45 protein-coding genes and 1 pseudogene (1 of these 46 cut by a window edge) are annotated in these 52,437 nt (G+C 58.9%); 30 read left to right on the top strand and 16 right to left on the bottom strand.

From position 1 onward, the window contains the following. The 4 genes from IPK32_06670 to IPK32_06685 all read right to left on the bottom strand — a co-directional run. Positions 1 to 729, bottom strand: the 5' portion of a protein-coding gene (locus IPK32_06670) for a sulfatase (GenBank protein ID MBK8091661.1). Its footprint begins 708 nt before the window's first position; only the first 729 of its 1,437 coding nucleotides appear in the window; the start codon lies at positions 727 to 729; its stop codon lies off the left edge, out of view. Between the two features lie 74 nt (positions 730 to 803). Beyond that, the gene (gene bioD / locus IPK32_06675) at positions 804 to 1,490 is read right to left on the bottom strand and encodes a dethiobiotin synthase (GenBank protein ID MBK8091662.1); all 687 of its coding nucleotides are present in this window, start codon (positions 1,488 to 1,490) and stop codon (positions 804 to 806) included. A gap of 29 nt (positions 1,491 to 1,519) precedes the next feature. Then, positions 1,520 to 2,428 (bottom strand): thioredoxin family protein, encoded by a 909-nt coding sequence (locus IPK32_06680; GenBank protein ID MBK8091663.1) that lies wholly within the window; start codon positions 2,426 to 2,428, stop codon positions 1,520 to 1,522. Continuing rightward, entirely contained in the window at positions 2,406 to 3,356 is a 951-nt protein-coding gene (locus IPK32_06685; GenBank protein ID MBK8091664.1) for a hypothetical protein, read from the bottom strand. The genes IPK32_06680 and IPK32_06685 overlap by 23 nt, the downstream gene beginning before the upstream one ends. Positions 3,357 to 3,482: 126 nt before the next feature. On the opposite strand from IPK32_06685, the gene IPK32_06690 reads away from it, so the two are divergent. After that, on the top strand, positions 3,483 to 4,484 hold the full coding sequence (locus tag IPK32_06690) for a GHMP kinase (GenBank protein ID MBK8091665.1): 1,002 nt from the start codon (positions 3,483 to 3,485) through the stop codon (positions 4,482 to 4,484). 37 nt (positions 4,485 to 4,521) lie between these two features. Continuing rightward, complete coding sequence (locus IPK32_06695; GenBank protein ID MBK8091666.1) at positions 4,522 to 5,076, top strand: YaeQ family protein; 555 nt, start codon at positions 4,522 to 4,524, stop codon at positions 5,074 to 5,076. Positions 5,077 to 5,088: 12 nt separating this feature from the next. On the opposite strand, the gene IPK32_06700 is transcribed toward IPK32_06695, so the two are convergent. Further along, positions 5,089 to 6,378 carry a 2-oxo acid dehydrogenase subunit E2 gene (locus tag IPK32_06700; protein ID MBK8091667.1) on the bottom strand — a complete coding sequence of 430 codons (1,290 nt, stop codon included), beginning with the start codon at positions 6,376 to 6,378 and terminating at the stop codon, positions 5,089 to 5,091. A 170-nt stretch (positions 6,379 to 6,548) separates the two neighbouring features. Here IPK32_06700 and IPK32_06705 point away from each other — a divergent pair, with 170 nt between their 5' ends. The 3 genes from IPK32_06705 (at position 6,549) to IPK32_06715 (ending at position 10,624) form a co-directional block, all read left to right on the top strand. After that, positions 6,549 to 6,911, top strand: a complete 363-nt coding sequence (locus IPK32_06705; GenBank protein ID MBK8091668.1) for a hypothetical protein — start codon at positions 6,549 to 6,551, stop codon at positions 6,909 to 6,911. Continuing rightward, complete coding sequence (locus IPK32_06710) at positions 6,844 to 7,968, top strand: hypothetical protein (protein ID MBK8091669.1); 1,125 nt, start codon at positions 6,844 to 6,846, stop codon at positions 7,966 to 7,968. Before IPK32_06705 ends, IPK32_06710 begins: the two co-directional genes overlap by 68 nt. A 67-nt stretch (positions 7,969 to 8,035) precedes the next feature. Further along, positions 8,036 to 10,624 carry an SUMF1/EgtB/PvdO family nonheme iron enzyme gene (locus IPK32_06715; GenBank protein MBK8091670.1) on the top strand — a complete coding sequence of 863 codons (2,589 nt, stop codon included), beginning with the start codon at positions 8,036 to 8,038 and terminating at the stop codon, positions 10,622 to 10,624. Positions 10,625 to 10,653: 29 nt separating this feature from the next. Here the strand turns inward: IPK32_06715 and IPK32_06720 are convergent, their stop codons facing one another. Beyond that, a complete protein-coding gene (locus tag IPK32_06720) occupies positions 10,654 to 11,313 on the bottom strand; it encodes a hypothetical protein (GenBank protein ID MBK8091671.1) in 660 nt (219 codons plus the stop codon). A gap of 94 nt (positions 11,314 to 11,407) precedes the next feature. Further along, positions 11,408 to 12,061, bottom strand: coding sequence for a L,D-transpeptidase (locus IPK32_06725; protein ID MBK8091672.1), 654 nt, complete (start codon positions 12,059 to 12,061; stop codon positions 11,408 to 11,410). A gap of 383 nt (positions 12,062 to 12,444) precedes the next feature. On the opposite strand from IPK32_06725, the gene rnr reads away from it, so the two are divergent. Next, the gene (gene rnr, locus IPK32_06730) at positions 12,445 to 14,667 is read left to right on the top strand and encodes a ribonuclease R (protein MBK8091673.1); all 2,223 of its coding nucleotides are present in this window, start codon (positions 12,445 to 12,447) and stop codon (positions 14,665 to 14,667) included. Positions 14,668 to 14,682: 15 nt separating this feature from the next. Here rnr and IPK32_06735 read toward each other — a convergent pair whose 3' ends face one another. Beyond that, on the bottom strand, positions 14,683 to 17,787 hold the full coding sequence (locus IPK32_06735; GenBank protein MBK8091674.1) for an efflux RND transporter permease subunit: 3,105 nt from the start codon (positions 17,785 to 17,787) through the stop codon (positions 14,683 to 14,685). A 248-nt stretch (positions 17,788 to 18,035) separates the two neighbouring features. On the opposite strand from IPK32_06735, the gene IPK32_06740 reads away from it, so the two are divergent. The 5 genes from IPK32_06740 to IPK32_06760 all read left to right on the top strand — a co-directional run bounded on the left by IPK32_06740 (position 18,036) and on the right by IPK32_06760 (position 26,245). Further along, positions 18,036 to 22,202 carry a serine/threonine protein kinase gene (locus tag IPK32_06740; protein ID MBK8091675.1) on the top strand — a complete coding sequence of 1,389 codons (4,167 nt, stop codon included), beginning with the start codon at positions 18,036 to 18,038 and terminating at the stop codon, positions 22,200 to 22,202. Between the two features lie 66 nt (positions 22,203 to 22,268). Next, positions 22,269 to 24,071 (top strand): protein kinase, encoded by a 1,803-nt coding sequence (locus IPK32_06745; GenBank protein MBK8091676.1) that lies wholly within the window; start codon positions 22,269 to 22,271, stop codon positions 24,069 to 24,071. A gap of 209 nt (positions 24,072 to 24,280) precedes the next feature. Further along, the gene (locus tag IPK32_06750) at positions 24,281 to 24,496 is read left to right on the top strand and encodes a hypothetical protein (protein MBK8091677.1); all 216 of its coding nucleotides are present in this window, start codon (positions 24,281 to 24,283) and stop codon (positions 24,494 to 24,496) included. Between the two features lie 364 nt (positions 24,497 to 24,860). Beyond that, positions 24,861 to 25,127, top strand: a complete 267-nt coding sequence (locus tag IPK32_06755; protein MBK8091678.1) for a hypothetical protein — start codon at positions 24,861 to 24,863, stop codon at positions 25,125 to 25,127. Between the two features lie 269 nt (positions 25,128 to 25,396). Next, positions 25,397 to 26,245, top strand: a complete 849-nt coding sequence (locus IPK32_06760) for a PIG-L family deacetylase (protein ID MBK8091679.1) — start codon at positions 25,397 to 25,399, stop codon at positions 26,243 to 26,245. A gap of 10 nt (positions 26,246 to 26,255) precedes the next feature. Here the strand turns inward: IPK32_06760 and IPK32_06765 are convergent, their stop codons facing one another. Then, positions 26,256 to 27,518, bottom strand: coding sequence for a sigma-54-dependent Fis family transcriptional regulator (locus IPK32_06765; GenBank protein ID MBK8091680.1), 1,263 nt, complete (start codon positions 27,516 to 27,518; stop codon positions 26,256 to 26,258). Between the two features lie 103 nt (positions 27,519 to 27,621). Here IPK32_06765 and proB point away from each other — a divergent pair, with 103 nt between their 5' ends. From proB to IPK32_06805, 8 genes are all read left to right on the top strand, one after another. Further along, on the top strand, positions 27,622 to 28,407 hold the full coding sequence (gene proB, locus IPK32_06770; GenBank protein ID MBK8091681.1) for a glutamate 5-kinase: 786 nt from the start codon (positions 27,622 to 27,624) through the stop codon (positions 28,405 to 28,407). Positions 28,408 to 28,440: 33 nt separating this feature from the next. After that, positions 28,441 to 29,643, top strand: coding sequence for an AAA family ATPase (locus IPK32_06775; GenBank protein MBK8091682.1), 1,203 nt, complete (start codon positions 28,441 to 28,443; stop codon positions 29,641 to 29,643). Continuing rightward, a complete protein-coding gene (locus IPK32_06780) occupies positions 29,640 to 30,368 on the top strand; it encodes a hypothetical protein (GenBank protein ID MBK8091683.1) in 729 nt (242 codons plus the stop codon). The genes IPK32_06775 and IPK32_06780 overlap by 4 nt, the downstream gene beginning before the upstream one ends. A 24-nt stretch (positions 30,369 to 30,392) precedes the next feature. Continuing rightward, a complete protein-coding gene (gene purU / locus IPK32_06785; GenBank protein ID MBK8091684.1) occupies positions 30,393 to 31,247 on the top strand; it encodes a formyltetrahydrofolate deformylase in 855 nt (284 codons plus the stop codon). Positions 31,248 to 31,280: 33 nt separating this feature from the next. Continuing rightward, positions 31,281 to 32,228: a prolyl oligopeptidase family serine peptidase gene (locus IPK32_06790; protein ID MBK8091685.1), complete on the top strand. Its 948-nt coding sequence runs from the start codon at positions 31,281 to 31,283 to the stop codon at positions 32,226 to 32,228. Between the two features lie 114 nt (positions 32,229 to 32,342). Beyond that, entirely contained in the window at positions 32,343 to 32,759 is a 417-nt protein-coding gene (locus tag IPK32_06795) for a transcriptional repressor (GenBank protein MBK8091686.1), read from the top strand. Between the two features lie 58 nt (positions 32,760 to 32,817). Next, the gene (locus IPK32_06800) at positions 32,818 to 33,105 is read left to right on the top strand and encodes a type II toxin-antitoxin system RelE/ParE family toxin (GenBank protein ID MBK8091687.1); all 288 of its coding nucleotides are present in this window, start codon (positions 32,818 to 32,820) and stop codon (positions 33,103 to 33,105) included. Positions 33,106 to 33,116: 11 nt separating this feature from the next. Continuing rightward, the gene (locus IPK32_06805) at positions 33,117 to 33,446 is read left to right on the top strand and encodes a HigA family addiction module antidote protein (protein ID MBK8091688.1); all 330 of its coding nucleotides are present in this window, start codon (positions 33,117 to 33,119) and stop codon (positions 33,444 to 33,446) included. Between the two features lie 3 nt (positions 33,447 to 33,449). On the opposite strand, the gene IPK32_06810 is transcribed toward IPK32_06805, so the two are convergent. Further along, complete coding sequence (locus IPK32_06810) at positions 33,450 to 34,514, bottom strand: DNA replication/repair protein RecF (protein ID MBK8091689.1); 1,065 nt, start codon at positions 34,512 to 34,514, stop codon at positions 33,450 to 33,452. Positions 34,515 to 34,619: 105 nt separating this feature from the next. On the opposite strand from IPK32_06810, the gene hisS reads away from it, so the two are divergent. After that, positions 34,620 to 35,909 (top strand): histidine--tRNA ligase, encoded by a 1,290-nt coding sequence (gene hisS / locus IPK32_06815; GenBank protein MBK8091690.1) that lies wholly within the window; start codon positions 34,620 to 34,622, stop codon positions 35,907 to 35,909. A gap of 106 nt (positions 35,910 to 36,015) precedes the next feature. Beyond that, positions 36,016 to 37,422, top strand: coding sequence for an ATP-binding protein (locus tag IPK32_06820; protein MBK8091691.1), 1,407 nt, complete (start codon positions 36,016 to 36,018; stop codon positions 37,420 to 37,422). Positions 37,423 to 37,503: 81 nt separating this feature from the next. On the opposite strand, the gene IPK32_06825 is transcribed toward IPK32_06820, so the two are convergent. Further along, positions 37,504 to 38,772, bottom strand: coding sequence for a DUF1501 domain-containing protein (locus IPK32_06825; protein ID MBK8091692.1), 1,269 nt, complete (start codon positions 38,770 to 38,772; stop codon positions 37,504 to 37,506). Between the two features lie 316 nt (positions 38,773 to 39,088). Next, positions 39,089 to 41,174: pseudogene (locus IPK32_06830) on the bottom strand (DUF1549 domain-containing protein). Positions 41,175 to 41,654: 480 nt separating this feature from the next. Here IPK32_06830 and IPK32_06835 point away from each other — a divergent pair. The 8 genes from IPK32_06835 (at position 41,655) to IPK32_06870 (ending at position 48,356) form a co-directional block, all read left to right on the top strand. Continuing rightward, on the top strand, positions 41,655 to 42,380 hold the full coding sequence (locus tag IPK32_06835) for a hypothetical protein (protein MBK8091693.1): 726 nt from the start codon (positions 41,655 to 41,657) through the stop codon (positions 42,378 to 42,380). Between the two features lie 31 nt (positions 42,381 to 42,411). Then, complete coding sequence (locus tag IPK32_06840; GenBank protein ID MBK8091694.1) at positions 42,412 to 43,353, top strand: hypothetical protein; 942 nt, start codon at positions 42,412 to 42,414, stop codon at positions 43,351 to 43,353. Between the two features lie 48 nt (positions 43,354 to 43,401). Continuing rightward, the gene (locus IPK32_06845) at positions 43,402 to 43,596 is read left to right on the top strand and encodes a hypothetical protein (protein ID MBK8091695.1); all 195 of its coding nucleotides are present in this window, start codon (positions 43,402 to 43,404) and stop codon (positions 43,594 to 43,596) included. Further along, on the top strand, positions 43,596 to 44,063 hold the full coding sequence (locus IPK32_06850) for a hypothetical protein (protein ID MBK8091696.1): 468 nt from the start codon (positions 43,596 to 43,598) through the stop codon (positions 44,061 to 44,063). Before IPK32_06845 ends, IPK32_06850 begins: the two co-directional genes overlap by 1 nt. 162 nt (positions 44,064 to 44,225) lie before the next feature. Beyond that, positions 44,226 to 44,471, top strand: a complete 246-nt coding sequence (locus tag IPK32_06855) for a hypothetical protein (GenBank protein MBK8091697.1) — start codon at positions 44,226 to 44,228, stop codon at positions 44,469 to 44,471. A 478-nt stretch (positions 44,472 to 44,949) separates the two neighbouring features. Continuing rightward, complete coding sequence (locus IPK32_06860; GenBank protein ID MBK8091698.1) at positions 44,950 to 45,633, top strand: hypothetical protein; 684 nt, start codon at positions 44,950 to 44,952, stop codon at positions 45,631 to 45,633. Positions 45,634 to 46,524: 891 nt separating this feature from the next. Further along, positions 46,525 to 46,824 (top strand): hypothetical protein, encoded by a 300-nt coding sequence (locus IPK32_06865; protein MBK8091699.1) that lies wholly within the window; start codon positions 46,525 to 46,527, stop codon positions 46,822 to 46,824. Then, positions 46,821 to 48,356: a vanadium-dependent haloperoxidase gene (locus IPK32_06870; protein MBK8091700.1), complete on the top strand. Its 1,536-nt coding sequence runs from the start codon at positions 46,821 to 46,823 to the stop codon at positions 48,354 to 48,356. The genes IPK32_06865 and IPK32_06870 overlap by 4 nt, the downstream gene beginning before the upstream one ends. A gap of 119 nt (positions 48,357 to 48,475) precedes the next feature. Here IPK32_06870 and IPK32_06875 read toward each other — a convergent pair whose 3' ends face one another. The 4 genes from IPK32_06875 to IPK32_06890 all read right to left on the bottom strand — a co-directional run bounded on the left by IPK32_06875 (position 48,476) and on the right by IPK32_06890 (position 51,740). Further along, positions 48,476 to 49,138: a galactose mutarotase gene (locus tag IPK32_06875; GenBank protein MBK8091701.1), complete on the bottom strand. Its 663-nt coding sequence runs from the start codon at positions 49,136 to 49,138 to the stop codon at positions 48,476 to 48,478. Between the two features lie 63 nt (positions 49,139 to 49,201). After that, positions 49,202 to 49,543, bottom strand: a complete 342-nt coding sequence (locus tag IPK32_06880) for a hypothetical protein (protein MBK8091702.1) — start codon at positions 49,541 to 49,543, stop codon at positions 49,202 to 49,204. Between the two features lie 56 nt (positions 49,544 to 49,599). Continuing rightward, complete coding sequence (locus IPK32_06885; GenBank protein MBK8091703.1) at positions 49,600 to 51,111, bottom strand: hypothetical protein; 1,512 nt, start codon at positions 51,109 to 51,111, stop codon at positions 49,600 to 49,602. A gap of 407 nt (positions 51,112 to 51,518) precedes the next feature. After that, positions 51,519 to 51,740, bottom strand: a complete 222-nt coding sequence (locus IPK32_06890; protein ID MBK8091704.1) for a transposase — start codon at positions 51,738 to 51,740, stop codon at positions 51,519 to 51,521. On the opposite strand from IPK32_06890, the gene IPK32_06895 reads away from it, so the two are divergent. Beyond that, a complete protein-coding gene (locus IPK32_06895) occupies positions 51,739 to 52,131 on the top strand; it encodes a hypothetical protein (GenBank protein ID MBK8091705.1) in 393 nt (130 codons plus the stop codon). The genes IPK32_06890 and IPK32_06895 overlap by 2 nt on opposite strands. The last annotated feature ends 306 nt before the right edge of the window (positions 52,132 to 52,437 follow it).

Raw genomic sequence — 52,437 nt, forward strand, 5'->3', positions numbered from 1 at the left:
GGTGTAGATGATGACGGTGTTGTCGAGTTGGCCACTTTTTTCGAGCACGGTGATGGCGGCGGCGGCTTCCTCGTCCATTTTCATCACGCCACCATAGTAGTTCATCAGGTCATCTCGCACCTCGGGGCAATCTGGCAGCTCGGCGGGAATGGTGAGCTTTGACGCATCGAGCTTTTGCTTCGCGAGGTCGAGATAGGGCAGTTTACCGGCCTTGGTGGCCGTGTCCGTGTTTCCAAGCCAGAAGAAAAAGGGCCGTGCGACATCATGCTTGGCATGAAACTCAGCGAAGTCTTTGTACTTCGTGCCCACAGGGTTTTCCTTCCAGCCGGAGATCTCGTGATTGCCTGGCGACCAGCCTTTGCCAGTAAAGCCTACCTCATATCCAGCCCCACGCAGCAGATCGGTGACGATGGGCGTGTCCTTCGGAAAGGCGCTATACAAGCTCGCTCGCCCACCGAGCTGATGCGCCACTTTGCCGGTGAGCAAACAGGAGCGAGTCGGTGAGCACGATGGCACGGGGTTGAATGTATGGGTGAAGAGCACTCCCTCCCGTGCGATGCGATCAAACGCGGGCGTCTTCGCCATCGGATCACCGAGAATGCCCGCAGTCGGCCACTTCCAGTTGTCACCGATGATGAAGAGCATGTTCGGCCGCGAATCGGCAGCATGGAGCAATCCTCCGAAAAACATCAAAAAACAAAGCAGCCAGGATGGTGTGAGGCATTTCATGATTGAAACAGCGGTGAAAGCAAAATCAGGGCAAGCTCGGCCATTTGCAGGCGACCTCGTGGCGAGAGAGCAGTTCAGGTCTCTGGGAGGACGCTTTTGAGAGGACTGGCAAAGGAGAGCAAGGAGGCTGGTAGCTCCAACTCGGTCTCGCCGTGCATGATTTCTGCCAGGATGGGCACATCGGGGAGGAATTTTTCCAGGACGAGGCGGTTGCTGATGCTGGCGGGGTCGCGTTCGTCTTGGACGTGATTGAGGATGAGGCCGGCGCAGGTGAGGCCACGGGCCTGGATGTTCCGCATGGTGAGCAGCGTGTGATTGAGGCAGCCTAGCTTGTTATTGACCACCACGATGATGGGCAAAGCTAGGCGCTGGGCGAAGTCCGCCATGGTGGAGAATTCGTTGAGCGGCACTTCCCAGCCTCCGGCGCCTTCCACGAGCACATGATCATGCTTGGCGGCCAGTGTGTGGAACTGCGCGAGGGCTGCATTCACATCCAGTCGGCGGTTTTCCATCAAAGCGGCAGCGTAGGGCGCAGCGGGCACTTTGAGCCAGACGGGATTGATGTCGTCCAGCGTGAGCGTGTCGGCTGTGTGGCTGGCATTCATGAGGTGGATCACATCTTCACGTGATCCACAGACAAAGGGCTTGTAGCCCAGCGCAGTTCTTCCTTCTCGTTTCAGGGCCTCCAGCAGCAGGCAGGTGACGTAGGTCTTGCCTGCATCGGTATCGGTCCCTGTGATGAAGAAGTGCGGTGCGGTCATGATGGGGCTGTTTGCGAGGCTGATCTTTTTTACTTCGAGGGGATCTGATTGAGTGCAGCGCTGACGTTTTGTTCACTGAGGAGCTCGTCGTTTTCACCTTGGAGGATGATGGGCTTATCATTACCAGGTAGGTAGAGCAGATTCAGCGGCACGGCGGCGCGGCCGAAGCTCTCGAGGGCTTTCTGGATGTCTTCATTGGGCAGTGTCCAGTCGGCACGCATGAGGACGACATTTTTGTCGCTGATGAGTTTTTTGACGGCGGGGATTTTGTACACGCTTTTGTTGTCCTGGCAGGTGGCGCACCAGCGGGCGGTGAAATCGACATAGACGGGGTCTTTGAGATCACGGTGGTATTTTTCCAGTTTCGGTGACCACTCGACCCACAGCGGCGCGGGTGGCGAATTCACCGCGAGCATGAATCCGCCGATGAAGAGCAGCAGGGTCATGAGGATGGCGATGAGGCGTGTGCGCGGCTTTTTGTGCGGCAGGAACCAGCGGCCATAGACCCAGCAGGCGGCAGCAGCGAGCACGAGGCCCAGCAGGGCATCAAGGAACTGCTCCGAGTCTGCTAAGCCGTCGTAAATCCAGATCATGTAGGCGACAGTGCCGAAGAGCAGGAATGACATGCCTTGCTTGAAGCTCTCCATCCATGCTCCAGGCCGTGGTAGCCGCGAAACGAGTGAAGGAAAGATGGAGAGCAGTAAAAAGGGCAGCGCCAAACCCAGTGCGATCACGGTGAAAAAGAGCAGCGCCGAGCTGAGGGGCAAACTGAGCGCAAAAGCCAGTGCGGGAGCCAAAAACGGCGCGGAGCAGGGTGTGGCGACGATGGTGGCCAGGAGTCCGGTGAAGAAGGAGCCGCCGATGCCGCCTTTGGATTGCAGCTCTGCCCCTACACCGACGGCGGAGGTGCCGATCTCAAAGACGCCGGCCATATTCATGGCAAAGGCGAGGAAGAAGAAGCCGAGTCCGAGCACAAAGCCCGGTGATTGGAGCCTGAAAGCCCCAGCCTTTCCCCAAAGTCACGACGAGAATGGCCAGTGCCCAAAAGGAGACGAGCACGCCTGCGGTGTAGGCGAGGCCGTGCTTCACGATCTCGCGTCGCTCACCGCCTGCTTGCTGCACGAGGCTCATGATTTTGATGCCGAGCACGGGGAAGACGCAGGGCATGATATTGAGGATCAGGCCACCGAGCAGAGCATAGAAGAGCAGCTTCATGAAGTCTGCGGGCGGTGCAGGCGCGGCAGCTGCCTCGGCAGTGCTCTCCGTGACAACCGCTGGTGGTGGTGGTGGCGTGGAAGATTCGATGAGTGCTGGTGAAGGCGCAGGCGGTGGTGTGGCAGGCTCTGTCTTGACCGCAGCTGGTGCGGTGGGAGTAGGAGTGGAGGCACCCATTTGGAGGTTTAGGTTGGCCTCTTCCAGAAAGGGGAGGCAGGTCTTGTCGTCACAGACGAGGCCATCGACGGTGGCTTTGAGCTGGAAGCTGCCCGCGATGGCCGCGGCAGGCGGCGTGATGCGCACAGGCAGCTCCACGGTGCCCTCAAAACCCTCACTCGCTTTGCCAAAGGACGTGAAGGGCGTGGGTGCGGGCCAGGGCTGCTCATCGAGCTTCCAGCCTTCCGGCAGGGTCCATTTTACGGTGGTGGGCTTGCCGATGACACCTGGGGCGAGCTTTTGGCCATAGGTGTGAAAATGCGGCTCATGCACCAGCCGCACCGCCGCACGGAAGGGCTGCCCCGGCATAGCGGCATCGGAGATGAGTGTGACGGCGACATTCTTTTTGGCGGGAGATTTCAGATCGAGATCAAAACTCTGCCCACGGACAAAAAGGGTGCTGAGAAGGATAAAGGCGGCGACGAGGCGTTTCATGGTGCGTATGCGGTGAGATAACGGCTTCTGGGGAATATTCCATCTCCACGCTCACGGCTTGCCAGCATTTCAAACACCGCCTAGCTTCTGCGCTTTCCTCCCGCACCCCCTTTTCCTTTTTTCTGCATGCTGATCCAATCGAGAGCCTATGCCCGCGCCGGTCTGGTGGGGAATCCCTCCGACGGCTACTTCGGCAAGACCATCTCTTTCATCATCCGTGACTACCACGCGGAGGTCACGCTCTATGAAACGCCAGAGCTGCGGATCGAGCCGAATGAGCGCGATCACAGCGTCTTCGGCAGCATCGAGGAGCTGGTGGTGAATGTGCGGCAGTTCGGCTACTACGGCGGCATTCGGCTGCTCAAGGCCTGTGTGAAGCGCTTCTTCGAGTACTGCGTGAAGCACGGCATCGACCTGCATGGGCGGAATTTCACCCTGCGTTACGGCAGCAATATCCCGCCTCAGGTCGGCATGGCGGGCTCCAGCGCCATCATCACAGCCTGTTGGCGTGCTTTGATGGAATTCTACCAAGTCGAGATCCCCAAGCACATCGTGCCCAGCCTGGTTCTGAGCGTGGAAAATGAGGAACTAGGCATCCCTGCGGGCCTCCAGGACCGTGTGATCCAGACTTATGAAGGCGTGGTCTTCATGGACTTCAATCGCGCCAGCGTGGAGCGGCTCGGTCACGGCATTTACGAAGAGATCGACCCGAAACTGCTGCCCTCCGTGTATGTGGCCTTCACCACCCAGCTCAGTGAGGGCACTGAGGTCTTTCACAATGACATCCGTGGCCGCTGGAACCGGGGTGAGCGTGATGTGGTGAGCGCCATGTATCAGTGGGCGAATCTGGCCCACCGCGTGCGTGACATGCTGATCGAAGGCCGTGGCCGCGAGATCGGCCCGCTGCTCAATGAGAACTTCGATCTGCGCCGCCGCCTCTATAAAATCAGCCCTGGGAATGTCCAGATGGTCGAAACCGCACGCGAGATCGGTGCGAGCGCGAAATTCACCGGTAGCGGCGGTGCCATCGTCGGCACCTACGAGGATGAAGCGATGTTTGAGCGACTGAAAGCCGCCCTAGAGCCGATGAAGGTCGCCGTCATCAAACCACAAATCCTACCGATCTGAGCCCCTACGGGCCGAAAATCCTCCTCCACCGACACGCATGGCCCTGAAGGCGATCATTTATAAAGCGAAGGTCTCCTTCTCCGATCTGGATACGAATCGCTACGCCGATCACGAGCCCATCACCATCGCCCGCCATCCATCGGAGACGGAGGAGCGCATGATGATACGACTACTCGCCTGGGTGATGAATGCACCCGAGAACAATGACCGAGGAACCCTCGAGTTCGGCAAAGACATGTGGGAGGCCGATGAGCCCGCACTCTGCCAGAGCGATCTCACGGGTGCCCTGGAGCACTGGATCGATCTGGGGCAGCCAGAGGAAAAGCGCCTCGTGCGCTGCTGTGGCCGCTCACGGCGAGTGACGGTGTATAGCTTCAGCAACACCACCAGCACCTGGTGGGCCGGAGTGGCGGATAAAATGTCCCGCGTGAAGAATCTCACTGTCTGGCAGCTCGCACCCGAGCAGTCGCAGGCACTCGGCAGCCTCGCGAATCGAGCGATGGACCTACAGATCACCCTCCAGGACGGCATTCTCTGGATCAGTGAAGGCGAACGCAGTGTGGAGATCACGCCCGTCCGGCTATGCCTGTGACGGCACCGCGGCTCACACCAGCATGAGCGCGGGATTTTCCAGGAGCTTGCGCATCTCTGCCAGGAAGGTAGCCGCTACGGCACCATCCACGACACGGTGATCACCGCTAAGGCCCACCCACATGCGCTGTCCGGCCACGATCTGGCCTTTATCATTCACCACGGGCACCGCACGGATGCTGCCGATAGCGACGATGGCTGCCTGCGGAGGATTGATGATCGCAGCGAACTGATCGATGCCAAATGCACCGAGGTTGGACACCGTGATGGTGCCGCCCGCGAAGTCATCGGGGCTGAGTTTTTTGTTCTTGGACTTACCGGCGAGGTCTTTCACCGCCTGGCTGATCTCCAGCAGCGTTTTCTTCTCCGCCTGCTTGATGACGGGAGTGACCAGACCGTCCTCGACGGCGATGGCGACGCTGAGACCGACGGATTTGAATTTCACGATGGCATCACCATCCCACGCGGCATTGATGGCAGGCTGGGCCTGTGCGGCGCGGATGACAGACTTCAGGATGAAGTCATTGACGGTGTACTTATTGCCACCGGTCTTCTCACTCGTCGCATTCAGATGAGCGCGGAACTCCATGAGCGGTGCCGCGTCGATCTCCATCTGGAGGTAGAAGTGCGGGATCTGCGTCTTGGAGGCGAGCAGGCGCTCGGCGATGATGTTGCGCATCGTGCTGGTGGGCACGCGTTCGTCATCGGGACCAAAAGTGGGGCGGATCGCTGGTGTGGCAGCCACACGGCCTCCAGAGCCGCCAGTGGGTGCATTTTCGACATCCTCACGCACGATGCGTCCACCAGGACCTGTGCCGATGAGGCCACTGAGATCCACACCACGCTCTGCGGCGATCTTTTTGGCCAGCGGGGAGGCCTTCACGCGTACATTCGCATTGCCAGCGGCAGCGCGGGATTTGTGCTGCGGAGCCTGTGGGAGCCGTGGGCCAGCGGTGGCTGATTTTGCGGCGGAGCCAGCGGGCTTCTTCTCTGCGGCAGGTGCAGGAGCAGCGGCAGCCTGGGCTTTGGCGATGAGTTCATCCAGATTGGCCGGTGCAGCCTCATCGTCATCCAGGACGACCGCGATAGGGGCACTCAGGGGCACTTTAACGCCGGGCTGGACGACGATGTGATGTACCACGCCCTCGAATGGGCTGGCATACTCCATGGTGGCCTTGTCTGTTTCGATGTCAGCGATGGCTTTGCCGATGGTGATCTTATCTCCCACTTTGACGAGCCACTTTGCGAGGGTCCCCTCGGTCATGGTGTCACTGAGTTTGGGCATTTCGACGATTTTGGGCATGGGGGGAAAGGGGGAGTTTGAGGGTCGCCATCTATGGGCGCAGAAGGCCGGGAATCAATGACGAATGCCATGCCAGTGTGCCGAGAGGGAGCTTTCGATCCATTTCGAGGCATAATCCGCCGATCAAAGGGGGCAAAGAACCCCGCTCCTGGCTTCGTTGCCACACGGTCATGCGTTTCTTCGCCATCCTACTCCTCGTTTCATCGTCCTTTGCCGCCGATTTGCCTGATCCGGCTGCCATCTCCGCAGCGATGAAAAAAGCCGTCACTTACGCTCACACGCACCTCGCCCGCCAGGGGGGCTATGCCTCCTCGTATGACAAAGAAGGGAAAATCGGCGAAACGGAGCACAGCGAGTCCCCGACGATCATCTCCATCCAACCACCCGGCACGACGACGATGGGGCTAGCGATGCTGCGGGCCTACCGGGCCACGGGTGATGCAACGATGTTCAAAGCGGCCCGTGATGCCGCTGGGGCACTCATCCGCAGTCAGGCTCGCCTCGGGTGGCTGGGACAGCGATTTCGACTTTGATCCCGAAAAGGCGAAAAAATACCACCTTCGCTGCCAATTCGACGCCGGAGACAAGGAAACCGGCAAACGCAAAAACCTGAGCACCCTCGATGACAACAAAACCCAGTCTGCGATGCTTTTTCTGCTAGAAATCGCCCACGAAGCAGCCCTCAAAGATGACACCGCACTGCAACAAGCCAAGAAGGTGGCTTTTGATGCCCTTTTAGCCGCACAGGCACCCTGCGGCGCATGGCCGCAGCAGTTCAAAGAGCCCGCCGATGCCGCCGCACCCGTGCTAAAGGCCAGCTACCCAGAGACATGGAGCCGCACCTTCCCCAAAGAGGACTACAAGAGCTATTACACCCTCAATGACGGCAACCTCAGCGAGATCGCCAAAGTGCTCATGCGTGCCTACGAGCTGGAAAAAGATGAGCGCTACCTCACCGCCATCAAGAAGCTCGGTGACTTCTTCATCCTCGCCCAGATGCCAGAGCCACAGCCCGTCTGGGCCATGCAATACGATCACGCCATGCATCCAGCCTGGGCGCGGAAGTTTGAGCCACCATCCGTCACCGCCTACGAGACGATCGAGGCGCTGGAGACGCTCCACAGCATCTGGGTGCTCACAGGTGATGACAAATACCTCGCCCCCATGCAGCCCGCACTCGCGTGGTATCAGCGCTCCAAACTGCCAGATGGCACCTACGCACGCTTTTATGAGCTGAAGACCAACAAACCGCTCTTCTTCGTCAAAGACACCTACGAGCTCACTTACGACGACAGCAATCTGCCCACACACTACTCCTTCAAAGACGACCAGCAGGACGATCTGGACGCCCTCAAAGAAAGACTGGTAAAACCACGCGAGGAACTGCTCCAAAAGCTCGCTGGCCCGCAGAATCCCAAAGTATGGCGCAGCCGGGCCAAAGGTGCCGCAGAGAAGGCACGCCGCGCCGCCGAAGCGCTCGATGCCGAGGGCCGCTGGCTCAAAAATGACCGCATCGACGGCAGCGACTTCGCCAAGCACGTGAATGCCATGGCCATCTTCGTCGAGGCATCTCAAAAAGCGGCTGAGTGACGCAGAGGGGCCGCACGGAGCCCCGTCCGCACCATTTAATAGACTGCGGCTGTGATTTTCTTGCCTGATGAGCTTTCCCTCTCGTAGAGTGCCAGACATGCCGGCCAATACGCGCACCGCTCCTGATATCCGTGACCATGAGACGCTCCGTCTCATCGGCCGTGGGGCATTCGGTGAGGTGTGGATGGCACGGAGCGTCACCGGAGCCCTGCGGGCAGTGAAGGTGGTGTGGCGTGAGGATTATGACCGACCAGATTCATTCGAGCGTGAGTTCGAGGCGATCAAACGCTACGAGCCGATCAGCCGCCGCCACGAGGGCCTAGTGCCGATTTTGCAGGTGGGGCGGAACTCCCAGGAGGGCTTCTATTATTATGTGATGGAGCTGGCAGATGACCTCGAGCGCGGGCGAGACATCACCGAGGAGACCTACCTGCCACACACGCTAGGTCTGGAGATGCGGCGGGATAAGCGCATCACCGCAGAGCGCTGCGTCCAGATCGGTGCGAACATCGCAGAGGGACTCGATTACCTGCATCAAAACAAGCTCATCCATCGTGACGTAAAGCCGTCGAATCTGGTCTTCATTGATGGAAAGTGCCGATTGGCAGACATCGGGCTCGTAGCGCTACTCGGACAGCGCAGCTTCGTCGGCACCGAGGGCTTTGTTGCCCCTGAAGGGCCAGGTTCCGTGGCATCGGATCTGTTTTCGCTCGGCATGGTGCTCTATGAGGCGAGCACAGGGAAAGACCGGCTCGATTTCCCAGATCTGCCGTCCTGTGCAGACACCGGCGACCGCCTGGATGTGTGGCGCAGACTGCATGATGTGATCTGCGTGGCCTGCGCCCCCCAGGCAAAGGACCGCCACATCAGCGCAGATGAGATGGCCCTGGCTCTACGCGGACAACCTCTGCCCAGTCAGCGCAAGCGTGCACTGTGGACAGCGATGATCGTTGGCGCGGCAGCGATGGCTGTGATCGGAGCCCTGGCCGGCGTGTGGTGGGTGCAAAAACAGCGCACCCAGCAGGCTGTGGCACTGCGCCAGCAGCAGCCGCGCCTACGCATCACCACCGAGCCAGCGGGAGCGACTGTTTTCTCCGGCCAGGAGAAGCTAGGAGTGACCCCTCTCGATCTCAATCCCGTGGAGGACGTGCCGATCATCTACCAGCTCATGCTACCTGGCTATAAGCAGATGGAGATCGAGCATATCTCCAGCTCCAAAGAGCCTGCGGTCTATGATCTGAAACTAGAAACCACCCGCCTGCCGCAAAAAGGTGAGCGCTGGATGAACAGCCTGGGCATGATCTTCAAGCCCTCCGCAGGTGGTCACACCAGTGTCGATCCGGTGGAGATGAAGCACTTCAAACGCTTCCTCGATGCAGAAAATCGGACTTTTGAGGGCAAAGTCGTGCGCTGGCAGCCTAGCAAGGACAAAGAGAGCGCCTACATCGTCGTAGTCCCCGTGGGCGATGCAGAGGCCTTCCGCTATTGGGTCACGGAGTCCGATCGCAACGATGCCTACCTCAGCCAGGAGCACCATTATGTCGTAGAGCCCTTCTACTTCGTCGAAAGCGGGCAATCCGAGACACCCGACATGCCCGACATCGATGGCGACAGCACGGACGATGGTGAAAAAGACTGGCAGGCCTTTCACCTCCGAGTCGAGCGCCAGACCTACGGCAGCGTGGTGATCCGCACCCAGCCGGAAAAAGTCCGCGTCTTCATGCATGAGCAGCTCTTGGGCGAAACACCGCTGGAGCTACCCCGCGTGCGCACTGGAGCATTCGAAGTCGAATTGCGAGAGGAGGGCTTCGCCGATGTCGTGTTAGAGGGCGAGATCAAGGAAGGCGAGCTCACCGAGCTCTTCTCCGACATGCAGACACGCAAAGCAGTGAGCTTCGGCCGTGAATGGAGCGCAAACAGCCTCGGCATGCGCTTTGTCCCACTGGATGACAACAGCATGCTCGCCGCGTGGGAGACACGCTATCGCGACTACGTCGAGTACTGCCGCGCCACCGGCGCACGCAAACCCGGACGCATGGATGAAGGCGGCAATGTCAAAGGCGCAAACCTCCCCATCACGGGTGTGGACCGCGCAGAAGCCCGCGCTTTCTGCCAATGGCTCACCGAGCGCGAGCGCAATGCAGGCCTCATCGGAGCGAAAGATGTGTACCGCCTACCGACCGATGAGGAATGGAGCCGCGCCGCTGGCCTGCCGCCCGAGCGTGGAGCCACCCCGGCAGAGCGCAATGGCCGCATCCGCGGCGTTTATCCCTGGGGCTATGACTGGCCACCACCAGAGCAGATCGACAACCTCGCAGACCCAGTCGCAGCGCGGAAAGCCAGCCTCGATAGCTTCATCCCTGACTATGAAGATAAGTTCACCCACCTAGCCAGCGTCGCCGCGCTCAAACCGGGCAAAGATGGCTACAGCGGACTCGCAGGCAATGTCAGTGAGTGGGTGGAAACCGACTACGAACCCGCCGCCAAGCCAAAAAGCGAAACCGACAAGCCCCCAACGCCTCTCGCCACCCTGCGCGGAGGAAACTGGCGCAGCGCGACACCTGATGAGCTCCAATCCTCCATGCGCCAAGGCCTCCCACCGGAATCCCGCAAAAACACCATCGGCTTCCGCGTCGTGCTAGCGCGTGGGAAGTGAACAAAATCGGCCACGAAGGTGCCATCCGATCACTTCTTCAGTAAACCCACCTTTTTCGCCGCTGGCACATTCAGACGATGCGCAGCCAGTGGCAACACGGACTGGAGCTGTGGCGCAGCAGCCAGATCACGCGGCGTGATCATCTCACGCTCCAAAGGCAGGCCATGAGCGATTTCGCGAATCACTTGCTCATGAGGCTGCCACTTGAGCGAGCCCAACGTGACCAATTTCCCCATCTTTTGCCCAGTAGCAGCAAGCCAGCCTTTGTAGATCAGCTCCGAGCAGTAGATCTTCGCGTCATCGAGCTCATACTGAATATCGTAGGGCCGCCCCAGGAACCTGCGAGCTTGGGCGATCATCGCGGGCACATTTTTCTGGAGTTCTGGCTTTACGCGATGCACCGCAAAGCCTTTTCCCCGACCTTGGTGAATCCAGCGCAAAAGCGGCTTCTCCTGCACCGGCCCGATCGCCTCCAGCACATACCAACCGCCCTCCTTTTTAACCACGATGCCACAATGCGAAAAAGGCGATCCCGTGCATCCTTCAATCGCATCAATGACCGCGCCATGAGCCAAAGACTGAAAAACCAAATCGCCGTGCTGTGGCGTATAACTAACCGGAGGCACCTCATCGGCTACACCGAATAGGATGCTGACGAAAAGAATGCAGAGGACAGAGCAAAGGCGCATACAGGCCTACATTCTGCAAATCTGCCTCGTGAATGGCAAGACTTTAATGACAGCCCCAGGGCTTTGACGCCGATACAAAGCCAGCAAGGCCAGCCTATTCTTTCGTCACACTGACAGGCGAGCCTGACTGCACCCATTCATAAAAAAACTTGGCGGGATTCCCAGCCGTCAGCGGCATGCGGATGCAGCCATGCGAGGCAGGGTAGCTCGGCACACTGCTAAAGCCATGAATGAAAATGTTGCCATTGATCTGCACGCTCCACGGCATCGGTGCATTTTGGTACAGGCTGGAAAAATGCATCTTGGAGCGAAATGGCCCCGCGCGGAATTCACCAGCCGGAGTGCGACCATTTTTACCCGAGCTGATGTGCGTCTGAATCACCAGCCTGTCTCCCTGCCAGCCTTGCAGCACTTGCTTCGCCAGACTGATCTCCACGCGGTGCGCGGCTACACGCACTCGGAATCCACGGAAGATCTGCCCCACCTTCACCGTGCCATCGGCCTCTGCCGCAGCCACTGAGACACCCGCAGCGGCCAGATGCTCCAGGGTGATCAGCTCCGTGCCATCCAGCAGTTGGCGCAGTGACCCCGGATTGATCCTCGCTGCGCCGAGTTGTGTGACATGACCTTTCTCATCTACCTGCACGGGCAGCCTGAGTTCCTGAATGGCTTCATGCACGGGCAAAAAGATCTTCCCGGCCTCTGCCGCAAACGTGATACCATCCAAAGTGCCTGCCCAGACTGGCATGGTGAAAAGACACAGAATCAGAAGTCGAAGCGAGCTCATGCCTACACCATCACGCATCCAGCGTGCATCAGCAAGGGGCAGTGCGGCGGCGCTACGGACCCTGTCCGCATGGGTTGCCAGCCAAAGCGCAACTTGCGCAATCACTCGGGCATGCTAAGAGTGCGCCCGTCCGACTTGCTGCGGTGCCTTTTTAAAACTACGGCCAGCCAGCTCCCCCGGACACACATGGCACGCAGAGCGCAAATCAAGGCGGTCTCCATCATTCACAGCAGGCGGAAGCTCGTGGATCATGCCCCTGACCTCATCGCCCGACGCGGACACTCGCGGTGAGATCACTCCAGCGCCCCTGCCCTGCCCGAAACACCAACAACACCCTCCAATTTATGGAACAAAACATCCTCAAACTCCTCGGCAGCGCCGACTACACTCCATCCAACGTGCCTGAGCTCCTCCAGGCACTCCAGCTCAAAGCCTGGCAGCAGCAGGAACTCCAGCGCTACCTCAAAGACATGGCCAAACGCGGCGAAATCATCCGCACCAAAGGCAATCGCTACATCGCCGCACGCGAGGCTGATCTCATCCCCGGCACCATCTCCGTCAACCGCGCTGGAAAGGGCTTCGTCCAGCCAGATGAGTCCGGAATGGGCGAAATCACCATCACCGAGCGCAACATGGGCACCGCCATGCATGGCGACCGCGTGCTCGTGCGCCGCGATGTCCGCGCTGAGGGCCTCCAGCGCCCCATCACGCCCAAGGAGAACACAGGCACCATCGTCCGCGTCCTAGAGCGGAAGCGCACCCAATTCGTCGGCACACTGCAAATCTCCAAACAGCTTTTCTTTGTCAAACCAGACGATCCACGGCTGCCGGCCGCCGTCATGGTGCCGCCACCGAAAGACGTGGGCCGCAAAGCCCTGCATGGCGATAAAGTCGTCGTCGAACTCGGTGTGTGGGACAATGCGCAGACTCCGCCCGAAGGCGAAGTCATCGAAGTCCTCGGCCCGCCCGATGCCGAAGGCGTCGATATGCTCAGCGTCATCCGTCATTACGACCTGGTGCTGCATTTCCCGAAAAACGTGCTCCACGAGGCCCAAACCATCGCCAAATCACGCCCAGACAACCAACCCAGCGCCGATGAGTGCAAGGGCCGTACCGACTGCCGCAAGCACAACGTCATCACCATCGACCCCGATGATGCGAAGGACTTCGATGACGCCATCTGCATCCAAAAGCAGCCCGATGGCCAATGGAGGCTCTGGGTCCACATCGCCGATGTTTCACACTACGTGAAGCCCGGCTCCCCACTCGATGTGGAGGCCAAAAAACGCGGCAATTCCACCTATCTCGTCGATCGCGTGGTCCCCATGCTCCCGGAGGCACTCAGCAATGAGCTCTGTTCTCTCAAACCGGACGTCGATCGCCTCACCAAATGCGTCGAATTCGTCCTCAGCAAAGAAGGCCACGTCGTCAGCTCCAAATTCTACGCCGCAGTCATCCGCAGCAAACGCCGCTTCACTTACAAAGAAGCCTTCGCCGTGCTCCAGCGTCCGCCAGAGGGCGAAATCGAGCAAATGCTGCATGATGCCCATGCCATGGCACAGCGTATCCGCGCCCAACGCTTCAAAAATGGCTCCCTCGATCTCGATTTCCCGGAAAACAAAATCCGCCTCGACGAGCAGGGCAAAGTCATCCGCATCGAGCGCATCGAAAACGATGAATCGCACCAGCTCATCGAGGAATACATGCTCCTGGCTAATGAAGCTGTCGCAGGCCGCCTCATGCAGCTAGATCGCCCATGCGTCTATCGCGTGCATGAATCCCCGAAGGAAAAACGCCTCAATGACTTCCGTGAAGGCGTGCTAGCCCACCGCGTGCCGTGCGGGAATCTCACGCATCGCCCGGAGGTGCAAAAGCTCCTCGCCCGGCTGGCAGACCTACCCATCGGCGCAGCCTTGAAGATCGGCTTCCTCCGCTCACTCATGCGTGCCCGCTACGCCGTCGAGCCTCTCGGCCACTACGGACTCGCCAAGACAAAGTACACACACTTCACCTCACCGATCCGTCGCTACGCAGACCTCGTCGTCCACCGCGCTCTCTTTGAAAAGCCGCCCACACCCGGCGATGCCAAGCTGATCGCTGAGCACATCACCGCGACCGAGCGCAACAGCGCCGATGCCGAGCGTGATAGCAAAGACGTCAAGCTCTACGCCTATCTCGAAGCGCAGCTCAAAACGAAACGCCCCACCGCCTACGACGCACTCGTCACCGACGTGCGGAATTTCGGCTTCTTTGTCGATGTCACCGATCTCGGGCTCAGTGGCGTGGTGCCCTTCTCCGCCATGACGGATGACTTTTACACGCTCGATCCCGCCAGCGGCAAGCTCATCGGCCGCCGCACTGGCCGCACCATCCAGCTCGGTGACCGCGTGCAAGTCCAAGTGCGCAGTGTGGACCGCTTCAAAAAGCAGGTCGATTTCACCCTCGTGAAAAACACGGCAGAAAGTCAAAAGTCATCCACACGCCCGCAGAGCGACCGCCCAGCTCCCAAAAAGCACTTCAAAGCCCATGGAAAGCCGAAACGCTCCTGGAAAGGCCGTGGCAAATGAGCCTGAAAGCCGGACTCAGGGTTCCGTGCCCTCCATTGCCTCATCCAGTCTGCGGCTCGCATCGTGCGGAGAGCCTGTGTGCTTTGCCAGCAGGGCATACATCATCGGCACCAGGACCAGAGTCACCAGCGTGGCGATACTGACACCAAAGACGATCACGACACCGACGACGCGGCGGGTTTCATAGCCAGCGCCACTGCCGAGCATGAGTGGCAGCGCCCCCATCACGGTGGCTAGCGCTGTCATGATGATCGGGCGCAGACGCTGCTCACTGGCTGAGAGGATGGCCTCACGGAAAGCCACGCCTTCATCACGGAGCTGATTGATGAACTCGACGATCAAAATGCCATTTTTCGCCGCCAGCCCGATCAGCATGATCAGGCCGATCTGGCTATGAATGCTCTGATTCATGCCCATGAGCTTCAGACCCAACAAAGCACCACCGACAGCCATCGGCACTGTGAGCATGATGGTGAAGGGATGCACAAAACTCTCAAACTGCGCCGCTAGAACCAAAAAGGCGATCAGCAGTGCCAAAGCGAAGACGAGACCGATGCTGCCCTGATTCTGCTTCAGCTTCAGCGCATTGCCTTTGTAGCCGATCACGGCACTGCCAGGCAGCGTATCGCGGATCAGTCCTTCTAAATACGTCACGGCCTCTCCGAGGCTGTAGCCCGGTGCCAGCTCGGCATCGAAGGTGATGCTGCGCATGCGGTTGTATCGATTCAAAGTGCCGCTGTCGGCGAATTCCTCCATTTTGACCAGATTGGATAAAGGGATGAGTTTCTTCGTGCGGTCGCTACGCACAAAGAGGTTGTTCAGGTCCACGGGGCTGCGTTTGTCCGCGTAGCCGCCTTCCAGCACCACGTCGTATTCCTCACCTTGATGGATGAACGTGGTCGCACGGCGGCCTCCGAGCATGGTTTCGAGCGTGAGGCCGATGTCAGCACTCGAAACACCGAGATCGGCAGCTCGCGCCTGATCAATGTCGATGCGCAGTTGTGGCTTCGTATCACGGTAATCACAATCGAGGCCGATGAGCTGCGGATTTTGCCGTCCTTTGGCCAAAATGAGGTCACGCCACTGCGCCAGCTCCTCAAAGGTCGGGCCGCTCACCACGACCTCGACTGGCTTGTTCAGCCCGCGCAGGATCGCTTGGCGCATGATGACAGAAACCTTGCCCTCGGTCATATCAGCGGTTTTTTTCCGCACCTCATCCATGATGGAGAAACCGTCACGCCGCTGCCCAAAGGGCTGCAAGGTCACGACCGCGATGGATTCATTAAAATCTGCCGTGGAGCCAAAATTCCGCGGTGCACGCGAGTTCACCCGCGTGGCCTCCTTTGTATCCTCGACGAGGTACATGAGCCGATCCGTCAGCTTATCGAGCGTCTCTGCCGTATTAGCATAAGTCGTGCCTGGCGGAGAGGTGGCGGTGACAAAGAAACTACCGCGATCCTCACGCGGCATGAATTCATCCGGGATACTCATCAGCAGCCACACGCAGAGTGCCGTGAGTCCAGCGACGATGGGGAAAGAGGAGGCCGGAAAGTGCAGCGCCAGACTGAGCAGCCAGCGGTAGCTCCTCTGCACCGCGCCAAACACGCGATCGAGCAAGCGAGCGATGAGCCCATCCCCTTCCCTGCCACGCAGGATTTTCGACGCCATCATCGGCGATAAAGTGAGTGCTACGAAGCCGCTGAAAGCCACCGCGATGCTCAGCGTCACACTGAACTCCGCAAACATCTTCCCCGTATCCCCCGGCATGAACGCCACAGGCACAAAGACACTCATGAGCACCAGCGTCGTCGCCACCACGGCAAAGGCTACCTGCCGCGTGCCTTTGTAGGCAGCCACCAGCGGCTTCTCACCCTCCTCAATGCGGCGATGGATGTTTTCCAAGACCACAATGGCATCATCCACGACGAGGCCGATGGCCAATACAAAGGCCAGCAGCGTCAGCGTATTCATCGAGAAGCCCAAAGCCTGTAACACGAGGCAGGTGGCAAAAACACTCACCGGCACAGCCACCGTAGGGATCAAAACCGCACGGAAACTGCCCAGGAAGAGGAAAATAATGACCACCACCAACACCAATGCGATGCCGAGCGTGCGATACACCTCATGCAGTGATTCCTCGATGAATTGGCTGATGTCGTAGCTGTTTTCCAGACGTAGATCCGGCGGCAGCGTCTTGCGGATCTCCTCCGCCTCTGCACGCACGGCACGGGCGACCTCCAGGGGATTTGAGCGTGACTGGCGGATGATGCCGATGCTCACCATCAAGACGCGATTGCCTTTAAAAACCGTCCGTGCCTCCTCCGCCCCCAAGGAGATGCGTGCCACCTCACCCAGCCGTACTTGATAGCCATTTTCACCACGAAAGACGACGAGCTTTTCAAAGTCCTCCACACTACCGTATTGGCGATTCAGCCTCACCGTGAATTGCCGATCCAGAGACTGCACCGTGCCTGCCGGTGGGTCCACATTTTCACTGCGCAGCGCCTTTTCCACATCCAGCGCAGTGAGTCCGCGTGCCACCAGCGCCTCACGGTCCAGCCACACTCGCAGGGCATAACGACTACCTCCATTGATGCGAACCCGCGCCACACCCTCCAGCCGTGAAAAGCGATCCACCAAATAGCGCTCCGCATAGTCGGTGAGCTCCAAAGTGCCGCGATGATCGCTGGTGAGGTTCAGGTACATGAGCACCTCAGCACTCAGCTCCGTCTTACCGACATTCGGCGGCTCCACCTCGGCTGGGAAGGTCGATAGTATGGGGCTGATTGCCTCGCGTATATCATTGGCAGCCGCATCCAGATCACGCCCCAGAGTGAACTCGACCGTGATCTCGGATTTACCATCTGTACTGATCGAGGAGATGTTTTCGATGGCCTCCACCTGTGAAATGCGATCCTCCAGCCGCTGCGTGATGCGCCGCTCCACCACCGATGCCGCTGCACCACGGTAATAAGTCTCCACCGTGACGATGGGCGGCTCCACATCCGGGAACTCTCGTAGCGGCAGCCGCGTGTACGCGACGATGCCGAAGGCCACGAGGATGAGATTCATCACCAAAGCCAGCACCGGACGACGCACCGAAGTATCAGACAGCCACATTCAGAGAAAAGGAGGAGGGGAGTCATTGAACGCAGCGAAAGGCTGGGTCAATCGCTCACGCTGCGGTTTTTGGAGAAAGCCGCTGCGCTTCGCCCTTCTGAGCCGCCCCAGTGTGCGATACGTGCATCTCATCGTAACAAAGCCTGCGGAAAATAACGAGTAGCACCCCCTTAGGCTAACGGATAGGCTTCTAGGCCCCCTGTCTAGACGCTCGACATTTCTTCTTAGCCCTTCACAATCCTCCCGTTATGTCCTCCTCGTTCTCATCAAGCACACCTGGAAAACCCTGGCAGCCTCCTGCGCCGGAAGACCTTGCGCCGGAGCTGCCGCAGTATGAAATCCTGGGCCTGCTCGGACGGGGCGGCATGGGTGCGGTGTATCACGCCCGGCAGAAATCACTCAAGCGCGAGGTCGCCATCAAGCTGCTGCCACCGAGCATCGAAGACGCAGACATGAGCTACGGCGAGCGCTTCAAGGCCGAGGCCCAGGTCATGGCGCGGCTGAATCATCCCGGCATCATCGCTGTGTATGACGCCGGGGAGACGCCCGGCGGGCTGCTCTACTTCGTCATGGAGTATGTACAGGGCACGGACGTGCATCAGATGATCGCCAGCTCTGGCAAGCTGCCGCCGCAGCACGCGCACGCCATCACCGCCCATGTCTGTGATGCCCTAGCCTATGCGCATGCGAATGGCCTCATCCACCGCGACATCAAGCCCGCGAACATCATGGTCGATACGCAGGGCCGCGTGAAAGTGGCCGACTTCGGCCTGGCGAAGATGGCGAACGATGACCACGGCTTCACCAAGAGCAACATGGCTGTCGGCACGCCCGACTTCGTGGCTCCAGAGGCCCTCATCACCGGCATGCCCGTGGATGGCCGTGCTGACCTCTACGCCGTGGGCGTCATGCTTTACCAGATGCTCACCGGGCAGATCCCACGCGGTGCCTGGCATCCGGTCAGCGTCGTCGTCCCCGGCACAGACCGCCGCTTTGATGACATCATTGTCAAAGCCATGCAGTATGACCGCGAGGCACGTCACAGCAGCGCTTCGGAGCTGCGCCAGCACCTCGACACGCTTTTGATGCCCGCCGTGCCCGCGCCGGACCTTCAGCACTATTCCAGCGCCGGAATGGCCAAAAGTAGCCCTGTTGCTGTGCAACAGGAACCACCGCAGCCCCGCGCTCCAGCCCAGCCCACGAAAAAGCCCCTCCCCGTCGAATCAGGTGCCAAAAATTCAAAAACTGGCCTGTGGATCGGCCTCGGAGCCGCCGCCGCACTCGGTGTTGGCGCGTTCGTCATGCTCAGCGGCGGCAAAACGGCGAAGCAAAGTAGTCCGCCCGCTCCGTCGAGCGGAACGAGCACAGGCACCGTCCCAAAGCTGGCCCCCGAGCCACCGCCCAAGCCATTGATTTCTTCCCCGTCTTCCCCGCCTTCGACGGCTTCTGCGATAGCGAAGGCTCCCGCCCCTGTCTTTCCGCCCGGGAAATGGGTGAAGGTATTCTCAAACATGGAAGACTTTCCCGAAGGTCTGCGCAATTCGAAAAGCGGCGTAACTCTTGAAGACGGTTTCTTTTCAGCCTCACCTGCACGTGAGGTCAATGTAGGAATTCAATCCAAAGGTTCCCAATGGGGAATTCGGGGTATTCTTCGGCGCAACAAAGGCAACAGTAAGTCTTTAGGAGCACTACGCTTTGACGGTGAAACGCCGAATCTATGGGAAAGAATCACGATCCTGCCCCAGACTGGCATTCCACGAATCGAGCAATCGCTACCATCAGGGCAATTGAGTGTTGGATCAGAGTTGCCGGCCGCAGTCAATATTGATGCGGACAAAATGGTGAAGTTTGAGTTCGCGTCTTATGGCTCCCGATTGTTCGGACGAATTGATGACAGCCTATTGCCTGTGGTGAAAGCGCACGTGGCCAACCCAATGCCGGTTGTGTCAATCAATCACTCCATTCGCGACATCGAAGTCATCAACCTCGATGGCATCCCGGAAGCCGAAGCGCTCAAAATCCTCGGCGTGGATGAGAAGGGCAATGATCTTCGCTCGCCTACGGTTGCCAGCACTCCTACTGCCACCCCACCCGTTTCAGAGACTAAGTCGCCCGTTACAAATCCGGGTGCCTTGCCGCCCGGTCAGTGGGTAAAGCTGTTCACGAAGCTTGAGGACCTGCCTGCGGACCTGCGACAGCCGGACAGCGGCGTGAAGTTTGAGGATGGGTGGATTGATTTGGCTGCCTCGGCCAAATGGCTCCGTTTTCCATCCGTCCTAACCGGCAACTACGCTGTGAAGGCCCGGTTTCGCCGCAAATCAAGTGCCCAAAACCAGATCGTAGTCCGTCGCCAAATAACCGGCGGCACTGGCATGTACATGCTGCGATATTTCCAAGGCATGATGAGTTGCCTCAGCCGGGATGCTGGCAAAAACCAGGAAACGAAACTCTTTGATATGCCAGTGAAAGACGGAGTTTCAGATGGTGGCGAGTATATCCTGGAATTTGGCGTGGTGGGTGGCAAGCTCATTGGGCGCTATGACACCCAAGTCGTAGGCTTTGCCCAAGACGCACTTTGCCCAGAAGGAGTTGCCCACATCCAAGGATCTGCGCCCATCCGCGACGTCGAAGTCATCAACCTCGACGGCCTCCCCGAAGCCGAAGCCCTCCGCATCCTCGGCGTCGATGAAAAAGGCAACGACCTCCGCGCCCTCGCTGCGAAGCAGGAGTTGCAGAGGGCCGAGCGGGCGAAGGAGGAGGATGCCATAGCCGCCATCCCGGAGCTGAAGGTGCTGCACGATCAGTTCGTGAAGCTTCAGGCCGAGCGCGTCACTGCTCCCTTCGAGGCCGATGTGGCGAAGCTGAACAGCGGCTACCTCGGCGGCCTCGACCGCAAGATCGCCGACGAAAAGAAGGCCGGGCATCTCGATGGCGTCATCGCGCTGGAGGCCGAGAAGAAGCTCGTCCAAGGAGTGACGACTTCTACTCGTCAGCCCTCCGATACCCGGCTGCAGGATGCCGCCGCTCCTTGTCCGATCCCCGCCGAGGATGATGCCACGCCCATCGAGACACTCAAAGCCCTCCGCCAGATCTACCGCACGGCCTACGCCAAGCTGGAAGAGATCCGGGCCAGCAATCTGAAGCTTCTGACCACCCCCCTCTTTGTGCGACTGAAGAAACTTGAGGCTGACCTTACCAAGAAAAATAGCATTACAGATGCCCTCAAAGTCCAAGGTTATCGCAACGGCTTGAACATTGCAGAAAGCTCCCCAGCTCCAGCAGTGGTACCAACTAACTCAACCAGTGCACCAATGGCACAAGCCACTGATAAGACAGGTGCCGACCGACAAGCCGCCGAACTGGTGCTCAAACACGGAGGCGGGGTTACCATTGAACAGTCAGGCAAACGCACTGACATCAAAGGGATGGCTCAGATGCCAGTCAAGAACTTCGATCTGATTAAGATCACGTTGAATGCCGCGACTACTCCGAGTTTAAAGGCATTTGATGATGCTCAGATGAAGCTCCTGTCGGGCCTAGAAAAAATGGAGAGTCTGACTTTGCAAGATACCTTTCTGAGCACCTCTTTTCTAGATGTCTGCGCTTCCTGGCCTAAGTTCAAGGAACTAAAAGTTCATATCGACAATGGCATGAGCCCAGAACCCGAGGGATGGGAAAAACTGGCATTGCTGACTAAATTGGAAACACTTGATATCAATACCCAAAAGACACTGTCGGCAAAGGCCCGGCAGATCATCATCTCGCATCCGCGTCTAACATCCATCGATATTGTTAAAGATTGTGATGATGCGTTCGTGCTGCAACTCAGCACCATGAAACAACTTCGAGGATTAGGGATCTACATTGATCCCAAAATACTCAAAGCATCCAGCATTTCAGCGTTGGCCAAGTTGCCCAACTTGGAAAGACTGTTTCTACGCGGACCATCTGATGTGGCTGCCCGTTTGGAACTGGATCCCATTGATTTTACTGGATTTCGCAAACTCACAAGACTCGCAATACTCTACATGGTTCTCAGTCAGAATTTTGTGAAAAGCCTCGAGGGAGTACGTCCTTTGACGGACGAGTTAGTTTTAGAAGGATGTATTTTAGCCAATGACGCCGTTGTCAGGGCAGTGGGTTTAGTGGAATGCGGGCAGCTTGCGCTTAGGGGCTGCACTTATCCTGAAAACTACCTGAGTGCCATGCATCCGAAGAGTGCAGTGGGTACGCTGGTCTTCGCACACCAAAAAGACGGAAAGGTCCTTAATGACCTGCTGCCGACGTTGGCTGGCATCAAGTCGCTCAACCGACTCATATTGCCGGAGAGAGGCAGGCTGGATGTACCCATCGATCCCGTCAAACTCGCCGCCTTCCAGAAAGCGCGGCCAGATGTCCAGATTGTGGAACCTTAGTCTGCCGACCTCCAAGCATAGGCTGAGGTGGCGCATTTAAACATCAAACTATTCAAAGTCCCTCCGATGTCAGATTCACCAAAGCCACTCCCCGACCCCGATGCCACCCTTCCGGTGACGGGACCGGCGGTGCCCACTCATCGTGAGGGAGTGCCTAGCATCCCCCTGCCGGAAGAGCTGGGGGCACTGCTGCCGCAAGGGGATTACATCGTCCTAAGCTTTCTCGGACAGGGAGGCATGGGGGCTGTTTACAAGGGCACTCAAGTGAGACTCCAGCGCCCGGTGGCCATCAAGATCATGAAGCGTGATCAGGGTAGGGACCACGGCTTTGAGGAGCGCTTTCGCCGGGAGGCGCTGGCCATGGCCAAGCTGAATCACCCCAACATCGTCAGCGTCATCGACTACGGGGAGGCAGGTCCCGATTACCTCTACATCGTCATGGAGCTGGTGGATGGAGCGGACCTCATGGAGGTGATCCGCACCAACCGCATGACGCAGGAGATGGCCCTGACGCTGCTACCGCAGATCTGTGATGCGCTCCAATTTGCCCATGACCACGGTATCGTGCACCGCGACATCAAGCCGAGTAACATTATGCTGACGCGGGAGGGGCGCATCAAGATGGCGGACTTTGGATTGGCGAAACACTTTGACGTGAAGAATGGCTTTCAAACGCAGACGGGATCTGGCATGGGTACGCCCGATTATGCTGCGCCGGAGCAGTTCGACCCGAGTGCGGAGATCGACCACCGCGCGGACATCTATGCCCTCGGCGTGATGATCTACCAGATGATCACCGGCCAACTCCCGCGCGGCGTTTGGAAACCACCCTCACAACGGGCTGATGTACACCCCCAGTGGGACGACATCGTGGGCCAGGCGATGCAAAGTAACCCCGAAGACCGTTATCAAAAGGCGAGTGAGGTCAAAAGCGCGGTGAGCGGGATCGCGCTGAGTAGCCGCGTCCGCAAGGACGTGGAGGCGGAGGACGAGAAAGGGGCCTACAGACCCGCAGGCCACACTCTTGCGAGTGGCGCTACGAGACCCCGAGCCGCGCTCGTCTTTGGCCTCGTGATGGGCGTTGCGATCATCGCGCTGGGGATGTTCTTTGGGCTCCGTAAACGGGATCAAAGCGGCCCGCTCAACCGGAGCGAAGCAAGTGTGGCCAAAGCTCTCGAACTCGCTGGAGGAACGGTGCTGCACCCGTTCGATAGCGCCCGTCAAGAAAGTCAGGTCCCGCCAAGCGGGCCACTCACCCGCATGGATGCTATCGCTGGATTGTTAAAATTGGGTGCGCTGATTAGAGTAAACAATCCACATCTATCTGGACAAACCCAAGTCATTTCCGAGATCTCTCAACTTCCAGCCCCATTCATCGTGAGTGAAATCGCACTCAGCGCTTTAAGAACGCATAGGCCAATATTGGATAGCGATTTTGAGCTGTTGGCCCTATTGCCTGAAGTCCATGTGCTTTCATTGGCACACCAGAAGGCATTTACCTCCAAAGGCATCGAACAACTCCGAGTCTTGAGGCAGATCAACAATATTCAATTTACGGGCACAAAGGTGAATGACTCCTGCCTGAAGATCATCACCGCCTTGCCTTCACTCTGTGTGCTTAATTTCGACAACACAATGATTACGGATCAGGGGGTGGCTGAGCTCAATTCAAGACAGGACTACATCTCCCTGGACTTCACCAACTGTGACATCACGGATGCAGCGGCCAAAACGCTCGCATCGTTTAAGCGCCTCAAGCAACTGCGACTGGGTAGAACAAAGGTAACTGCAACCGCAATCCAAATGCTGCGTGCCGCACTCCCTGACTGCAACATCTTCACCGTTGGTCAAGGTGCGGCCCTCGAATAAGTAGCCAGACTTAAGGTATGATTCATCATTGCAGACCATCACTCGTTACTTCTTGAGATGGCATTCCAGAAAGCCAACTCATCCCAGATCAAGCCGAAGCCCTGCGGAAGCTGATGCCAGACTGCAAGACCGCACTGATCAAGAGCTATGATTAAGCCATGACCAAAGCCCGCTTGACCCCGATTCGGCCCCTCGTTAAACTCATCAGCATGAGCCAATCCATCACCATTCGCATCCCCACCGGGCTTTCTGGCTGGCTGGAGGAACAAGCCACACGCGAGGGAACGACCCCGCAGAGACTCGTGCGGGCAAAGCTGGAAGAAGAAAGAAAGCATACCTCCGCCGCCAAACCCTTCATGAAGCTGGCAGGTGCAGTCACAGGCCCACGCAATCTCAGTCAGCGCAAAGGCTTCTCCAAAGCATGAGAGGCATCGCTGACACGGGCTTTCTGGTCGCTTTCGCTAACAGCAAGTAACCACAGCAAGTAACCAGGCTTAAAGTTGACTCATCGTTGCAGAACATGGCTCGTTACTCCTTGAGAAGGCATTCCTGAAAGCCAGATCACCCCAGATCAAGCCGAAGCGCTGCGCCAGCAGATGCCCACACGCGCCATCGCGCTGATCAAGCAGTAGGATTGAGCATCGCCCGTAGGCGTAGCCGCCAGACTGCGGAAGGCGGGCGTCTCCGGGCAGTGGATAGCTTTCCCAAACCCTCTCGTTCTGTAGAACGAGACTGCAAAGGCAAAGAAGAGGCGTTGACCAGCATCCATGAAAAAAGTATCATCCTCCCATGAGCATCACTGACATCACCCCTATCCCGTCCGAAATCGCCGCCGAGGCGGCGCAAGTGCCTGGAATCGGTATGCGTCTCATTTCATTTCTGCGGGCAGAGATCGCGCAAAACCAAAAGCGACTCCGCCGTCACAGCCTGGAGGCGCGTGAGCTGGTGCAGGAAGCCAAGGCTGAGGCTGAAAAGCTCAAAGCGGCTGGCATCACGCGCGTGGACGCCATGGAGAACTTCGAGAAGAACTACGCAGCCGTACTGAAACAGCTCTGAATTAGTAACCAGACTTAAAGTTGACTCATCGTTGCAGACCATGGCTCGTTACCCCTTGAGGGGGCATTCCTGAAAGCCAGACCACACCAGATCAAGCCGCCGCCATGTCCCAGCAGATCCCGGCTACACCATTACGCTGATCAAGAGGTATGATTCTGTGATCAGCGTCGCGTTAGCGTCTCATCAGCGGTTAGAATCCTTCGGAGGATAAGAAAGTAAGACACGAAAATTTGGCTTTGCTCCATATCTCGCCATTCTTGGTCACTGCCATGCAATTCCGCCATCCCAAACACGACGTCTTCATTCCTGATACCACCGATTCATGGACCGCCCTTCGTCGCGTGACCCATCTAGGCATCGTCTCGCATCAAGATGACCTAGAAATCGCCGCCTATCATGGCATCACCGAGTGCTTTCACACCAAGGACAAATGGTTCGGCGGCGTGGTCGTCACCGATGGTGCTGGTAGTCCGCGCAAAGGTGCCTATGCCAGCTACACGGATGAGGAGATGCAGCTCGTCCGCCTCCATGAGCAGCAGAAGGCTGCCTTCGTCGGTGAATACAGCATTCAGATCCAGCTCGGCTATCCTAGTGAGGAAGTGAAGCGCCCTGGCCATGAGCCATGTGTAGCGGATTTAAAATTCATCCTCGAGCATGCCCAGCCGCAGGTGCTTTATCTCCACAATCCATGTGACCGCCACGACACGCACGTCGCCACCGTATTGCGCTGCCTAGAGGCCATCCGCCAGCTCCCCAAGGACATGCGCCCCAAGAAAGTCTATGGCTGCGAGGTCTGGCGTAAGCTCGACTGGCTGCTCGCCCAGGACAAAGTCATGCTCGGTGTCGATAACCATCCCCATCTGCTGCGTCCGCTCCTCGGCGTCTTCGACAGCCAGATCGCTGGCGGAAAGCGCTACGACCTAGCGGAAGAAGGCCTGCGCCACGCCAATGCCACCTACTTCGACTCCCACACGACCGATAGCGCCACGCTGCTGAATTTCGCCATGGACATGACTCCACTCGTCGAGGACGACAGCCTCTGCGTGGTCGAATTCTCCACGAAATTCGTCCAGCGACTGGAGCAAGATGTGCGCGATCGGGTGAAGCGCTTCCTGTGAGCCGCCACGCTCACTCCTTCAGCTTCCGCCGCAGCGTCGCACGGTTCATTTTCAGCGCCGCAGCCAGTCGCGTCGGCTTTTCATCGAATCGCCGCAAAAGCGTCTCCAGCATCGCGGTCTCCACTGTTTCGAGCAGCTCGTCATAGGACGGCATTTGATCATCTTCACCCGTCGTGCGCTGATCCAGCCACGCTGCGAGACTGCGGCGCATCGAGTCCTCCAGGTGATTCGTGCTCACAGCCCCAGAAATAGCCGCAGGCAAATGATGCGGCAATATCGTAGCACCGCCACACACCGCCACCGCATGCGCCAGGGCCGCTTGCAGCTCACGCACATTTCCAGGCCAAGTGTGTACTTTCAGCAGCGCTAGCGCCTCGGCCGAAATCGCGTGATTTCCGGCCATCGTCGCCGCCAGGGCCGGCAGATCGCCTGTACGCTCCCGCAGCGGCGGCAGCGTCACTCGCAGCACCGACAGTGCATAAAACAAATCCTCGCGGAAAAGCCCCGCAGCCACCTTCGCGGCCAGATCCTCACTACTCGCTGCCAAAAGCCGTGCGGCGGTGTTTTTTGCCGTGATGCGGCCCATCAGCGCCCCTTGCAGCGGCTTGGACCAGGAGCCGATCTCATCGAGAAAGAGCACCCCAGCATCACTCTGCGCCAGCGCATCATTCAGAGCCGCCTCTGCACGCTCTGCGGGCCATTCATCCGCACGGAATTCACGCAGCACCTCACCCGCTCGGGCGCTGTGACGATGGATCACACTCGCCGCGAGGCTTTTTCCACTCCCCGGCGGCCCCAGCAGCAGCACCGGCAGCTCGCAGCCACTCGCCCGGGCGATCTCGGCAAAGGCACGCTGCATCGGCTCACTACTCCCGATCATACTCGCCGCGCCAGGCTTCTGCGCAGCCTTTGGCGCATGCAGCACCTCACGCAGCACACGCTGGATATCGGCCAGATTCAGCGGCTTCAGGAAATACTCACGCGCCCCCAGTCGCCGTGCCTCCAGCGCCGTGTCCAGCGTGCCATGCGCCGTGATCACCATCACGGGCGGCGGATTCTTCAGCGCCTGGATCTTCTCCAGCACACGCAGCCCACTCATATCCGGCAGCCCCACATCCAGCAGCACCAGCGCAAAGCTTTGCTCCCCCAGCTTATCCAGCCCGCCCTGGCCACTGGCCGCCACTACCGCCACCGCATCCTGACGGCGCACCACCGTCGCTAGAGCGGCGGCGAGAGCGTATTCGTCCTCGATGATGAGAATGGCAGGCGGCATGCCCACCCTCTCTAAACTCATGCCGCCTCGATGGCAATCACCGTGCTGCTTGGCTGTGAAAACTGCTTTCCCCCGCCCTCAGGGCGTCCATAGTCCGCGCCCCATGTCCCGCACCGCCCAGCGTATCGTATTGAAGTTCGGATCAGGCATCTTGACGAAGGTCAGCACGCCTGAGCCAGACCCCGTACAGCTCCGCAAGCTCGTCGAAGCCGTCGCACTGCTCAAGCAGGCAGGTCACGCCGTCGTCATCGTCACCAGTGGCGCTGTAGCCTCCGGCCTGAAGCCCCTCGAATTCGCCCAGCGTCCCACCGATGTCACCACCCTCCAGGCACTCGCCGCCGTCGGCCAGACACACCTCATGCACGCCTACGAGAGCCTCCTGCGGGACCATGGCCTCCATGTCGCCCAGCTTTTAGTCACCCATGAGGACTTCGACACCGCAGACCGTGCTCCGCGTGTCAAAGCCGTGCTCCAGCGCCTCCTCGACTTCCCCCAAGTCGTCCCCGTCATCAATGAAAACGACAGCGTCGCCATCGAAGAGCTACGCTATGGCGACAATGACAAACTCTCCGCCCGCATCGCCCAGTTCTGGGGTGCCACCACCCTCATCCTCCTCACCAGCGCCCCCGGCCTCCTGCGTGACATGAAAAAGCCCGAGGAAGGCCCCATTCCCCTCGTCGAAGACATCGACGCCGTCCTCCACCACGCCGAAGAAGAAAAATCGAAGCTCGGCACCGGCGGCATGATCTCAAAACTCCGCGCCGTCCAAGACGCCGTCAACGCCGGCATTGACTGCATCATCGCCAGCGGCCGCCACGCCGAGCAGCTCCCCGCCATCGTCAAAGGCGAGGGCATCTGCACCCGCTTTCCTGGAAAGAAGTTGCTTTGACCTCGGGGCACCGACACCTCAAATTAGGCCGTTATGATTACCCACCTTCACATAAAGAACTTCAAGTCCCTCGTGGACTTCGATTTGCCAGAGGAAGGTCACGATTTGGGGAAATTTGTCTGCTTAGTCGGCATGAACGGCTCCGGAAAAAGCACCGTGCTTCAGGCGCTGGATTTTTTGGCTCACTTGATGGAAGGAGATGTTAGTGAGTGGTTGGAAAGGCGGGAGTGGGAAATGGGGGACTTAGCGAGTCGAATTTCCGGAATGGGATTGGCTGTTCAGAGGCCATCACCGCTAGTTCCTTTTGCCTTAGACGTTAATCTTAATGGTCAAAGAGTATGTTGGGAGGGTTTATTCGACCGTCGGCAAAAGCGCTGCAAAGTAGAGAGCGTGAAGCTACGCGGTCATGTTGTAATGAATCACTTGCAGGGCAGGCTGGAGTATGAAGAGCGTGGTTTTCATGGGCCGCTCACGTCCGAGAAAACAGGTACCCTAAATTTCGAAGGCTCCATACTTTCTGTCCACACGAAGCTGCCTGTGCCTGCAGTTCGCGATCTGCGGGCTTTTTTGCTCGGCCTAAAGTCTCTTGAACTACTCAGTCCGTCTGCCATGCGACGTCGCTCTAGACGCGGAGAGGACATCGGACATGGCGGCGAGCAGCTTTCCGCCTTTTTAGATACTCTGTCAGCGAAATCCAAAGCATCCTTACTGAGCGATTTGAGACATTTTTATCCATTTTTGACACGGCTAGATGTTTCCACGGTTCGCGGTGGCTGGAAGAAGCTGGGAGGCTGGGAGCAACTGGGTTCCACGAACTTTAATATCTCCGCCAGCCACATGAATGACGGCATGCTCCGCGTGATCGCCATCTTAGCACAGGCTTATAGTGAGCATCCAGTACTGCTGTTTGATGAGATCGAAAACGGCATCAATCCAGAGCTGGTCGAAAAGCTGGTGGATTTCTTGGTGAACCTAAAAAACAAGCAGGTCATCGTCACCACGCACAGTCCGATGATTTTAAACTACCTAGAAGACAAAGTGGCAAAGGAGAGCGTGTACCTTCTATACCGCGATAAAGCGGGGCACACACGCTCCACACGGTTTTTCGACATCCCGGAGGTCGGGGCTAAATTGGAGGCACTCGGACCTGGAGAGGTCTTTGCGGACACGAATCTGACAAAACTCACGCAGAAGCTACCGAAACGCAGGCGGGACACCACCCAACGAGCCGCATGATCATCATCGTTTCAGGAGAAGGAGCCACCGACATCGGCTACTGCACGGATGCGGCAGCGATTTGTGAGCCGCCCGAGTTTCAGCCTGGAGCTATGGGAGCCTTCATTGATGCCCTAGTCAGTCCAATCTGGGGCTATTCACCGCTGGAGAGTACAGGCATCCGATTCATGAGGAAGGCCGAACTTGGCCGCAGAGGTCGTGAAAAGAGGGGAATGTCATTGCCCGGCAAAAAAAGAGGCAAAGACACCTCCTTCTTCTTCAAAAATGCCATGACGCTCGCCACTTATGCCCTGCAAGTGGAGCGCTCGGAAAAGCTGCCCACCATGGCGGTGCTGTTTCGTGACACGGATGGCACAGCCAGCACCGAACGCGGAGCTAGGCGCAAAAAACTCGACTCGATGAATCTTGGCTTCGAAGCCGCCGGGTATCCAAGAGGCGTCCCCATGCTGCCGAAGCCGAAAAGTGAAGCCTGGCTGCTCTGTGCACTCAAAAAGAACCCCTACCAACACTGCGCCGAATTGGAAACCATCTCCGGCAATGACAACAGCCCGCAAAGCGCCAAAAAACAGCTAGCCGCTGCTCTCACAGCACACGAGGCCACTTTGAGTGATCTGAACCAAATGATCTTCACCGAGCAACTTGTGCCTGCCAAGATCGACATGCCCAGCTTCAACGAATTCCGCGCCAGGCTCGAAGAAGTCGCCCGCGCAATGCTCACGAACTGAACCCATCCGTAATACGCATCTACCATGCCCGAAACCGCCACCCTCCTCATCCACTGCCCAGACCGGCCAGGGCTCGTACATGACGTCACAGGCTTCATTTCATCCCACCGTGGGAACATCATCGACCTCCAGCAGCACATTGATGAAGATCAGAACGCCTTCTTCATGCGCCTCGAGTGGAGCCTAGAGCACTTCGCCCTCGAAAAAGAAGAAATCGAAGCACGCCTCCAGCCCATGGCCCGCAGGCATGAAATGCAGCTCAAGCTCGCCTTTTCCAGCCAGCGCAAGCGTGTCGCCCTCTTTGTCACCAAAGAAAACCACTGCCTCTACGACCTCCTCGCACGCTACGAAGCCGGCGAGCTCCCCGTGGACATCCCCTGCATCATCTCCAATCACGACACCCTCCGCCCCGCAGCCGAGCGCTTTGGCATCCCATTCCATCGCTTTGAAATCACCAAGGACAACAAAGCGCAGCAAGAGCAGGCCATGATCGCCCTCCTCCGCTCCGAAAAAGTCGATACCGTCGTACTCGCCAAATACATGCAGATCATCGGCCCTGCCATGATCGCCGAGTTCCCCAACCGCATCCTCAACATCCACCACAGCTTCCTCCCCGCCTTCATCGGAGCAAAGCCCTACCATCAGGCCTTTGAGCGCGGCGTGAAAATCATCGGCGCCACCAGCCACTACGTCACCGCAGAGCTCGATCAGGGCCCCATCCTCCACCAGGATGTCATGCGCGTCAGTCACGAGGACACCGTCGCCGACCTCGTGCGACTCGGGCGTGATTTGGAGAAAAACGTCCTCGCCAAAGCCCTCTGGTGGCATGTCCGCGATCAGGTGCTCGTCTTCAAAAACAAGACCGTCGTGTTTGATTGACCCCACGCACGATCAGCCCACCATACGGGCCGCATGAAGCCGCTCATCGCCCTCCTCCTTCTCCTCACCACTGCCCTCCACGCCGCCGCGCCCACCCATCCGCCGCGCACCTGGACCTCCAGTGACGGCAAATCGAAGTTCGAAGGCAACCTACTCGAATTCTCCGAAACCGAAGTCCGCATCCGCCGCAGCGCCGACTTCAATCAATTCAAGCTCCCGCTCGACAAACTCTCCGCCGAAGACCAAGCCCACGTCCGCGGCCTCCTACGTGAAAAACGCCGCGACGCTGGCCTTACCGAAGGCAGCTACGCCGCCAAAATCACCGGCCAGTTCGTCCAAGGCGTCTCCAAACAAGGCCTGAACTACCAGCTTTGGGGCAACCCCAAACTCGATGCCACCCAGCGCTACCCCATCGTCATCTGGCTCCACGGCGCAGGCCAGAGCGGCAGCGACAACGAAGCGCAGCTCGGCGGCGCGCCGAAAAACTGGACCTCGGAGCCTGCGCAGAAAGAGCAGCCGTGCTTCCTGCTCGCGCCGCAGTGCCCCTCGCGCGACATTGGCTGGAAGGATCAGGTCGCCGCGAACGTGCTCGCCCTAGTCGCCGATCTCGCAGACCACCTCCCCATCGACGAAAAACGCCTCTACCTCACCGGCAGCAGCATGGGCGGCTTTGGCACCTTCCACCTCGCCACCAGGTTCCCCAATGTCTTCGCCGCCTGCGTCCCCCTCTGCGGCGGAGCCGACCCCAAAAACGCCGAATCGCTCAAAACCACGCCCTTCTGGGTCTTCCACGGCGACCAGGACGACATGGTCCCCGTCGATCGCTCCCGCGCCATCGTCAAAGCCGTCAAAGAAATCGGCGGCACCCGCATGAACTACACCGAGCTCGCCGGCGCCGGCCACGGCATCACCGGCCTCGTCTATCCCAATCCCGAACTCCACGACTGGCTCTTCAAGCAGGTCAAAGGCAAATCAGACTGAACTTCCAACACCGAACAACCGAGAACAGGGAACCGAGAACCGAGAACCAAACCAGTGCTCCACCACCACCACAGCGCCACCTGCAAGCACCATGACAAGCACTCCGCCCGCGAGCTGCTCGCCACGGCACTGGAAAAAGCAAAAAACGCCGGCCTACGCCGCACCAAAGCCCTCGAAAACGTCCTCGGCATCCTCATCCAGGCTCATGAGCCCATGAACCTCGCCGACGTCTCCGAGTCCCCCAAGCTCGAAACAGGAGCCGACCGCGCCACCGTCTATCGCCTACTCGTGAAGCTCGAAGAGCACGGCATCATCCGTCAACTCGGCCTCCACGACCGCAGCACCTACTACACCATCATCGAAGAAGGCCGCCACGACGACTACCTCGTCTGCACCGGCTGCGGCCGCATCCAGCGCCTCGACATCTCCTGCCCCGTCGAAGCCCTCGAACGCGACATCGAAAAATCCACCGGCTTCAAACGCCTCTACCACGAACTCGAATTCTACGGCCTGTGTCCGAAGTGCGGCTAGTTCCCAAAAACGGAAAGGCAAAGCTTGCCGCATAAGTTTCTGGTGTTACGGTTTAACCATGATCGTCCACTTCGCTTGCAAGGACACAGCAACGATTTTCGAGGGGGCCGCCGTAAAGCGGCTGCCCAAAGACTTGCAGATCGCCGCCTCGCGCAAACTGCAGGCTATTCATGTCGCAGCAAGCATAGCCGATCTCCAGTCCATCCCGGGACTGCGCTGCAAAAAGCTCACTGGAAAGTTCAAGGACTTTTGGAGCATTCGCGTGAATGATCAGTGGCGTATCATTTTCACCTGGACCGAGCCACCGCCTGAAGCCCTTAACGTACAACTCACGGACTACCACTAAACAGCCTCCATATGAAAAAACGAACCCACACCAAACAAGACCTGCTGCCGCTCACCCATCCTGGCGAGCTATTGCTGCTGGAATTCCTCGAGCCAGCAGGCATCAGCCAGTCCCGACTTGCACAGGCTTCAGGAATTAGCGTTAGCCGAATCAATGACCTCATCAAAGGTCGCCGAGGCATCACGCCTGACACCGCAATCCGGCTTGGGGCCGCCCTGGGGATTAGCGCCGAGTTCTGGCTCAATCTCCAGCATGATTACGACATGCGCCTCGCCCGCAGGGAACGAAAAGCCGAATACGACTCCATCCAGCGCATGCCCGAGCTACAGGCCGCCGCGTGATCGTCACACGGCCATCCCAAAAACCGGGTGAGTCACCGCATGCACCACCCCGCTTAGCGCGTCCTTCTCCGCCCAGTCGAGATTCGTCGTCGTGATGATCTTCTGCGTGCCATTCGGCAGCAAACTCAGCAGCGCCCGGCGACGATGCGCATCCAGCTCACCGAACACATCATCAATGAGCATCAGCGGAGCCTCGCCGCTTGATTTTTCCAGCACATGCGCCTGCGCGAGCTTCATCGACAACGCAAAGGACCGCTGCTGGCCCTCGCTAGCGAAGGTCGTCGCATCGCGATCATTCAAAAACATCGCGATGTCATCCCGGTGCGGCCCAAAGACTGTCGAGCGTGATTTGGACTCTTCCTCGCGCATCCCCGCCAGCGCCTCAAACAGGCTCCCGGCCTCAAACGTGCTCGTGAAGGCGATCCGCGTGCTTTCCGCGCCTTCGCTCAAATGCGCATGCGCCTCCGAAACCTGCGGATTCAGCGCCTCGCAGAGTTCCGCGCGTCTTTGCCACAAAACCGCCGCGAAGCCGTCCATCACCCGCGCAAAAGCGTCCGCCTGTTTCCAGGCGATCACGGCATCGCGCTTCAAAACATAGTTCCGACCTCGCAAAGCCCGCTCATAGCCCCGCAGAGCATGCAAGTAGTCCGGAAACATCTGACTGGCCGCAAAGTCCAAAAAACGCCGCCGATGCTCCGCGCCACCGCGCAGCAGATTCATGTCGCGATGGTCCATCCAAACCACCAAACCGGCCGCCGCGAGGTAATCAGCCGACTTCCCACACGTCACGCCATCCAGCGCCAAACGTCTCGCCGTGGCCGATTGCGCATACCGCAGCCGTTTCCCGCTCCACACCGCCTCCACGAGGCAAGTCGAAGCCTCAAAGCGCACCAGCTCGCTCCGATTCGTCGTCCTCGGCGACTGCAACCGCATCAACACACACGCCGCCTCGATGAGTGACGTCTTCCCCTGCGCATTCCGCCCCACCAGCAACGTCACATCCGGGTGCAGCTCCACCTTCGCCTCGGCGAAACAGCGGAAATCACGCACAAACAAATCGGTAAGCATGGAGCGCCGAGCAGAGAGCAAAGAGCCCCAAGCCGCAACCCTGCGCAGGCATTTTCTGGCCTCTCCGCTTGATTTGGGAGCCTCCGCACGGATGAATCGCGCCCCATGTCCACTTTCCGCACCGTCAAAGGCTTCCGCGACTTCTTCCCCGAAGAATGCGCCCTGCGTAATTACATCGCCGAAACCTGGCGCGTCGTCGCACGCCGTTATGGCTTCGTCGAGTATGAGGCACCCGTCGTTGAGAGCACCGATCTCTTCCGCAAGAAAAGCGGCAACGAGATCACCGCGCAGCTCTTCTGCTTCCGCGACAAGGCCGACCGCGAGATCACGCTGCGCCCGGAAGTGACGCCGTCGCTCGCTCGCATGGCCACTGCACGCCAACGTGACTTCAAGAAGCCCATCAAGTGGTTCCAAATCGGCCCCTGCTTCCGCTACGAGGAGCCGCAGGAAGGCCGCGGTCGCGAGTTCATCCAGTTCAATGCCGACATCCTCGGCGACAGCGGCCCCGCCACCGCTGCGGAGCTCATCTCGCTGGCCATCGACACCATGCGCGAGTTCGGCGTCAGTGCCGACGACTTCGTCATCCGCCTCAGCAACCGCGAGATCTGGAATGGCTTCCTGGCGGAGAAAAACATCGCCGCCGAGCACGCCACCACCTTCCTCAGCATCATCGACAAGATCGAGCGTGCGAAACCCGAGGAGACCGAGAAAAAACTCAGCGAAATCGGCCTCACCACCGCCGCCGTGCGTGAGTTCATGACCTCCACGGATGAGAATCACCCCGCCTTCGCCGACTTGAAGGCGAACCTCACCGCACGCGGCCTTTGGCAGCATGTGCGCATCGATGCCACCATCGTGCGCGGACTCGCCTACTACACCGGCGTTGTCTTTGAGGTCTTTGATCTCAAGCACGGCCTCCGCGCCCTCGCTGGCGGCGGCACTTACGACAAACTCTGCGCCCTCATCAGCGATGGAAACGTCGATATGCCCGCCGCAGGCTTCGCCATGGGAGATGTCGTGCTCGGCATCCTGCTCAAGCGCACGCCTGGAGCGCAAATGAAGCTCACCACCGCCTTCCTCGCCGCCAGCAGCATCGACGCCTTCGTCGTCATTGCCGATGAAGCCCAGCGCCCGCACGCCCTCGCCGCCATCCAGCAGCTCCGCGCCGCCGGCATCCGCATCGATTACCCCTTCGGCTCCCAAAAAGTCGGCAAGCAATTCCAAGCCGCCGAAGACCGCAAAGCCCGCTTCGCCCTCGTCTTCGGAGCTGAGTATCCCGAGGTCATCGTGAAGAACCTCGTCGCGAGATCACAGAGCTCCGTGCCCGCCAACAGCATCGTCGAAGAAGTGCTCAAAATGCTCTCAGAACCCGCCATTGGGCCACTGATCGCCTAAAACGATTTTCAGCCTATAACGACTTTTTTTGGCCTTATAGGCTGAAAATCGTTTTGGACAAAAATCAGCCTATGAGCTACTTTTTGGGCGTTATAGGCTGAAAATCATGTTCATCGGACGAGACGAAGAAATCAACGCGCTACGCGGAGCCATCGAGGCCCGCGCACCGAAGATCGCACTCGTTTATGGCCGTCGGCGCATCGGGAAAACCGCTCTCATCCGCAAGGCCATCGGCAAACAAACCGCGCTATTCATCGAGGGACTCGAAAACCGGCCTACGCAGGCACAGATCGCGAGCTTTCTCGATCAAGCCTCTCGCCAGCTCCGCAAAAAACTCCCACAAGCCACGACTTGGCAGACTGCGCTCATGGCATTGAGTGAGGCACTCGAAAAGCGACCGATGGTGATCGTGCTTGATGAGTTTCAATGGCTTGCGAACTACCGCAGCGAACTCGTCTCCACGCTCAAAATGGTCTGGGAGAACTACTTGAGCCGCAAACCGGGCCGCACGCTCATCTTATGCGGCTCCATCGCTTCCTTCATGACCACCAAGGTGCTCAAATCGAGCGCCTTCTACGGCCGCGTGGATGTCACGATTCATCTACAAGGCTTCCGCCTCGCCGAAACGGCCCGCATGCTACCTAGGCGTGGCTTTGGCGAGATCCTCGATGCGCAGTGCCTCACTGGCGGCGTGCCGAAGTACCTCGAACTCCTGGCCGAGGCTCCATCCATCGCCCTCGGCATGGAAAAGCATGCGTTTCGTGCAGACGGCTACTTCATTGAGGAATACGAGCGCATTTTCACCAGCCACTTTGGCGCGGGCGGTGAGTTTCAGCGCATTATCCGCGCTTTAGCGAGCTCACCCTACGGTCTCGGTCGCCGTGAACTGGCTGCGCAGACAGACATCGCCGAAGGCGGCACCTTCACACAACACCTGCACGATCTGGAGGCCGCAGGCTTCATCTCTTCACAGCGCCCTTTCGATAAAGGGCATGAAACGCGGCTGCTGCGCTACCACCTCAGCGATCCGTGGATCAGCTTCTACCACGCCTTCATGCACACGCGGCTGAAGCAGATCCGCGAAAGAGGTAAACGCGACCTCTACACCACACTGCGCCAAACTGGAGCCTTCCGCACATGGATGGGCCGCGCCTTTGAGCTCGTCTGCATGCGCCACAGTGATCAAATCGCCCGGCTCATCGGCTTTGAGGCCATCAGTTACGATGTCGGCCCCTGGTTCCGAGCTCCACGCAAAGGCACCGCAGGTGTGCAAATCGACCTCGCCTATGACCGTGACGACAAAGTCATCACCCTCTGTGAAATGAAGCGCCAAACAGCGCCACTGGGCCGCAGCGTGATCACCGAGGTCGAGCGAAAGGCGGAACTGCTTCGACAAGAATATCCACGTAGGACGATTCAGCCCGTCTTGGTCGTGGATGGCCCTATTTCCAAGGAAATCGAAGCCTCTGGCTACTTCTATCGCATCATCCAAGCAGAAGATCTGGTAAAATGATTTTCAGCCTATAACGACTTTTTTTAGCGTTATAGGCTGAAAATCGTTTTGTGAAATTGACCGCCTAAATTGAGAAAAACATCACGCAAACACATCCATGATGGGCTTACCTTTGTCACCGACAGTGAAGGGGCGGTTGGTGGGGGACATGACGACTTCATCAACGGGGAGACCGAGACTCCAGCCGATGGTGCTGAGGAAGTCCTGCACGCTGTTTTGCTTGTCGGCGACGCTATTGCCCTCTTTGTCGCTGCTGCCGTAGATGAAGCCGCCTTTGACGCCGCCACCGGCGAGGAGGGTGGAGAAGACCTTCGGGTGGTGGTCGCGGCCGCCGTTGCCGTTGATCTTGGGGCCACGGCCGAATTCGGAGCAGAGGACGACCAGTGTGGTCTCTAGCAGGCCGCGTTGGGAAAGGTCTTCGAGCAGGGCGGCGAGTGCGGTGTCGAGTTCGGCTCCTTTTTCTTCCAGGCCTTCTTCGATGTTGTTGTGCATGTCCCAGCCGCCGTTGGCGACTTCGATGTAGCGGATGCCTTTTTCGACGAGGCGGCGTGCGAGCAGGCAGCCTTGGCCGAATTTGTTGCGACCGTATTTTTCTTTTAGGGCATCGGGTTCGTCCGCGAGCTGAAAGGCCTCCAGATCGGCGCTGGACATGATGGAGACGGTTTTCTCGTAAAACTCGCTGTAGCTCTTCACGGCGGCGGTCTTGAAGCGTTCGCGGAAGCCGGCGTCGAGCTTGTCGAGCATGGCGAGGCGCTTTTGCATGACCTCAGCACCGGCGTCGCTCTGCGAGTATTGCAGGCCTGCATCAGGGTCGAGGATGGGCAGTGGGGAGTAGCTGGCGGGGAAGAAACCGTTGCCTGCATTCGGCTGGCGGTTCACGCAGACGCTGGAGGGTAGTGTTTTGTGGCTGGAGCCTTTGAAGTGCTGTGCCCAGGCGCCGATGTTCGTGTGCTGGATGGTGCCACGCTGCTCATAGCCGCTGCGGATCAAATACTGGCCGCTGGCATGCACGCCCGTTTTGGAGGTCATGCTGCGGATGATGGACACTTTGTCGGCCTGTTGGGCGAGATTGACCATGGTCCCACCGAGTTGGAAGTCAGCCTTCGTTTTGATCGGTGCCACAGGGCCTTGAGTGGGGCCGTCTTTGGGGTCCAGCGTGTCGATGTGGGTCATGCCGCCGATCATTTGCAGGAAGATGACGTTTTTGGCCTTTCCGAAGCCTGGGCCGGCAGTTTCGGCGAAGGACTGGCCGCCCAGGCCATGCAGCACGGTGACGCCGAGGGAGGCTGTGGCCCACTTTTCGCAGAAGGTGCGGCGGGAGAGGGTGTCGAGTTGGTTTTGGAGGTTCATGGGGTTAGGCGTCTTTGAATGAGGAATGGCAGTTCGAGCATTGAGTCGTATCAGGCGGAATCCAGTTGCCACACCGGGGGCAGTCTTTGCCCTTCTTGAGATCAGGGCCGTCTGGGGAACTGTTATTGGTGCTAAGCTTGTTCTCATCATCTCGTGAGTCGAAGAGCTGCATCAATCCCAGGAACCAATAAGTGAGCAGACCAATGACTGTAGCCAAAGTGATGACGAGAAACCAAAGGATGCGCTCTTGAGTGTCGACGCTGGCGCGAGGTTTGTCTGCCGGATGAGCTTCATGTGAGCGCTTTCTGGTTTGGAGCTACTCGACGAAGACGAACTCACGCGTGTTAAACAGCACCCAGCTGAGGTCGCGGGGGGTGAGGCCGTTGCCGAGGGCGGCGACGGAGTCGGCGAGTTCGTCCTGAGTGGGTTTGCGGCTGAAGAAGCTCAGATAAAGGCTTTCGACTTGCTGCTCGGGTGTTTTTTGGGCGGTGGCGGTTTGGATGACGAGGGAGTCGCTTTGACCGATGACGCGTTGGGCTTCGCCGTTCATGAGCATGAGCACTTGGGGGATGCTGCCTTCGTCGCTGCTGCTGTCGGCGATCTGGCGGTCGCTCTGGCCGAACATGCGGAGGAAGTGCTGGTCTTTTTCCGGCTGCGGTAGTTCGCTGGCGCGGGCGAGGACGAGGCCGTTGCGGATGGGCGGTGTGATTTCGACGCTGTCGTCGCCGTCGGTGTTGGCGGCCTGCATGGGGCGCTTCTTTTTGTTCTTTTTGGGCGCTGATTTGGCTCCGCCATATTGGCGCATGCCTTGAGCGGCTTTGGCGATGTCGGCGACGATGCTTTCTTTGGTGGCGTCTTCGCCGAAGTTCACTTTCATGACTTTGGAGTAAGTCTCGCCGCGATGGGCGTGGAATTTGTCCACGTCGGCGCCGACGACGAGGGTGGCGCAGGAGTCCCAGGCCTGCTCGGCGCTCATGCGGCGCAAAACGGGGCCGGGGAAGAGGTAGGGGCCGCCGTCGGCGATGTCGTAGCTGGTGGCTTCCCGCTGATAGGCCTGGGTGTTGTAGAGCAGGCGTATGAACTGCTTCATGTCGAACTTCAGCCGCACCATCTCACTGGCGAGGTGGTGGAGTAGGGCAGGGTTCACACTGGCGGCGGGGTCGTCGAGGTCGGTGACGGGTTCTTTGATGCCGATGCCGAAGGCCCGCTTCCACAGGCGATTGGCGATGGTCATGGCAAAGCGCGGATTGTCCGGCGAGGTCATCCACGTGGCGAACTGGGTGCGGAGGTCTTCTTCGTTTTTGGTCTGGACGCCTTGGTAGGCCTTTTTGGTCTTGTCGTCGCTCCAGGTGACGAGTTTGGGCTTCACGGGGTCGCCAGGTTTGCCGTCGGTGTATTTGTAGTCGTCGGGGAGTTTGAGGTCGTTTTCGCTGCCGTCGGCGACGGCCATGGCATTGACGCGGAGGATGTTTTTGGCCTGCTGCTGGAGCCGTTTGTCGTCGATAGACTGGAGCACTTGGCGCATTTCTTTGCCGTTGTAGCCAGCATTGCCGCGTGTGCCGTAGGTTTCGGTAGCGCCAAAGAAGGCGGCCATTTCATAGAACTGGCGCTGCGTCCAGTCGGCGAAGGGGTGGTCGTGGCACTGGGCGCAGGAGACATTGGCCCCGAGGAAGGTGCTGAGGGTGAGGCTCAAATTATCGAGCCGCATGCCGGCGTCACGCAGGAGGTAACCGGTGGCACCGTTGTCGAGCAGTTTGCCGTCGGCGCTCATCATGTTGCGCACCATTTTGTCCCACGGGATGTTGTCGTTGATCTGGCCCTTCAACCAGTCCTGGTAGGTGTAGAAGCGTGCTTTCTGCGCCACGTCGGCCACGCGGAGCATGTCGGCTAGGTAGTTGAAAAGATGGCTGCGGTAGCCGTCGGAGCCGAGGAGCCTGGTCGATGACCTTGGCCCGCTTCGAAACGCTGGTGTCGGTGATGAAGGCGAGGGCTTCCTCCCGTGTGGGGATGCGGCCTGCGATGTCGAGATAGACGCGGCGGATGAACTGCTCGTCGCTGGCGAGCGGATTGGGCTTTTGGCCTGCTTTGGCGAGCACACCATCGACGAAGAGGTCGATGCGTGCGGCGGCCTGGGCGAGATTGGGGTCGGCGGGGATGCCGAGGCCTTCGGGTTTGAGCTTTTTGGCGGCTTCTTGATCTGCGGCGCTGAGTTTGGTGAGTGGAAGGCGGTGGACGAAGCCGTTGCGGACCTGGAGGAAGATGTTTTCGCCCTCGATACCGCGGAAGGTGGCCTCGATCTTGCGGCCCTGTGTGTCGGTCCAGGTGCGATAGACCTCATTTTCTGCTCGGAGGCCGCTGGTGAGCAAGGTGAGGGCGACTAGGGGCAGGATTGTCAATTTCATGGCGTGAGTGGGGCATGAAACGACGAGTCGGCGGGCAAGTTGCGGGAGGTTTCCGCCTGATTGGGCCTGACGGGGGGCAAAACGCGATGTCGAGGGGGTCTTTGAACAGAAAATGTCCAGTTTTGTCAGTTTTGGATAGCATCATATTTATAATTTCTTTGGACATTGTATTCAAATTGTAATAAATTAAGTTCTATTAACCAACATGGCCTCTTTTCTCGAATCCCCCTCTGTTTTGCGCCACGGTCGTCTTCCGACGCAATTGATCGTATGGGTTTTTACCGCCCTGGGCGCATTTTGGCCGCTAGGGAGTAGCCAGGCTGCGACCTCGAGCATTGTAGGCTTTTACAACTTGGATCTGCCCTCGGGGAACTCGGCATGGGTGTGTGGATTGGTTACGGCGAATGCCTACGAAGGGGCCGCGGCGACTGTGACGGCCGATGGGGATGGAAAGGCGCTGGTGCAGTTCTCAGCCCCAGGATGGACGGTGGGGCCTTTAATCAGCATTATGCGGAGCCGCTTTCAGGCGGGGGTGCCGGGCTGGCACTGGATATTCTTTGGAATACGGAGGATACGCTGAAACTGGACACGACACCTGCGGAGGCTGGATTGACCAATGGCATGGTCTTTGTGGTGCGGAAGCACACGACGCTGGGTGGCCTGCTGCCGGATGGCGGTGGATTCACGCCGTTTAGCGATACGATCAGTCTGTTTGGCAGCAATGGGCTGCAAACGACCTATTTTTACAGCAGCTTCTCCAATACCTGGATCACCGTGCTGGGGGTGGACTCGACGAATGTGGTGGTGCGGCCTGGACAGGGATTTGTGATACAGGTGGGCACGGCGAAGGCGGTGCTCTTCGGCAAAGGCGAGGTATGCCATCTGAAGACCACGCCGACACGCATCCGGGCCCATGCGAATGTGCCGAACATCATCGGCGCGATGAATCCGTTGGGGGGGACCAATACGACGCTGGGAGCACTGGGGATCACGACGAGCTTACAGCCCTTCAATGACTCGCTGGTGACGCTCAATCCAGGCAGCTTGACGCAGACAGGCACTTACCTGAGCACCGGCAGTAGTCTGATGAATGTCGGCACGGCCCAGAATGGCGACACCGTGAACGTGAGTGCCGGCACGGGTGTGGTGATCAATGTGAACACAGCCAAGAACGTGCAACTGGCCCCAGTGGGCGTAGCCCCCTGATGAGAACCCTGCAAAACACACGAGTAAGCCCATGAAACTCTCCTCGATCCTTTTTGGAATGACGCTGGCGATGACCAGCACCGCACTGCAAGCAGGCACGATCACTCTAAGCAGTGTGGGTGGTGCGAAATTCACGACGAAAAATGGCACCGCGCTGCCTGCGGGCTGTGCGGTGCGGCTGGGCACCTTTTCATTGCCTGATGAGACGCGTGACGCGGTACTCAATAGCCAGGGCGACTATGCGTGGCTGAAATCGGTCTTCTCGCCGCTGGCAGAGGGTTTTGTCGGTGCGGGAGCTGCCGACCAGGCGGATGGAGCAGGCTCCGTGCTGCGTGCGAATGGCTTCCCTGCTGCGGGGGATCTCTTTGGCTCGATCACGAACATCAGCGCGGCGTATTTGCCACCGGGCACGCGGCTGTATGTGTGGGTCTTTAATCATGCTGATCCTGATCAAGCGACGCAATGGGGACTCTACACTGCGCCTGAGTGGACGGCACCGCCAGAGCTGGGGAATCGCACGCTCAATACGGGGGCCAGTGTCTCGACGCTCCAGGGTAGCACCGCCACGGGGCAGCTCCGCCTCATCGATGTGCCAGCGACGTATGGGAACTGGGCTTGGCAGAATTACTCGATCAATGCCCCTGCCACTGTGACGAATAATCTGGCCGACCCAGATGGTGATGGAGTGCAAAACATCGCCGAATATGCGTGGCGGCTGAATCCTGCGGCACGCAGCGATCCGCGCACAGAGCTACTGGCGCAGACTGGTGGTGGCACGGTGACTTTCCGCTTCAAGCGTCCGAAAAATCTGCCCGGCGTGACGGTGGTGGCAGAGTGCTCTGCGGATCTGAAAACGTGGCAGCCTGCGGCAGCGGCTGTGACTGCCACGGATGCTGATTTTGACACTCTGGAGAGCACCGCCAGCAGCGCCACGCCCTGCTTCTGGCGGGTGCGCTTTGATACGGCACCGTAATTTTTATTTTCCGCACTTTTCGCCCCAAAAAACATTCCCTGCTCTGATATGAAAAAGCTCGTCCTCACTCTCCTGGCCCTAGTAGCCGCGCAGGCTGCGCAGGCCGCCGTGTCCATCTCTGTGACTAGCCTCGCGGAGTCTCCACTGGGGCCCAAATTTGCTACGAGCGACGGGAATCTGCTGCCTGTGGGCAGCGTGATCCGTTACGGCAGCTTCAATACCAGCGGCGGAATGTTGCGCTGATGCAGACGAGTAGTGACTACACGATGCTGAATTCACTTTTCACACCACTCGCTGAGGGAGTGCTGGGAGCGGGCACGCTGTCCCAGTCCGGCAATCCAGGAAGCATGGTCATCGTGAATGACTTCATGACGCCAGGCGGATTCATGGCGGGATTCAATAACATCAACTCATCATACCTGCCGACAGGCACCCAACTCTACGCATGGGTCTTTAACAGCTCCAGCCCGATCACCGCGACAGAGTGGGGTATCTTCACCGCCTCATCCGGCTGGTTCTTCCCGAATGATCTGGGCTCCGAGACGCTGAACAACATGGAAATCGACACCTATGTCCGCGGCAGCAGCACGGGCGATATTTCGAATAGCGACCGGCTCATGCTGGTGCCGCTGCCAGACTCGCAGGGGGCCGTGTTGCTGCTCAGTGCAGGATTGGCGCTGCATCTACGCCGTGCCCGCATGATTCGTTGAGCTGGTTTTTCCTTTTTCTCTTTCATGAATATTCGCACCATTCTCATCGCCTTGGTGGCGGTGGTCCGCCCCTCACAGGGTCTTACGGGCAATCCGTAGCTCGTATCTGGAACGAAGAGCTTCTCGATGCCATCCGCCGCGACGTGCCGAATCCGCCAGGACATGCGCGGAATCTGCATCACGCAGCGATGGCGATGTGGCAATGCCTGGGCGGCTTACTCGACGACGGCGGTGGGATATCAGTTCAATGAAAAAATATCGCCCTTGCCCGTGGATATCGAACCGGCCCGACATGAGGCGATCAGCTACGCAGCGTATCGCGTGCTGCGCAGTCGATTCGCCGCCAGTGTCGGAGCGGGCACCACGCTACCGAGTCTGGATGCCACCCTGACCGGACTCGGATACTGACTAGCTTTTGGCCAAGGAGCCGTGACCAGCGGCACCACACCAGCCGAAGTAGGCCGTCGTATCGGCCAGATGGTTTTGAATTGGGGGCCTACGGATGGTTTTAGCAACACCACGCATCCACAGGCCTATACCAGCAGCGTGAATCCGAACATGAGCGTCCCCATGAGTGTGCTGGGCACGAATGTGAACTTCCAGCCCAACATGCCTCTCGGCTACGGCATCCCTCAGGCACCGATCCAAATCTCTGGCAGCCGCTCGATCTCAGTACGGCGTCACACAAAATGGCATCCCCATTCCCGGCGGGGCGCAGTCTTTGTCGGGTGCAGGATTGAGCACGAAAGCCTTCAGCCTGACACGTCCGGAGCAATCTCCTCCCGTGGATCGACATCGGCCCACCATCGAAGCTAAGATGCCAGGGAACCCAAGCAGCACTGATGCGCAGTAAGGCTGGTGGAATCGATGTGCTGCAAAAAGTGCCGTGCTCAACGACACCGGCACCATCGACATCTCACCCGCCTCTTGGGGCAACAACCCAATCGGCACAGAGTCTGGCACAGGCTACGCGACGAACCCCGTCACGGGTGGCACCTACACGGCCAATAATGTGCCCAAGGGCGACTTCTACCGCGTCCTCGCAGAGTATTGGGCTGATGGACCACACTCTGAGACACCGCCCGGTCACTGGCATGTCATTGCCAATCAAGTCGCAGACATGCCCGGCTTCTCCAAGCGCCTCCGTGGCACCGGGCCAGTCGTCAATGACCTGGAATGGGATGTAAAGACCTACATGTCCCTCGCCGGCTCTGTCCATGATGCAGCCTGCGCCGCATGGAGCCTGAAGCGCTACTACTCCGGCACACGCCCCATCACCATGATCCGCCACATGTGCATGAAGGGCCAGTCCAGCAATCCCAGCGGCCCATCTTACCACACCGAGGGCATCCCACCCAAACCGATGTCGTCGAAGTCATCACCGCCGCCACCGCAGGCTCTGGAGGCAAGCATCAGAGCATCTGGAGCGTCGCACTCAATAGCTACCAGCCCGGCACAAACTACATCGGCCAAATCGCCGTCAAATCATGGCCAGGCGAGCACCCGAATAATCCACCTGCTAGCTCTGGCCTCCCCGCGACGAACCAGAGCACCGTGCGCTGGATGCTGACGTGATTGGCTGCCCCTTCCAGCGGAAGACCTTCAACACACCTGCCTTCCCCGGCTACATCAGTGGTCACTCCACCTTCAGCCGTGCAGCGGCAGAGTCTCTAGCCCTCATCACGGGCTCGCCCTACTTCCCTGGTGGCTTCCACCATCATACCTACCTCGCCAACACCATGCAGATCGACCTAGGCCCTAGCGTGGATATCGACCTCCAGTGGGCCAGTTACTACGATGCAGCGGATCAGGCTGGTGCCAGTCGGCGCTATGGCGGCATCCATCCCGTCGAAGATGACCTCCCCGCACGTATCGTCGGCTCCACGGCAGGCATCACGGCATTCACCAAGGCAGAGAAATTCTGGCTCGGCACCATTCAGAGTGAGACCGTCATCCCCTCGTCACCATCCAGTCCAATGGCGATGCACTCATCACCTGGACACAGACTCTCGGGCGTTACTACAAGCTCCAAGAGAGCACCAACTTCTCCACCTGGACGGATAGCACGAGCCGGATCTTCGCCACCAGCACCAGTGGCAGCTTCACCGACACCGCACCCGCCGCAGGCATCGCCTACCGCATCATCGAGGTCACACCCAGCGTCGCACGCGTCTGGAACGAGCTCCTCCTCGGAGCCATCCGCCGCGACGTGCCGAATCCCCCCGGCCACGCACGCAACATCTTCCACACCGCCGCCGCCATGTACAACGCCTGGGCCGCTTATCACAGCACCGCAGTCGGCTTGTGCAAAACGAGAAAATCAGCCCCCTTCCAAGCGACATCGAAGCTGCACGCCACCAAGCCATCAGCTACGCCGCCTACCGCGTGCTGCGCACTCGTTTCCTCTCCAGCATCGGCGCCGGAGTCACCCTGCCACAGTTCGATGCACAGATGACCGCCTTTGGTTACTCGCCCTCCACCGCGCAGGCAGCACTCACCTCCCCTCACCACACCCGCCGAGCTGGGCAAGCGCTGCGGCCAAGCCGTCCTCACCTGGGGCACTGGAGACCAATTCACCAACACCACCTATCCGCAGGCCTACACCACCGCCGTGAACCCAAATATGGACCCGAACCTCAGCCTCAGCGTCCTCGGCAACAACGGTGAATTCCCCACGCACTACAACATGCCCTCGGCGTCGGCATCCCCACCAATACCGACCCCAATTTCTGGCAACCCCTCGCACTCTCTGCCAGCGTGACCCAAAATGGCATCCCCACACCTGGCGGCATCCAGGGCTACGTCGGCGTCCAGGGACTCGCCACACTCCCCTTCTCCCTCACCCGCGACAACCCCGTAATGCCATGGATCGACCTCTACGGCGGCCCCTCAAAGCTCAGCGTCCCTGGCACCCCCAGCAGCACAGACTCCATTTACAAAGAGGGAGCGCTCAGTGTCATCCGCGCCTCCAGCGAGCTCAATAGCACCACCACCATCAACATCTCCCCTGGAGCCATCGGCAACAACACCCTCGGAAACGATGACGGAACCGGCTTCGCTACCAATCCCATCACCGGTCTGCCCTACCCCACCAACAACGCCACCAAAGGCGACTATTACCGCGTCCTCGCCGAGTTCTGGGCTGACGGCCCCACACTCCGAGACACCCCAGGTCACTGGCAAGTCCTTGCCAATGAAGTAACGGACGATCCCGCTTTCGTGAAGCAACTCCGTGGTAGCGGCCCCGTGCTCAACGACCTCGAATGGGATGTGAAAACCTACTTCACGCTCGCCTCCGCCACTCATGATGCCGCCTGCGCCGCCTGGGCACTCAAGCGCTACTACTCCGGCACACGCCCCATCACCATGATCCGCTACATGGGCACCAGAGGCCAGAGCAGCAATCCCTCCGGCCCCAGCTACCACATCCAGGGCCTGCCACTCGAGACCGACGTCTGCGAAGTCATCACCGCAGCCACCACAGCCACTGGCGGCAAGCATGAATCCATCTGGGACATGTACACCCACAGCTACCAGCCCGGCGCATGGCACATCGGCGAGATCGCCGTGAAATCCTGGCCCGCAGAGCATCCAGATAATCCCGCCGCCAGCACTGGCCAGCCCGCCATCTATCAGAGCACCGTGCGCTGGATGCTGGCCAAAGATTGGGTCCCCTTTCAGCGCAAGACCTTCAACACACCCGCCTTCCCCGGCTACATCAGCGGTCACTCCACTTTCAGCCGTGCGGCGGCAGAGGCGCTCACACTGCTCACCGGCACGCCGAACTTCCCCGGCGGCTTCCACCACCACACCTACGCAGCGAATAGCATGCTCATCGACCTCGGACCCGCCGCCCCCGTCGATCTCCAATGGTGCACCTACTACGACGCCGCCGATCAGGCAGGACAAAGCCGCCGCTGGGGTGGCATCCACGTGCCAGAAGACGACTACCATGGCCGCGTCATCGGCGCAGAGGCTGGCACCAGCGCTGCCACCCTCGCCTTTAAATACTTTGATGGCAGCATCCTCACGGAAGCCCTCATCCCAGAGCAGATCTATGGTCCCAGCGGCACGGTCACCCTCACCTGCCCGATGCGCCGTGGCCTCTACTGCCACTGGGAATACAGCACCGATCTACAAACTGGACAGCCCTCACCACCACCTCTCAGGCCACCGAAACCACCATCACCACCACCGACACAGCCCCCGCAGGCATCCGCCGCTTCTACCGCGTCCGCTACGATGCAGCCCCGTGAGCCACGGCGATCGCTGCGTGATGCCTCTTGTTCTTGAGGAAGCCAATCGCGCCTCTTTCGTCGGCAGCACGCAAGATGGTTACTTGGTCAGAACTTCGCTTTGCTCACGCCTCGACCGACGTCATTCCTTTGACCGAGCAAATGGGTGCATGCACCTCACGGCACGGTGGTGAAACGATAAATCGTCTCGCTCTCGTAGCGCTCTTCGGGGCTGAGGAGTGTGGAGGGAAAGGCGGGCTGATTGGGTGAATCAGGGAGGTGCTGGGGTTCTAAGCAGAGGCCGCTGCGGTAGGCGTATTTCACCCCACCTTTGCCCTGCTGAGTGCCATTGAGAAAGTTGCCACTGTAAAACTGCATGCCGGGCTCCGTGGTGAGCACTTCCATGAGCCGGCCACTGATGGGTTCGAGCACGCTGGCGGCGAGGCGCAGTATGCCGGGCCGGCCATCAATGACAAAGCAGTGGTCATATCCACGGCCACGCACGATTTGCTCGTCAGTTGTAGAGTCGATGCGGTCGCCGATGCGGCTCGGATTTCGGAAATCGAGCGCGGTGCCCTCCACATCGGCTGTGTGGCCGAGTGGGATGAATCCGGCATCGACGGGGATGTATGACCGGGCGGAAAGGCAGAGCTTATGATCGAGCACGGTGCCAGCGGCATGCCCAGCGAGATTGAAGTAAGCGTGGTTGGTGAGATTGACGTGAGTCCAGGCATCGGTGACGGCCTGGTAACGCAAAGATAGCTCTCCTACGGCATTCAGAGTGATCCACACACGGGCAGTGAGTGTGCCAGGATAGCCGTCTTCACCATGCGGGCTCACACGGGTGGAAGCAGACGCCGCCTTCTGTTTCCTCAGCGTCCCACAGATGCCGTCCGAAGCCGACTAAGCCACCGTGGAGATGATGCGGGCCGTCATTGCAGGCGAGCTGGTCGTGTGCTCATTTACGGGTAGGTGCCCACCCGAGATGCGGTTGCCATATCGACCGACTGTGCAGCCGAAGTAGGAGCTGCCCTGTTCGTAACCCCGCACGTCGTCGTAACCGAGGGTAATGTCTTGGAGCTTGCCGCGGCGGTCTGGGGTGTGGAGTTGCACGATCGCTGCGCCGTAGTCGGTGAGGGCCAGGCGGATGCCATTGGCAGCCTTTAAGGTGAACAAGGATGCCTCGCGTCCGTCCGCGAGTTTGCCGAAGGCTGTCTGGTAATCTCGATCATGGGGGAGGTACATCGTAGGCCGCTGTGAGGATGGAGCAAACGGCTTCCACCTGGGATTGATCTGAAAACTCAGGCAGCATTGTGCACGATGCCTCTCAGTGCCGAGGCTGACATCATGGGCTGGAGCATGGCGAGTGCTGCCCGGACACAATTGGCATCTGCTCGGTGACGATTATGCACGAGGAGGACATCGGTGGCGAGCGGAGCGAGCGGGGCCGTATCTGCGTAGCTCTCCAGCACCGGTGCGGCATCTAGGATGATCCAGTCCACATGCCCCTGGGCGCGGCTGATCCAGGCACGATAGCCATCCAGCAGATCACTAGTGGCGTGCGCTGGCAGATCCAAGCCTGGGAGGAGATAGAGGCTACTACTGCCATGGCGGAGGTGCTCGAGGCTGGTGGCCCAGGCACCACGCCCTGTGCTGCCACCATACGGCGGGAAGCACTCATGCAGCAGGCCAGAGCGTGGATGACACTCCATGAGGAAGACGCGTCTGCCGAGGTGGCAAAAGGCAGCGGCGATGGCAGCGGAGAGTAATGACTTCCGTTCCCCACTGAGTGAGCTGGTGATGAGTACGATGCCACTGGTGCCAGTCTGACGAGGAGACTGGCGCTCTAACTCGGAGGTGAGCAGATGGAGTGCGCTACTCGCCCCGACGGGCTCCGGCTTCATCATCTGTTCCAGGGCTCTCTCTGGTGAGGCGGCCCGTACCCATGGAAAAGTGACCAAGGGCTGCGGGATGAGCTGAATGGAGCGTGTCTTATGCATTGGCTGCTGCATGACTGGCTGCAAAGTGGGCGATTCTACGACAGTAAGCTGCTGCGAGGATTCCTTTGGCCGATGCAACGAACTGCCGAGAGCTCTAGCAACACTGAGCACTCCACGACGCAGATCGAGAGCTCGCATGAGCATTGGAGCCATGGAAAACACGAGTCCGAAAACGGTCACAATCGCCGCGAGTGCGAGCAAAGACCCCGTGCGTTGGGTGCGTGTGGGGATGCTGGCGAGGTTTTGCACTCGGAGCTGGCCTAGGCCGTCTGTTGGCGATGCTACGGCAAAACGGGCGAAGTCGTTCAGGATGTTCGCCGCGAGCGTGGCATCTGAATCGGTGAAAAAGAGCTGCAGGGCATTTTTTTCTGCCAAGTGCTCGATGCGGAGGTTTTTCAGCACCTGCGTAGCGAGCGCAGCACGGGCAGCGGTGCCGACTAATGCGGGATTTTCACGTTGGGCGATGATTTCGACGACTTGCGCTGGGAATCCAGCGATGAACCGCTCCATGATGGCCGGATCACGCAGACGGCTCATGTGATGACTCAGCAGCATGGGGACACTCAAGGCAGAACCGCCAGCTTGTGCCGGCTGGTCCAGGGTGAGCCGCGCTTCTGCCTGAAATCTCTTCTCACGCCCTCCTAGCCAGGCATAGACCAATGCCCCGAGGCACATTCCCGCGAGCAGCCGCAGCATAAAGCCGCTCTCCAGCAGCGAGAGCAGTCCACTACGCTGATTTGACTCCACAGGGAGAAAGGCCTGCGGCTCTAACACTGGAGATACGCCACTGCTCGGTGCCAGAGGGTGCAGCACCTCGTGCTGGCAGTGGAGCTGTAGTTCAGCGGCATAGGAGGTGCTTTTTGACCCCAGGCACCTCTGGATAGGGGGTGTTTTTTGAAGTCAGTTTTTGGGAGCGAAAAAACGATTGTTCGACCTTCCTGCCATGCTTTGCAGAGGGCTTGTTTCGCTTTGAGGCGCTGGGATTCGGCTGTTTGGAGGCTGTGCAGGTGCCTTTTCTGACTTTCAGCACCCTTTACGGGTGCTTTAGCGAACCATACAGGCATAGCGGTCCATGTTGTAGACCAGATTGCTGAGGTGGTTTGTGCTGTGTGGCTCGTTTCAATCAATGCTCCGACATAGATCGGCTCCCATCTGCGCCATTCGCGCGAAGATGTGCTCTACCCTCACGCATCCGGCTGATCGTGTGATTGGTCTGCATTTCAGCTTCGCTCAGCGGGTGACCTCGTGTGGCTTTGCGCATCAGAACTCCTGCGCGTTGAAGCGATGAGATACGCCTCGTGCTCCGCGCTGTGATAGGCCGAGTCGGCGAGCACGGCCTGATCTTTGTCATCGAGCAGTTCTTCAAACACCTGGCTGTCGTGGACACTGGCGGGCGTGGTGGTGGAGTTGATGATGATCTTGGTTTTCAAGTCGGCCTTCATGGTTCTTCCAGCCGTAGTGCAATTCGTTGTTCTTCTTCGTCCAGCGTGCTTCGCTGTCTTTCTGGCGGCCCACGGCGGGGTTCTCGTCGAACTCTTCAGGGCGTTCGCCCTGCTTGATGCGCTGGTTCGCCTCGCGGCTGTTGCGCTGGCGCGGAGCTTCCGTGAAGCTGGCGTCCACGATGCTGCCTTCTCGCGCGACGATGCCTTTGCTTTCGAGCATCTGGCCGAAGGTGTCGAAGAGTTTGCGACCGCCTTCGCGACCGTCCTCTTCGATGCGTTGCTCGAAGTCCCGAGTGCTTTGGCGTCAGGGATGTCGTCGCCGATGCGCCGGACGAGGAAGGCTTTAAAACTGGTGCGGTCAAAGATTTGCTCCTCGGTGGCGCGTCGCTGAGGCCCGTGGAACTTCTGTGGGCAAGGACTTTGTACATCAGCACGGGTCGAACGGGGCTTGCCGCCCTTGGTCCAGTCGCGGGTGGCGTAGCCAGTGAGATCTTCGAGCAGCGGACGGAAACTTTCCCAAGAGATAACGTCGCGCAGCTTGAGGATGCCGAGGGTTTGGCGGCGACGGCCTGCTATGTTCAATGGCGGAGAAACAGTCCGCCGCCTCGTTCTGTCTTGGTAGCGCTTCATGGCCCCTTTATGGCCTATGTTTGCTCTCGATCAACGAATTGCCTGGAAAGGAGGTTTCCAGAGGTGC

The organism is Verrucomicrobiaceae bacterium (assembly GCA_016713035.1).
In the GTDB taxonomy this organism is placed as follows: domain Bacteria; phylum Verrucomicrobiota; class Verrucomicrobiia; order Verrucomicrobiales; family Verrucomicrobiaceae; genus Prosthecobacter.

What these genes read in the sequence shown, in the direction of transcription:
- IPK32_06760 (MBK8091679.1), top strand. Translation starts at nt 25,397, where the DNA reads ATGCAATTCCGCCATCCCAAACACGACGTCTTCATTCCTGATACCACC.
- IPK32_06780 (MBK8091683.1), top strand. Translation starts at nt 29,640, where the DNA reads ATGATCATCATCGTTTCAGGAGAAGGAGCCACCGACATCGGCTACTGC.
- IPK32_06805 (MBK8091688.1), top strand. Translation starts at nt 33,117, where the DNA reads ATGAAAAAACGAACCCACACCAAACAAGACCTGCTGCCGCTCACCCAT.
- IPK32_06890 (MBK8091704.1), bottom strand. Translation starts at nt 51,740, where the DNA reads ATGAAGGCCGACTTGAAAACCAAGATCATCATCAACTCCACCACCACG.
- IPK32_06840 (MBK8091694.1), top strand. Translation starts at nt 42,412, where the DNA reads ATGAAACTCTCCTCGATCCTTTTTGGAATGACGCTGGCGATGACCAGC.
- bioD (MBK8091662.1), bottom strand. Translation starts at nt 1,490, where the DNA reads ATGACCGCACCGCACTTCTTCATCACAGGGACCGATACCGATGCAGGC.
- IPK32_06750 (MBK8091677.1), top strand. Translation starts at nt 24,281, where the DNA reads ATGAGCCAATCCATCACCATTCGCATCCCCACCGGGCTTTCTGGCTGG.
- IPK32_06810 (MBK8091689.1), bottom strand. Translation starts at nt 34,514, where the DNA reads ATGCTTACCGATTTGTTTGTGCGTGATTTCCGCTGTTTCGCCGAGGCG.
- IPK32_06715 (MBK8091670.1), top strand. Translation starts at nt 8,036, where the DNA reads ATGAGCTTTCCCTCTCGTAGAGTGCCAGACATGCCGGCCAATACGCGC.
- IPK32_06745 (MBK8091676.1), top strand. Translation starts at nt 22,269, where the DNA reads ATGTCAGATTCACCAAAGCCACTCCCCGACCCCGATGCCACCCTTCCG.
- hisS (MBK8091690.1), top strand. Translation starts at nt 34,620, where the DNA reads ATGTCCACTTTCCGCACCGTCAAAGGCTTCCGCGACTTCTTCCCCGAA.
- IPK32_06765 (MBK8091680.1), bottom strand. Translation starts at nt 27,518, where the DNA reads ATGCCGCCTGCCATTCTCATCATCGAGGACGAATACGCTCTCGCCGCC.
- IPK32_06690 (MBK8091665.1), top strand. Translation starts at nt 3,483, where the DNA reads ATGCTGATCCAATCGAGAGCCTATGCCCGCGCCGGTCTGGTGGGGAAT.
- IPK32_06880 (MBK8091702.1), bottom strand. Translation starts at nt 49,543, where the DNA reads ATGTACCTCCCCCATGATCGAGATTACCAGACAGCCTTCGGCAAACTC.
- IPK32_06845 (MBK8091695.1), top strand. Translation starts at nt 43,402, where the DNA reads ATGAAAAAGCTCGTCCTCACTCTCCTGGCCCTAGTAGCCGCGCAGGCT.
- rnr (MBK8091673.1), top strand. Translation starts at nt 12,445, where the DNA reads ATGGAACAAAACATCCTCAAACTCCTCGGCAGCGCCGACTACACTCCA.
- IPK32_06695 (MBK8091666.1), top strand. Translation starts at nt 4,522, where the DNA reads ATGGCCCTGAAGGCGATCATTTATAAAGCGAAGGTCTCCTTCTCCGAT.
- IPK32_06725 (MBK8091672.1), bottom strand. Translation starts at nt 12,061, where the DNA reads ATGCCAGTCTGGGCAGGCACTTTGGATGGTATCACGTTTGCGGCAGAG.
- IPK32_06895 (MBK8091705.1), top strand. Translation starts at nt 51,739, where the DNA reads ATGGTTCTTCCAGCCGTAGTGCAATTCGTTGTTCTTCTTCGTCCAGCG.
- IPK32_06740 (MBK8091675.1), top strand. Translation starts at nt 18,036, where the DNA reads ATGTCCTCCTCGTTCTCATCAAGCACACCTGGAAAACCCTGGCAGCCT.
- IPK32_06825 (MBK8091692.1), bottom strand. Translation starts at nt 38,772, where the DNA reads ATGAACCTCCAAAACCAACTCGACACCCTCTCCCGCCGCACCTTCTGC.
- IPK32_06705 (MBK8091668.1), top strand. Translation starts at nt 6,549, where the DNA reads ATGCGTTTCTTCGCCATCCTACTCCTCGTTTCATCGTCCTTTGCCGCC.
- IPK32_06820 (MBK8091691.1), top strand. Translation starts at nt 36,016, where the DNA reads ATGTTCATCGGACGAGACGAAGAAATCAACGCGCTACGCGGAGCCATC.
- IPK32_06835 (MBK8091693.1), top strand. Translation starts at nt 41,655, where the DNA reads ATGGACGGTGGGGCCTTTAATCAGCATTATGCGGAGCCGCTTTCAGGC.
- IPK32_06800 (MBK8091687.1), top strand. Translation starts at nt 32,818, where the DNA reads ATGATCGTCCACTTCGCTTGCAAGGACACAGCAACGATTTTCGAGGGG.
- IPK32_06775 (MBK8091682.1), top strand. Translation starts at nt 28,441, where the DNA reads ATGATTACCCACCTTCACATAAAGAACTTCAAGTCCCTCGTGGACTTC.
- IPK32_06755 (MBK8091678.1), top strand. Translation starts at nt 24,861, where the DNA reads ATGAGCATCACTGACATCACCCCTATCCCGTCCGAAATCGCCGCCGAG.
- IPK32_06680 (MBK8091663.1), bottom strand. Translation starts at nt 2,428, where the DNA reads ATGAATATGGCCGGCGTCTTTGAGATCGGCACCTCCGCCGTCGGTGTA.
- IPK32_06700 (MBK8091667.1), bottom strand. Translation starts at nt 6,378, where the DNA reads ATGCCCAAAATCGTCGAAATGCCCAAACTCAGTGACACCATGACCGAG.
- proB (MBK8091681.1), top strand. Translation starts at nt 27,622, where the DNA reads ATGTCCCGCACCGCCCAGCGTATCGTATTGAAGTTCGGATCAGGCATC.
- purU (MBK8091684.1), top strand. Translation starts at nt 30,393, where the DNA reads ATGCCCGAAACCGCCACCCTCCTCATCCACTGCCCAGACCGGCCAGGG.
- IPK32_06710 (MBK8091669.1), top strand. Translation starts at nt 6,844, where the DNA reads ATGCCGCTGGGGCACTCATCCGCAGTCAGGCTCGCCTCGGGTGGCTGG.
- IPK32_06735 (MBK8091674.1), bottom strand. Translation starts at nt 17,787, where the DNA reads ATGTGGCTGTCTGATACTTCGGTGCGTCGTCCGGTGCTGGCTTTGGTG.
- IPK32_06855 (MBK8091697.1), top strand. Translation starts at nt 44,226, where the DNA reads ATGCGCGGAATCTGCATCACGCAGCGATGGCGATGTGGCAATGCCTGG.
- IPK32_06790 (MBK8091685.1), top strand. Translation starts at nt 31,281, where the DNA reads ATGAAGCCGCTCATCGCCCTCCTCCTTCTCCTCACCACTGCCCTCCAC.
- IPK32_06720 (MBK8091671.1), bottom strand. Translation starts at nt 11,313, where the DNA reads ATGCGCCTTTGCTCTGTCCTCTGCATTCTTTTCGTCAGCATCCTATTC.
- IPK32_06850 (MBK8091696.1), top strand. Translation starts at nt 43,596, where the DNA reads ATGCAGACGAGTAGTGACTACACGATGCTGAATTCACTTTTCACACCA.
- IPK32_06685 (MBK8091664.1), bottom strand. Translation starts at nt 3,356, where the DNA reads ATGAAACGCCTCGTCGCCGCCTTTATCCTTCTCAGCACCCTTTTTGTC.